This is a genomic window from Streptomyces sp. NPDC002888 (assembly GCF_042888465.1).
Taxonomy (GTDB): Bacteria; Actinomycetota; Actinomycetes; order Streptomycetales; family Streptomycetaceae; genus Streptomyces.
This window is the reverse complement of the sequence record NZ_JBIAPU010000004.1, coordinates 1-57,671: the sequence shown is the minus strand read 5'-3', so window position 1 is coordinate 57,671 and position 57,671 is coordinate 1. Positions and strand designations below refer to the sequence as shown.

General features: G+C 70.4%; 46 protein-coding genes, 1 tRNA gene and 2 pseudogenes (1 of these 49 running past the window's edge). 22 read left to right on the top strand and 27 right to left on the bottom strand.

The features are described 5' to 3' along the window. The 3 genes from ACFYWX_RS08015 to ACFYWX_RS08005 all read right to left on the bottom strand — a co-directional run. Positions 1-2,439: the beginning of an RHS repeat-associated core domain-containing protein gene (locus tag ACFYWX_RS08015; RefSeq protein ID WP_389423122.1), read on the bottom strand. The gene continues 4,596 nt to the left of window position 1, outside the view; only the first 2,439 of its 7,035 coding nucleotides appear in the window; the start codon lies at positions 2,437-2,439; its stop codon lies off the left edge, out of view. A gap of 146 nt (positions 2,440-2,585) precedes the next feature. Beyond that, positions 2,586-6,299, bottom strand: coding sequence for a LamG domain-containing protein (locus ACFYWX_RS08010; protein WP_389423121.1), 3,714 nt, complete (start codon positions 6,297-6,299; stop codon positions 2,586-2,588). Positions 6,300-6,331: 32 nt separating this feature from the next. Then, positions 6,332-7,876, bottom strand: a complete 1,545-nt coding sequence (locus tag ACFYWX_RS08005; protein WP_389423120.1) for a VCBS repeat-containing protein — start codon at positions 7,874-7,876, stop codon at positions 6,332-6,334. A gap of 505 nt (positions 7,877-8,381) precedes the next feature. Here ACFYWX_RS08005 and ACFYWX_RS08000 point away from each other — a divergent pair. The 14 genes from ACFYWX_RS08000 (at position 8,382) to ACFYWX_RS07935 (ending at position 27,725) form a co-directional block, all read left to right on the top strand. Then, positions 8,382-9,593, top strand: a complete 1,212-nt coding sequence (locus ACFYWX_RS08000) for an ROK family protein (RefSeq protein WP_389423119.1) — start codon at positions 8,382-8,384, stop codon at positions 9,591-9,593. Between the two features lie 80 nt (positions 9,594-9,673). Beyond that, positions 9,674-11,011: an ABC transporter substrate-binding protein gene (locus ACFYWX_RS07995; RefSeq protein ID WP_389423118.1), complete on the top strand. Its 1,338-nt coding sequence runs from the start codon at positions 9,674-9,676 to the stop codon at positions 11,009-11,011. Between the two features lie 2 nt (positions 11,012-11,013). Then, complete coding sequence (locus ACFYWX_RS07990; protein ID WP_389423117.1) at positions 11,014-11,955, top strand: carbohydrate ABC transporter permease; 942 nt, start codon at positions 11,014-11,016, stop codon at positions 11,953-11,955. Position 11,956: 1 nt separating this feature from the next. After that, positions 11,957-12,850: a carbohydrate ABC transporter permease gene (locus ACFYWX_RS07985; RefSeq protein ID WP_389423116.1), complete on the top strand. Its 894-nt coding sequence runs from the start codon at positions 11,957-11,959 to the stop codon at positions 12,848-12,850. A 5-nt stretch (positions 12,851-12,855) separates the two neighbouring features. Further along, entirely contained in the window at positions 12,856-14,121 is a 1,266-nt protein-coding gene (locus ACFYWX_RS07980) for a 6-phospho-beta-glucosidase (protein ID WP_389423115.1), read from the top strand. After that, on the top strand, positions 14,112-15,077 hold the full coding sequence (locus tag ACFYWX_RS07975; RefSeq protein ID WP_389423114.1) for an N-acetylglucosamine kinase: 966 nt from the start codon (positions 14,112-14,114) through the stop codon (positions 15,075-15,077). The genes ACFYWX_RS07980 and ACFYWX_RS07975 overlap by 10 nt, the downstream gene beginning before the upstream one ends. Positions 15,078-15,142: 65 nt before the next feature. Next, the gene (locus ACFYWX_RS07970) at positions 15,143-16,555 is read left to right on the top strand and encodes a hypothetical protein (RefSeq protein ID WP_389423113.1); all 1,413 of its coding nucleotides are present in this window, start codon (positions 15,143-15,145) and stop codon (positions 16,553-16,555) included. 242 nt (positions 16,556-16,797) lie between these two features. After that, positions 16,798-18,210 carry a hypothetical protein gene (locus ACFYWX_RS07965; protein ID WP_389423406.1) on the top strand — a complete coding sequence of 471 codons (1,413 nt, stop codon included), beginning with the start codon at positions 16,798-16,800 and terminating at the stop codon, positions 18,208-18,210. Between the two features lie 14 nt (positions 18,211-18,224). After that, positions 18,225-19,253: a glutamate ABC transporter substrate-binding protein gene (locus tag ACFYWX_RS07960; protein WP_389423112.1), complete on the top strand. Its 1,029-nt coding sequence runs from the start codon at positions 18,225-18,227 to the stop codon at positions 19,251-19,253. A 58-nt stretch (positions 19,254-19,311) separates the two neighbouring features. Beyond that, the gene (locus ACFYWX_RS07955; RefSeq protein ID WP_389423111.1) at positions 19,312-20,643 is read left to right on the top strand and encodes a hypothetical protein; all 1,332 of its coding nucleotides are present in this window, start codon (positions 19,312-19,314) and stop codon (positions 20,641-20,643) included. Then, positions 20,640-23,135 (top strand): tetratricopeptide repeat protein, encoded by a 2,496-nt coding sequence (locus ACFYWX_RS07950; RefSeq protein ID WP_389423110.1) that lies wholly within the window; start codon positions 20,640-20,642, stop codon positions 23,133-23,135. The genes ACFYWX_RS07955 and ACFYWX_RS07950 overlap by 4 nt, the downstream gene beginning before the upstream one ends. Further along, entirely contained in the window at positions 23,136-24,428 is a 1,293-nt protein-coding gene (locus ACFYWX_RS07945; RefSeq protein WP_389423109.1) for a PP2C family serine/threonine-protein phosphatase, read from the top strand. It abuts the gene before it with no gap. Between the two features lie 130 nt (positions 24,429-24,558). Continuing rightward, on the top strand, positions 24,559-25,905 hold the full coding sequence (locus ACFYWX_RS07940) for a VWA domain-containing protein (protein WP_389423108.1): 1,347 nt from the start codon (positions 24,559-24,561) through the stop codon (positions 25,903-25,905). 83 nt (positions 25,906-25,988) lie between these two features. Further along, complete coding sequence (locus ACFYWX_RS07935; protein ID WP_389423107.1) at positions 25,989-27,725, top strand: FHA domain-containing protein; 1,737 nt, start codon at positions 25,989-25,991, stop codon at positions 27,723-27,725. A gap of 45 nt (positions 27,726-27,770) precedes the next feature. On the opposite strand, the gene ACFYWX_RS07930 is transcribed toward ACFYWX_RS07935, so the two are convergent. After that, the gene (locus ACFYWX_RS07930; RefSeq protein ID WP_389423106.1) at positions 27,771-28,751 is read right to left on the bottom strand and encodes a methyltransferase domain-containing protein; all 981 of its coding nucleotides are present in this window, start codon (positions 28,749-28,751) and stop codon (positions 27,771-27,773) included. An 86-nt stretch (positions 28,752-28,837) separates the two neighbouring features. On the opposite strand from ACFYWX_RS07930, the gene ACFYWX_RS07925 reads away from it, so the two are divergent. Continuing rightward, a complete protein-coding gene (locus tag ACFYWX_RS07925; protein WP_389423105.1) occupies positions 28,838-29,251 on the top strand; it encodes a globin in 414 nt (137 codons plus the stop codon). A 30-nt stretch (positions 29,252-29,281) separates the two neighbouring features. On the opposite strand, the gene ACFYWX_RS07920 is transcribed toward ACFYWX_RS07925, so the two are convergent. From ACFYWX_RS07920 to ACFYWX_RS07905, 4 genes and pseudogenes are all read right to left on the bottom strand, one after another. Then, positions 29,282-29,971 (bottom strand): hypothetical protein, encoded by a 690-nt coding sequence (locus ACFYWX_RS07920; RefSeq protein WP_389423104.1) that lies wholly within the window; start codon positions 29,969-29,971, stop codon positions 29,282-29,284. After that, positions 29,968-30,390 (bottom strand): acyl-CoA thioesterase, encoded by a 423-nt coding sequence (locus ACFYWX_RS07915; protein ID WP_389423103.1) that lies wholly within the window; start codon positions 30,388-30,390, stop codon positions 29,968-29,970. Before ACFYWX_RS07915 ends, ACFYWX_RS07920 begins: the two co-directional genes overlap by 4 nt. 6 nt (positions 30,391-30,396) lie before the next feature. Further along, positions 30,397-32,061, bottom strand: a complete 1,665-nt coding sequence (ettA, locus tag ACFYWX_RS07910) for an energy-dependent translational throttle protein EttA (RefSeq protein ID WP_389423102.1) — start codon at positions 32,059-32,061, stop codon at positions 30,397-30,399. Positions 32,062-32,402: 341 nt separating this feature from the next. Further along, positions 32,403-33,088, bottom strand: a pseudogene (locus ACFYWX_RS07905) (GntR family transcriptional regulator). Positions 33,089-33,140: 52 nt separating this feature from the next. Here ACFYWX_RS07905 and ACFYWX_RS07900 point away from each other — a divergent pair. Beyond that, a complete protein-coding gene (locus ACFYWX_RS07900; protein ID WP_389423101.1) occupies positions 33,141-33,410 on the top strand; it encodes a hypothetical protein in 270 nt (89 codons plus the stop codon). Positions 33,411-33,629: 219 nt separating this feature from the next. Here ACFYWX_RS07900 and ACFYWX_RS07895 read toward each other — a convergent pair whose 3' ends face one another. The 3 genes from ACFYWX_RS07895 to ACFYWX_RS07885 form a co-directional block, all read right to left on the bottom strand. Continuing rightward, positions 33,630-33,923, bottom strand: a complete 294-nt coding sequence (locus ACFYWX_RS07895) for a CPCC family cysteine-rich protein (protein ID WP_389423100.1) — start codon at positions 33,921-33,923, stop codon at positions 33,630-33,632. A gap of 254 nt (positions 33,924-34,177) precedes the next feature. Continuing rightward, on the bottom strand, positions 34,178-34,408 hold the full coding sequence (locus ACFYWX_RS07890) for a hypothetical protein (RefSeq protein ID WP_389423099.1): 231 nt from the start codon (positions 34,406-34,408) through the stop codon (positions 34,178-34,180). 522 nt (positions 34,409-34,930) lie between these two features. Further along, positions 34,931-35,092: a hypothetical protein gene (locus tag ACFYWX_RS07885; RefSeq protein ID WP_389423098.1), complete on the bottom strand. Its 162-nt coding sequence runs from the start codon at positions 35,090-35,092 to the stop codon at positions 34,931-34,933. A gap of 81 nt (positions 35,093-35,173) precedes the next feature. Here ACFYWX_RS07885 and ACFYWX_RS07880 point away from each other — a divergent pair, with 81 nt between their 5' ends. Continuing rightward, positions 35,174-35,593, top strand: a complete 420-nt coding sequence (locus ACFYWX_RS07880; protein WP_389423097.1) for a hypothetical protein — start codon at positions 35,174-35,176, stop codon at positions 35,591-35,593. Between the two features lie 396 nt (positions 35,594-35,989). Here the strand turns inward: ACFYWX_RS07880 and ACFYWX_RS07875 are convergent, their stop codons facing one another. Further along, complete coding sequence (locus ACFYWX_RS07875) at positions 35,990-36,856, bottom strand: helix-turn-helix transcriptional regulator (RefSeq protein ID WP_389423096.1); 867 nt, start codon at positions 36,854-36,856, stop codon at positions 35,990-35,992. A gap of 114 nt (positions 36,857-36,970) precedes the next feature. Between ACFYWX_RS07875 and ACFYWX_RS07870 the strand changes: the two genes are divergently transcribed. Continuing rightward, positions 36,971-37,669 (top strand): SDR family NAD(P)-dependent oxidoreductase, encoded by a 699-nt coding sequence (locus tag ACFYWX_RS07870; RefSeq protein ID WP_389423095.1) that lies wholly within the window; start codon positions 36,971-36,973, stop codon positions 37,667-37,669. A gap of 262 nt (positions 37,670-37,931) precedes the next feature. Here ACFYWX_RS07870 and ACFYWX_RS07865 read toward each other — a convergent pair whose 3' ends face one another. From ACFYWX_RS07865 to ACFYWX_RS07835, 7 genes are all read right to left on the bottom strand, one after another. After that, the gene (locus tag ACFYWX_RS07865; RefSeq protein WP_389423094.1) at positions 37,932-38,681 is read right to left on the bottom strand and encodes a pectate lyase; all 750 of its coding nucleotides are present in this window, start codon (positions 38,679-38,681) and stop codon (positions 37,932-37,934) included. Positions 38,682-39,124: 443 nt separating this feature from the next. Continuing rightward, complete coding sequence (locus ACFYWX_RS07860) at positions 39,125-40,102, bottom strand: polysaccharide deacetylase family protein (protein WP_389423093.1); 978 nt, start codon at positions 40,100-40,102, stop codon at positions 39,125-39,127. Positions 40,103-40,136: 34 nt separating this feature from the next. Next, a complete protein-coding gene (locus ACFYWX_RS07855) occupies positions 40,137-41,117 on the bottom strand; it encodes a glycoside hydrolase family 11 protein (protein WP_389423092.1) in 981 nt (326 codons plus the stop codon). A 272-nt stretch (positions 41,118-41,389) separates the two neighbouring features. Further along, positions 41,390-42,811: a Cys-Gln thioester bond-forming surface protein gene (locus ACFYWX_RS07850; protein WP_389423091.1), complete on the bottom strand. Its 1,422-nt coding sequence runs from the start codon at positions 42,809-42,811 to the stop codon at positions 41,390-41,392. 270 nt (positions 42,812-43,081) lie between these two features. Next, on the bottom strand, positions 43,082-43,549 hold the full coding sequence (locus ACFYWX_RS07845) for a single-stranded DNA-binding protein (RefSeq protein ID WP_389423090.1): 468 nt from the start codon (positions 43,547-43,549) through the stop codon (positions 43,082-43,084). Positions 43,550-43,754: 205 nt separating this feature from the next. Beyond that, the gene (locus ACFYWX_RS07840) at positions 43,755-45,887 is read right to left on the bottom strand and encodes a GTPase (protein ID WP_389423089.1); all 2,133 of its coding nucleotides are present in this window, start codon (positions 45,885-45,887) and stop codon (positions 43,755-43,757) included. A gap of 3 nt (positions 45,888-45,890) precedes the next feature. After that, on the bottom strand, positions 45,891-47,498 hold the full coding sequence (locus tag ACFYWX_RS07835) for a dynamin family protein (protein ID WP_389423088.1): 1,608 nt from the start codon (positions 47,496-47,498) through the stop codon (positions 45,891-45,893). Positions 47,499-47,857: 359 nt separating this feature from the next. On the opposite strand from ACFYWX_RS07835, the gene ACFYWX_RS07830 reads away from it, so the two are divergent. Beyond that, positions 47,858-47,930: transfer RNA gene (locus tag ACFYWX_RS07830), tRNA-Arg, on the top strand. Between the two features lie 545 nt (positions 47,931-48,475). On the opposite strand, the gene ACFYWX_RS07825 is transcribed toward ACFYWX_RS07830, so the two are convergent. After that, positions 48,476-50,566: a hypothetical protein gene (locus ACFYWX_RS07825; RefSeq protein WP_389423087.1), complete on the bottom strand. Its 2,091-nt coding sequence runs from the start codon at positions 50,564-50,566 to the stop codon at positions 48,476-48,478. Positions 50,567-50,739: 173 nt separating this feature from the next. Here ACFYWX_RS07825 and ACFYWX_RS07820 point away from each other — a divergent pair. Together ACFYWX_RS07820 and ACFYWX_RS07815 are read left to right on the top strand one after the other, a co-directional pair. Beyond that, positions 50,740-51,158: pseudogene (locus ACFYWX_RS07820) on the top strand (hypothetical protein). A 796-nt stretch (positions 51,159-51,954) separates the two neighbouring features. Beyond that, positions 51,955-52,992 carry an alpha/beta fold hydrolase gene (locus tag ACFYWX_RS07815; protein WP_389423086.1) on the top strand — a complete coding sequence of 346 codons (1,038 nt, stop codon included), beginning with the start codon at positions 51,955-51,957 and terminating at the stop codon, positions 52,990-52,992. A gap of 157 nt (positions 52,993-53,149) precedes the next feature. Here ACFYWX_RS07815 and ACFYWX_RS07810 read toward each other — a convergent pair whose 3' ends face one another. The 4 genes from ACFYWX_RS07810 to ACFYWX_RS07795 all read right to left on the bottom strand — a co-directional run bounded on the left by ACFYWX_RS07810 (position 53,150) and on the right by ACFYWX_RS07795 (position 54,813). Further along, complete coding sequence (locus ACFYWX_RS07810; protein WP_389423085.1) at positions 53,150-53,434, bottom strand: hypothetical protein; 285 nt, start codon at positions 53,432-53,434, stop codon at positions 53,150-53,152. Positions 53,435-53,570: 136 nt separating this feature from the next. Continuing rightward, the gene (locus tag ACFYWX_RS07805; protein ID WP_389423084.1) at positions 53,571-53,837 is read right to left on the bottom strand and encodes a hypothetical protein; all 267 of its coding nucleotides are present in this window, start codon (positions 53,835-53,837) and stop codon (positions 53,571-53,573) included. Positions 53,838-53,993: 156 nt separating this feature from the next. Then, complete coding sequence (locus tag ACFYWX_RS07800; RefSeq protein ID WP_389423083.1) at positions 53,994-54,398, bottom strand: hypothetical protein; 405 nt, start codon at positions 54,396-54,398, stop codon at positions 53,994-53,996. A gap of 142 nt (positions 54,399-54,540) precedes the next feature. Next, the gene (locus ACFYWX_RS07795; RefSeq protein WP_389423082.1) at positions 54,541-54,813 is read right to left on the bottom strand and encodes a hypothetical protein; all 273 of its coding nucleotides are present in this window, start codon (positions 54,811-54,813) and stop codon (positions 54,541-54,543) included. 276 nt (positions 54,814-55,089) lie between these two features. Here ACFYWX_RS07795 and ACFYWX_RS07790 point away from each other — a divergent pair, with 276 nt between their 5' ends. After that, positions 55,090-55,386, top strand: a complete 297-nt coding sequence (locus ACFYWX_RS07790) for a chaplin (protein ID WP_389423081.1) — start codon at positions 55,090-55,092, stop codon at positions 55,384-55,386. 97 nt (positions 55,387-55,483) lie between these two features. Here ACFYWX_RS07790 and ACFYWX_RS07785 read toward each other — a convergent pair whose 3' ends face one another. The 3 genes from ACFYWX_RS07785 to ACFYWX_RS07775 form a co-directional block, all read right to left on the bottom strand. After that, positions 55,484-56,350, bottom strand: coding sequence for a tyrosinase family protein (locus ACFYWX_RS07785; RefSeq protein WP_389423080.1), 867 nt, complete (start codon positions 56,348-56,350; stop codon positions 55,484-55,486). After that, complete coding sequence (locus ACFYWX_RS07780) at positions 56,334-56,840, bottom strand: tyrosinase family oxidase copper chaperone (protein WP_389423079.1); 507 nt, start codon at positions 56,838-56,840, stop codon at positions 56,334-56,336. The genes ACFYWX_RS07785 and ACFYWX_RS07780 overlap by 17 nt, the downstream gene beginning before the upstream one ends. Positions 56,841-57,161: 321 nt before the next feature. Continuing rightward, entirely contained in the window at positions 57,162-57,431 is a 270-nt protein-coding gene (locus ACFYWX_RS07775; RefSeq protein WP_389423078.1) for a hypothetical protein, read from the bottom strand. Between the last annotated feature and the right edge of the window lie 240 nt (positions 57,432-57,671).

The following is a 57,671-nucleotide window of genomic DNA, read 5'->3' as shown; positions in this document are numbered from 1 at the left end:
GCCGGGCAGCTTGTCGCCGTTCATGCCCTGGAGGTAGGTGTGGTCGACGCGGGTGCTGTGCTCGCTGTCGCCGCTGGTGACGGAGACCTTGCCGTAGCCCTGCCACTGGCTCCAGGTCAGGAACTTCTCGTCGGTGATGCCGTCGGGCTCGGCGTGCCGCCAGGCCGCGTCGCCCTGGTAGTCGTAGCGGGTGACCATCACGTCGTTGACGTCGCCGCCGGTGCGGTCGCGCTGGGTCACGGTGTCGACGACGTACTTGTGGAACCAGTCGGTGATCGGCTCCAGCCAGCCCGGGGGCGCCCACTCCACCGGGTAGCAGCGCTTGACCGACTCACCCGGCTTGGGCAGCGCGTCGGCCGAGCAGTCGGGCGACTTGTAGGCGATGTCGAGCTGGGAGCCGCTCTCGCTGATGACAGTGGCGAGCCGGAATCGGTTCAGGGGCGCGATGTTGTCGCCGATCCTGTCGACGCGGTTCGCCAGCTTGGTGCCGATCAGCGTCACCGGCGGCAGCTTGATGTCCGTGCCGTCGCCGGCCTTGCCGGTGTGGACGATCTCCGACAGCCACAGGGTGTTGGAGTCGTCGCCGTTGTCGGTGAAGCGGTGGGTGAGGGACCAGGCGTCGACGTCGGCGTACGGGTTCGCGCTGTCGCCGGTGTAGGCCTGGGTGGTGATCGACTCGAGGCGCTTGCGGGTCCAGAACGACGGGGAGGACTGGACGGCCGAGCACTTGGTGTCGGCCTTGCAGTAGCGGTCGAAGGGGGTGTCCGGCCACTTGCCGGCGTTGGCCGAGGTCCACTTGTCCGCCGCGCAGTCGAACGTGTCGGTGGTCAGGCAGCGTTCGGCGGTGCCGAAGACCACGCGGGCCGGCGCGGGCTGCGTGTACAGCGTGGACTCGCGCTGGCCGTACTCGACGCGCTTGAGGTAGCCGCCGCGGACGTAGGAGGTGCCGTTGACGTCGGTCTTGCCGTTCAGGGCGTAGTGGTTGACCTCCTGCCCGTAGTAGTAGGACATGACGTTGCCCTGGGGGTCCTTGACGTGGTCGAGGTTCCAGCGCCACCCCTGCTTGCACCACGCGCTGGTGAACGTGGCGTTGTAGCAGGGCTCCTTGTCGTCGTCGCCGAAGACGGGCGTCGTCCAGGCGGAGTCCGTCTCGGCCTTGCCGTCGCTCCAGCCCGGGAGGCGGTTCAGGCCGAACCAGTACTCGGTGCCGTCGGCGGTGGTGACCTTCCAGTGCTCGCCGTCGTCGTCGCCGTTCTTCGCGCCGGTCAGCTGCTCGACCTTCGAGCCGTCCTCGCCGGAGACGTGCCACTTGCCGTCTTCGTCGCTCTTGACCAGCTGCGCGGCCGACCCGTTGAGCATGAGGGTCGCGTTGTCGAAGGCCCAGCACTGCTCACCCGACGAGGAGTGCCCGTCGTCGGCGCACGGCTTGTAGGAGCGCTCGACGTAGCCAGGCTCGAACGCGAAGCCCTCGCCCACCCAGGAGCCCTGGTTGTTGGTCGTCGTGGTCCGGCCGTCGGCCGTCTGCGAGGAGTACGACAGCCCCACGGAGGGGCTGAGCCCGCCCGGGGTCGGCACGACCGGGATCGGGTACGACCAGGAGAAGCCGCCCGAGGAGGGCGCCACGTTCCACTCGGCCGACGGGGAGAGCGGGGTCGCCTTGTAGTCGCCCTGGGCGGAGGCGTCGCCCGCGGCGAGGGCGACCACCGTGCCGGCGGAGGAGGCGGACAGCGGTGCGGAGACCGTCCGGGCCTTGGCGTCGTTGACGGACGCCAGCGGTTTCGGGCGGCCCGGGCACCCCTTGCCGCCGAGCTTCTGGTCCAGGGCGCAGGCGGGCACCTCGTACAGCGCGAGTCGGGAGCCGTGGCTGCCGCCGTACGCCTCCGCGAAGGCGCCGTAGTCCACGCTCAGCCGCACCTTCGCCCGGTCGGCACCGGGGTTGTTCACGCGCAGCAGGACATCGGCGCCGGCCGCGGTGGCCCGGGCGTGGGGGAGGACTTCCACGGCCAGGTCGTCGGGGGTCGTGGGGGTGGTCGTCCGGGCCGGCTTCGACGACTTGGCAGTCTTCGGCGACTTGGCCGTCTTCGGCTGCTCGATCGCCGACAGACCGACCGGCAGCCCGCCGATCTTCTGCGGTGTCGCGCGGGACTCCGACGCCGAGACCGGTACGGTGCGTCGGCCCGCGCTCGGCCAGGTCGCCTTGTCCAGGCCGCGGATCGCGGCCTTGCGGGTCGGGTCCGCGGGGATCTTCCGGGGGGCCGGGGCGTCCTTGCCCTCGACGGGGTCGCCGAGCTCCTGGACGGCTGGGCCGGGGGTGCCCTCACGGTCGGGGAAGGCCACGGCCTGGACCGTGCTCGCCGTGAGGGCGAGTGAGACGGCGGCGGCCACGACCGCGGCCCGGCCTCGCAGGCGGCGGGTGAGGAGGGATCTGGCAGCAGGCATGCAGGTACTCCGCGGGTTGAGGAGCGAAGGCGGGGGGTTGGAAGGGCCGCTGGGCGTCTCCGGCCGGAGGGTTCTCCCGGAGAGCGGGGCCACGAGGTCGGGGACGGGGTTCCGGCCGAGGCGCGCGCCCCGGCCGGAACCGTCCGTCACAGGGTCGGCTGGGCCAGCCGCTCGGCCATCCAGCCGACGGCGACCGCGTCGGCCGCTCCGGCGTAGACGCGAACGTCGTCCACCTCGCCGCCGAGGTAGTTGGCCCAGCCCGTGCCGGACTTGGCGCGGCCGACCTGCAGTCCGCCGGTCGCGGCCCAGTAGCCGATCCTGTGCTTGCCGGCGTTCTCGGCGTCGGCGAGCTGACCGTCGACGTAGAGGCGCAGCCGCTTGGTGAGCCCGTCGTAGACCACGGCGATGTGCTGTCCGCCGTCCAGGGTCGGGTCGCCGGCCTGGTCGTCGGGGATGGTCAGGGTCGCGGCGGCCGGATCGTCGCTGCCGGGGACCACCAACTCCCAATGGCCGTAGGGGTTTTCGTCGGTGTACTTGGTGTAGCGGACCAGGAAGCGGTTGGTCTTGCCGCCCGCCAGCGCGAACAGGGTCTGGTCGGTGGTGGCGGACTCGGCGGCCACCCGGACCCGGGCGGCCACGGTGAAGCTGCCGTCCGCGCCGACCGGTGCCGAGGAGGTGGCCGCGTAGCCGTTCCCGGCGAGCACCAGGTGGCCGCCCGGTACCGCGCCCTGCTCGCCCATGGACGTCACCAGCGGGTACGGCCCTTCGGCGACCTGCTCCGGCGTCTGCTGGAACAGGGTGGCGCCGCCGCCCAGCGTCAGGGCACGGCCGCCGACGGTGTCGGGGCTCGCCCCGGAGGTGACGGTGTCGAGCGGCCAGTAGCCCTTGCGGGACGGCTTGACGGTGAGCATCGACTTGACCTCGGCGGCCGGGGTGAGCCGGTCGAAGACGCGGACCTCGGCGATGTCCCCGGTGAAGTTGCGGGTGTATCCGGCCTTGGTGACCGCGCGGCCGATCTGCAGTGCGCCGCGCGCCGACCAGGTGGACTGCCGGGCGGTGGACTTCTTCAGCTCGCCGTTGACGTACAGCTGGAGTTGGCCGGCCGCCGGGTCGTAGGTGCCGGTCAGGTGGACCCACTCGTTCGGGCACACCGGTTTGGTGGTGCTGTCCTTGCAGGTGGCGGTGGAGGTGGCGGTGGCCCGCCACTCGCCGAGGGACTCGACGTCGTTGGCGGGGACGCCGAACGACCAGTTCTTGCCGACGGCGTCGTAGCCGAGGGTGAAGCCGGGTTCGCCGGTGCCGTCCTGGCTGACCACGACCCCGTCCTTGTCGAGGGCCGTGGGCCGCACCCAGGCGCTGACCGAGAAGCCCTTGGCGGTGTCGACCACGGGCGCGTCGGTGGTCAGGTAGGCGTCGGCCGTGCCGTCGAGGTGGGCCGCGCGGTCCGCCGTACCGCCCGGGCCGTCCTTCGTGGTGAAGGCGACGGCGGTGCCGACGCGCGCGGCGCGGCTGTTGTCGCTCTCGTCCTTGACGTGCCGGCCCTCCTCGGAGGCCAGCGGGTCGTCACCGAGGTTCCACTGCCCGGCGACGCTCTTGCCCTCCTTGACGACGAACGAGTACACCGCCGGGGCGCTGGGGTTGTTCGCCTTGTCGTACGACGTCACCTCCAGCACCACCGTGCCGATCTCGCCGGGTGTGTGCGGTACCGAGACGGGGGCCGTCGGGGACGAGGGCGAGATGTTCTTCGGTCCTGCGGTGTCCCTGGTGAAGTCGTAGGAGTAGCGGGTCACGTCGTTGTCGAACTTGTCGCCGAGGTTGGGCGAGAAGGTGAAGGTGCCCGTCTCGCCGACGCCGAGCTCACCGGACTTGTCCTCGGGGAAGTCCTTGGAGTCGACGTCCGGCTTGCCCGGCACGTTGCGGTCCAGGACGAACTCGCAGCGCACGGCGGAGTCGCCCTCGTAGCTCCACGGGCCCCAGGTGACCTTGTCGTGGACCGCGGCCGACCAGTAGACCTTGCCGTTCTCGGGGATCGCCGGCTTGCCCTTCGGCACCTTGATCTTGTGCTCGAACTTGGCGCCGGTCGGGGAGGAGTAGCCGGTGTCCTTCTCGTACTTCTGGGCGTTGCCGTTCTTGTCGGTCCACTCGACCCGGAAGCGCACCTTGACGGGTTCCGCCTCGTCCTTGGAGTGGTCGGGGTCGCGCGGGATGACCAGCAGCTTGGGCAGTTCGTCGACGTGCTGGCTGCGCACGGCGCCGGTGGAGGTGGCGCACACACCGCCGGGGCTGGTCCACATCTCCTTCATGGAGACCTTCGCGGGCGGCCGGTTGTAGGTGACCTCCAGGACGGCGTTGCCGCAGATCCGCTTCCACTCGTGCAGGTCGCCCTCGTCGGCGGCCCGCAGTCCGAACGTCATCTGCGTCCAGCCGCCGGTGGCCGCGGACTGCACCTCCTGGGTGAGCGCGCCGCTCCGACCGGACTCGAAGCGCAGGTTGGGGGCGCTGGAGCAGGACACGGGCGAGATCGCCTTGTCCACGGTCATGATGTGGCTGTCCCAGGCGGTGTCGGTGTTGCCCCAGTCCGTCGACGAGTTGATGCCGAAGTTCTTGCCGCCCACGCGGTACAGCCGTACGGGCTCGTCCTCCGGGGTCGCGCTGTAGATGTGCGCGACCCGCACGGCGAACGTGGCCTCCAGGATGTCCTTGCCCTTGTAGAAGGAGGTCGGCACCGTGTACATGAGCCTGCGCACGTCGACGCCGTTGCAGGCGATCGGGTTGTAGTCGATCGGGCACTTGCCCATGCCGGCCGAGCCGCTGAACTTCCAGTCCTGCTCGTTCGGCATGCCCTTCATCACCGAGGTCCAGGCCGTGCGGCTGGTGGTCTTCTCGATGGGGTCGATGACGACGGGGAAGCTGGTGTCGGGGTCGGTGAGCAGGTCCTGGGAGGGGATCAGCGTCAGCTTGTCCTGGCCGACCTCCAGGTCGACCGGGGCGGTGGCCGCGTCCTGCGGGGGCTCGAGGTCACTGGCTGCCGTGGCCGCGCCGGCGAGGGCGGCGGGGCGCACGGTCGTGGCCGGGGCGTCCTGCTGGTCGCCCGCGTCCCACATGACCGGTGAACCGGCTTCCAGGACCACGCCCTTGGAGTCGCTGTCCAGGGCGCGCAGCGCACCGGAGGAGGTCTCCTGCAAGGTCAACGACGTGGTGTCCACGCCCAGGTCGAGGCGGGCGAGGTCCGGGTTGCGGGCGGCCTCGGGGGTGTTGACCACGACGAGGTGGCCGAACCCGTCCGGCTCGGCCTGCACGACCAGGTCCACATCGGGCAGCACGTTCTCGTACGTCGCGGAGTCGCCGTTGACGACCGGCTTCGGGAGCTTGCCGCCCGGCCAGGACAGCGCGAGTTCGCGTCCGGCGACCCGGACCCGGGCGAAGGGCCCGTCGCCGCCGCCGGAGAAGGTGACGTCGGCCGTGGTCGCCTTCGGTGCCCAGCTGCCGTCGGCGCGCTGGACGAGGGACTCGTCGATGTCCGCCCACCGGCCACCGCGCAGGGTGCGTACCGGCTCGGCGAACTCCTTGGCGGTGAAGCTGCCGTCGCTGTTGGCCAGGACGGTACGGCGCTCCTCCCGCAGGCCGGTCACCTCGACGCTCTGGCCCGCCTCCTGCGCGGCCGTCTGCGCCTCGGCCTCGGTGGGCAGGCCGCTCGCGACCGCCTCCCGCAGTGCGGCCGGGGTGGCGGCCGCCGCCGCGGCCTGGGACCGTACGTCCACAGCGTCCGTGGAATCCGTGGGCAGCCCGGCCAGCGTGGTCGCCACGAGCCCGGCCGCGGCGAGCGCCACCGCCGCCGTCGTCGCGGTGCGGCGTCTCACTCTCTGCACCTTCACTTCGTTCTTTCCCCCGTTCACCGGATCACCGCTCCGAAGGACGTCACGCCGTCGGCCGGGATGCCGCCCTCGCCGGGTCGCCAGGCCTGCACGGTGCCCGCGGTGCCGCCGGGGGCGACATTGGCCCAGGGCAGCCCGTACACGGCACGGTCCGCGGCGGGCCCGTAGGGCACACCGAGGTACAGCGAGGCGGTCGTCGCGCCGAGGCCGGTACCGAAGTACTCCTGCGGCCCGACGTCACCGCCGATTCCGGCCTCGCCCTGCTCGATCCACACGTCGCCGTCTCCGGGCTCGCCGACCAGCGGGAACGTCTGCACCGCGCCGGCGTCGCGGTCGTCGCCGATGTCCTCGCCGGGGACACCGACCGCGAGGAGCACGGTGGACGCGGTGGCGGCCGTGTTGGGCGAGATGTTGACCGCGGCCAGGCGTTCCCCGAAGAGGTCGCCGGGTTCGGACGCGCCTTCGATGCCGGGGAGGTCCTGTTGCATGCCCGGGCGTTCCGAGACGGCTCCGGCGGCGGTCACCTTGAAGACCTGCACGATGCCGGCGTCGGCGTCCGCGGGGAGGTCCTCGCCGGGCACGCCGACGATCAGGAGCGACTCGGTGGGCGTACCGGTTCCGGAGGCCCGGAAGGGGACCATGGCGAGGGCCTTGCCGAAGCTGTCGCTGGGCTCGGCGCCGCCGGAGATCGCCGATCCGTCGGTAAGGGTGCCGTCCTGGTCGAGGCCGGCGAGCGCGGTCGGTTTGCCGTCGGTGAAGGTGTGGCCGAAGACGGCGACGCCGCCGGCGAAGGTGTCCGTGCCGATGGCCTCGCCCGGGGTGGAGACAGCGAAGTGGGTGGCGGTGGCGGCGATCTGGGCTCCGAAGCGGTCGTCCTTCTCGACGACGCCCGGGACGCCCGCCGTGTCCTGGCTGAAGTCGGTGAACTTGCCGTCCCTCAGGTAGACCGCCGAACCCGCGTCCACCAGGGAGGGCGTGCCGATGTCCTCGCCCGGCGAGCCGATGATCAGGAAGGGCTTGCCGCCGCTGGTGCCGGCGGCCACGGAGTACCCGAACCAGTCGCCCGCCTCCGCGGCCCCCGGGACGGAGTCCAGCCCCTGGTCGTAGCCCGCGGACGCGATGCCCTGGCCCAGGCCGTCGGGCGAGCCGTAGATCACGGCGGCGCCTCCGGCGTCGAGGGCGGTGCCGATCGCCTCGTGCGGGATGCCGACCGCCAGGTCGTCGCAGCCGTCCTCGTTGACGTCGAACGTGGCCATGCTGAAGCCGAACTGGTCACCCGCCTCCGCCGAGCCGGGCACCTCGGCGAGACTCTGGTCCAGCCGCTTGGTGCCCTTGCCGCCGCCGTAGACGACGTCGATGTGGCCGGCGCGGGCGCTGCCCGCCACCGTGGCCTCGGGGTCGGCGATCGCCACGTCGCGGATGCCGTCACCGTTGTAGTCCGGGTTCACGCCCCCGGTGCACGTCGCCGCGGCCAACGCCGGAGCCCCTGCCGGGCTTCCGGACAGCCCACCCGCCGTGAGCAGCAGCGCCGCCACACCCACGAGCGTCGCCCGCGCGGCCATGCGGTTCCCCCACCGCACCTTCACAGTCCCCACCCCGTCAAGTCACAGAGAGCACAAAAGTGGCCTGAGTTAACGGTGGGTGAAAACGAACGTCAAGAAAAATTAAAGATGCGGGGAACGGGAGTTGACCTGATCTCGCCCGCCCCTCCCGCCTCGGAACTTCACTACAGCAACCGCTTGCACGTCACTGTCACGACACATCAGGCATGTTCACATCAGAAGCCGCGTGCCAGCGCATTGCGGACCGGCACACACGAAGCCCCTCCCCGCCGGAACCCTTGCCATCACACAGAGTTGGCCGATTCCCGTCGCCGGGCCGGGCAAAGACTCGCCCTCCGCCTTGCCGATTCCTCTTGACGCCCCCTCCACGCCGGGCTTACCTTCCTCCCCACTGGATAGGAAACTTTCCTAACAATGATCCGGAGGGCCTCCTCGAAGCCACCGGATGGACTTCCCTTCCAGGTCACTGAGAAGCTGGGCAGTTGAAAGGCAGGTGTCGACCCCCATGGCAGGAACCGCCGGTACGCCGGGCACCCCGCGCGTCCTGCGCGCCATGAACGACCGTGCCGCGCTCGACCTGCTGCTGACCCACGGCCAGCTGTCCCGCACCCGGATCGGCAAGCTCACCGGCCTGTCCAAGCCGACCGCATCCCAGCTCCTGGCCCGCCTGGAGGCGGCGGGACTCGTCCTCGCCACGGGCACCAGCGAGGGCCGACCCGGCCCCAACGCCCAGCTCTACGAGGTGAATCCGGCCGCCGGATACGCCGCGGGCCTCGACGTCACCCCCGAACGCCTTTTCGCCGCCGTCGCCGACATCACCGGCCGCACGATCGGCGAGTACGAACTGCCCACCCCCGGCAGGCGGCCCGCGCAGTCCGTCGTCCAGCAGGTCACCGACGCCCTCGACGGCGCCGTGAAGGCGGCCGGCCTGGCCCGGGACGACATCCGCCGGCTCGTCATCGGCACGCCCGGCGCCTTCGACCCCAACACCGGTCGTCTGCGCTACGCCTCGCACCTTCCCGGCTGGCACTCCCCCGCGCTGCTCGACGACCTCGCCGCCGCGCTGCCGATGCCGGTCGAGTACGAGAACGACGTCAACCTCGTCGCCGTGGCCGAGCAGCGGCTCGGCGCGGCCCGGGGCCACGACGACTTCGTGCTGCTGTGGAACGAGGGGGGCCTCGGCGCCTCCCTCGTCCTCGGTGGCCGACTGCACCGCGGCTGGACCGGCGGCGCGGGAGAGGTGGGTTTCCTTCCGGTTCCGGGGGCACCCCTGGTCCGGCAGGTGACCAAGGCCAACAGTGGCGGATACCAGGAGCTGGCCGGCTCACAGGCCATCCCCCAGCTGGCCCGGGAGCTCGGCATCACCGGCATCCCGTCGGGGCCGTACGCCGAGGTGGCCGCCGCTCTCGTCGAGCGGGCCGCCACGCAGGACACGGTCCTGCACCGGCTGCTGCTGGAGACGTACGCCACCCGGCTCGCCACCGGTCTCGCCTCGCTCGTGTCCGTCCTCGACCCCGAACTCGTCGTCCTCAGCGGCGCCTCGCTGACGTCGGGCGGCGAGGTGCTGCGCGCCCTGGTCCAGGCCGAGCTGGAGGAGCTGGCGGCCTCCCGGCCCCGGCTCGTCGTCGGCGACGTGCACCAGCATCCGGTGCTGCGCGGCGCGCTGGAGAGCGCGCTGGCCGCCACCCGCGACGAGGTCTTCGACACCTCGCGCTGACCCCCGTACCCACCCCCCTCCCTCCTCACCTCCTCTCTTCCCAAACCACCCTGCCCTGCCCTGCCCTGGGAGACCCTGCCATGCCCGGAATGTCACGGAAGGCGGCCCTCGCGCTCGCCGCCACCGCCTCGCTGACCCTCCTCGCCACCGCCTGTACCGGCCAGTCCGAGTCGGCCGCGAGCGACGACGCCTCCAAGGAGACGACCCTCAACTTCTGGCACGCATGGAGCGCGCCCGGCGAGGTGAAGGCCGTCAAGGCGCTCGTCGCCGGCTTCGAGAAGGCGCACCCCAACATCCATGTCAACGTCGTCGGCAACATGACCGACGACAAGATCAACCAGGCACTGCGCACGGGCGGCGACAAGGCGCCCGACGTGATCTCGTCGTTCACCACCAGCAACGTGGGCAAGTTCTGCTCGTCGGGTGCGCTGGTCGACCTCAACCCGTACTTCAAGAAGGCCGGGATCGATCCGGCGACCACGTTCCCGAAGGCGATGAACGAGTACACCCAGTTCGACGGCGACCGCTGCGCGGTGCCGCTGCTGGGCGACGCGTACGGGCTCTACTACAACAAGACGGCGTTCGAGAAGGCGGGGATCGCGAGCCCGCCGAAAACGTGGTCGGAGTTCGCGGCCGACGCCAAGAAGCTGACGATCACCCAGGGCAACACGTACAAGCAGCTCGGCTTCATGCCGGACTACCACGGCTGGGAGACGACGACCGAGCACTACCTCGGGCAGTTCTCGCCCACCTACTTCGACTCCAGCGGCAAGTCGAACGTCGCGAAGGACCCCGCGTTCACGGCCGCGTTCACCGTCCAGAAGAAGCTCGTCGACGAACTCGGCGGCTACAAGAAGCTGGAGACCTACCGCGCCACGCTGGGCGACGAGTGGGGCCCCAAGCACCCCTTCCACACCGGTCAGGTCGCCATGCAGCTCGACGGCGAGTGGCGGCTGGGCATGGCCCTGGACACCAAGCCGAAGTTCGAGATCGGCGTCGCCCCGCTGCCCGTCCCCGACGACCAGGCCGACCAGTACGGCAAGGGCTACATCACCGGCACCATCGCCGGCATCGCCGCGACCAGCAAGAAGCAGAACGCGGCCTGGGAACTGGTGAAGTACATGACCACCGACACGGACGCGGTCGTCAACTTCTCCAACGGTATCCACAACGTGCCCTCCACGCTGGCGGCCCTGAAGTCCCCGAACCTGAAGTACGACCCGCGCTTCAAGACGTTCCTGGACATCGCCGCCAACCCGAACTCGACGACCGCTCCCGCCTCCATCAACGGCGGCGTGTACCTCACCACGATCCAGCAGCTCGGCTACGACTACGAGAGCGGCAAGCTCAAGGACCTGAAGGGCGGCCTGGCGAAGGCGGCGCAGCAGATCGACACGGACATCGCGCAGGCGAAGTAGCGATGAGCACCGTCACCCTGGCGTCGAAGCGCCGCCGAGCGGCACTGCGCACGACCGCCTTCCTGTCGCCCTGGCTGATCGGCTTCGCGGTCTTCTTCGCGTACCCGATGATCTCGACGGTCTACTTCTCGTTCATGCACTACGACGGCTTCAAGCCGCCGACGTGGACCGGGACGAAGAACTGGACGTACGTCTTCGAGCACTACCCCTTCTTCTGGCCCGCCCTGCGCAACACCCTCTGGCTGGTCGTGATCATGGTGAGCCTGCGGGTCCTCTTCGGACTCGGGATCGGCCTGCTCATCACGAAGATCAAGACGGCTACGGGCGTCTTCCGCACCCTCTTCTACCTGCCCTACCTGGCCCCGCCGGTGGCCGCGACGATGGCTTTCGCCTTCCTCCTCAACCCCGGTACGGGCCCGGTCAACTCGATGCTGGAGAAGATCGGCATCCCGGCGCCGGGCTGGTTCAACGACCCGTCCTGGTCCAAGCCGGCCCTGACCCTGATGTTCCTGTGGGGCGTGGGCGACCTGATGGTCATCTTCATGGCCGCGCTGCTCGACGTGCCCAAGGAGCAGTACGAGGCGGCGGAGCTGGACGGCGCGTCGGCCTGGCAGCGGTTCCGGTTCGTCACGCTGCCGAACATCGCGCCGATCATCATGTTCGCCGTCGTCACCGGTGTCATCCAGGCGATGCAGTGCTACACCCAGCCGCTGGTCGCCGGGAAGGTCGCCTCGGGCGTGATCCAGGGCGCGGGCACCATGTTCGAGCCCGGCTACCCGGACCACTCCACGCTCACCCTCCCCCAGCTCGTCTACAACCTCGGCTTCCAGCGCTTCGACTACGGCTCGGCGTGTGTCGTGGCCCTGGTCCTCTTCGCCCTGTCGATGGCGTTCACCGCACTGCTGATGCGGCGCCGGGGCGGTCTCATCCAGGCAGGTGACTGACATGACCCAAGTACTGGACCGGCCGGTGGAGTTGCAGGCACCGTCCTCACCCGCCGAGCGCACCGCCCGCCGCCGGGCGCTGCTGGAGTGGATCGCGGTCCACTCGCTCGGTGTCGCCGCCGCCCTCTTCTTCACCCTCCCCTTCGTGTTCGTCTTCCTGACCTCGCTGATGAGCGACTCGCAGTCGCTCAGCCGGGACCTGATCCCGCACACCTGGGAGTGGGGCAACTACAAGAGCGTGCTCGACACCCCCGGCTTCCTCACCTGGTGGAAGAACACCCTGATCTACGCCGGCCTGGGCACGGTCCTCAGCGTGGTCTCGTCCATCCCCGTGGCGTACGCGCTCGCCAAGTTCCGCTTCCGGGGCCGCAACCTGCTGCTCATGCTGGTGATCTCGATGATGATGCTGCCGCCGCAGGTGGTCGTCATCCCGATGTACCTCTTCTGGGCGAAGCAGCTGGACCTCTCGGGCACGCTGTGGCCGATGATCATCCCGATGGCGTTCGGTGACGCGTTCACCATCTTCCTGCTGCGCCAGTTCCTGACGACCATCCCCAACGAGTACGTGGACGCGGCGAAGGTGGACGGCTGCGGTGACCTGCGCACCCTGCTGAAGATCATCCTGCCGATGGCGAAGCCCGGCATCGCCGCGGTGGCCCTCTTCCAGTTCTTCTACGCCTGGAACGACTACTTCGGCCCGCAGATCTACGCCTCGGAGAACCCGGCCGCGTGGACCCTGAGTTACGGCCTGGAGTCCTTCAAGGGCGCGCACCACACCGACTGGAACCTCACCATGGCCGCGACCATCCTGGTCATGGCCCCCGTGATCCTCGTGTTCTTCTTCGCCCAGAAGGCGTTCGTCGAGGGCGTCACGCTCACCGGAGTAAAGGGTTGACCCGAATGAAACTCACCGTGGTCGGCGGAGGCTCGACCTACACCCCCGAACTCGTCGACGGGTTCGCGCGCCTGCGGGACACCCTGCCGGTCGAGGAACTGGTGCTCGTCGACCCGGCGGCGGACCGGCTGGAGCTGGTGGGCGGCCTGGCCCGGCGCATCTTCGCCAAGCAGGGACACCCGGGCAGGGTCGTGACGACCGGCGACCTGGACGCGGGCGTCGACGGCGCCGACGCGGTCCTGCTCCAGCTGCGCGTCGGCGGCCAGGCGGCCCGCGAACAGGACGAGACCTGGCCGCTGGAGTGCGGCTGCGTCGGCCAGGAGACGACCGGCGCGGGCGGCCTGGCCAAGGCGCTGCGGACGGTCCCGGTCGTCCTCGACATCGCCGAACGGGTCCGCCGCACCAACCCGGACGCCTGGATCATCGACTTCACCAACCCGGTCGGCATCGTCACGCGCGCCCTGCTCCAGGCCGGGCACCGGGCGGTCGGCCTGTGCAACGTGGCCATCGGCTTCCAGCGGAAGTTCGCCGGGCTGCTCGGCGTCACGCCCGCCGACGTCCACCTGGACCACGTGGGCCTCAACCACCTCACCTGGGAGACCGGCGTGCGCCTGGGCGGCCCCGAGGGCGAGGACGTGCTGCCCAAGCTGCTGGCCGGGCACGGCGACGCGATCGCCGCCGACCTGCGTCTGCCCCGCCCGCTGCTCGACCGGCTGGGCGTGGTCCCGTCGTACTACCTGCGCTACTTCTACGCGCACGACGAGGTCGTACGGGAGCTGCGCACGAAGCCGTCCCGGGCCGCGGAAGTGGCGGAGATGGAGCGGCAGTTGCTGGAGATGTACGGTGACCCGGCCCTCGACGAGAAGCCGGAGCTCCTCGCCAGGAGGGGCGGTGCCTACTACTCGGAGGCGGCGGTGGACCTGGCGGCGGCGCTGCTCGGCGGCGGGGGGAATCCGTACCAGGTGGTGAACACGTACAACAAGGGCACGCTGCCCTTCCTGCCGTCCGACGCGGTGATCGAGGTTCAGGCGGCGGTGGGCCCGTCCGGCACGACCCCGCTGCCGGTCGCGGCCGTGGACCCGCTCCAGGCGGGGCTCATGGCGAACGTGACCGCGTACGAGGAGCTCGCCCTCCAGGCTGCCCTGCACGGCGGCCGGGACCGGGTCTTCCGGGCCCTGCTCGCACACCCCCTCGTCGGACAGTACGAGTACGCCGACACCCTCACCGACCAGCTGATCGCACACAACCGGGAGCACCTCGCGTGGGCCTGACCGACGGCGTCCTCGCCATCGACGCCGGCAACAGCAAGACCGACGTCGCGGTCGTGGCGGCGGACGGAAACGTCCTCGCCATGGCCCGCGGCGGCGGCTTCAGGCCCCCCGCGGTGGGCGTGGAGGCGGCGGTCGACGCCCTCGCCGCGACCGTCGCGGAGGCGTACGACCGGGCCGGGGTCACCTCCGTCGCCCATGTCTCGGCCTGCCTGGCCAACGCCGACCTGCCCGTGGAGGAGGAACAGTTGGCGGCCGCGCTGCACGCGCGCGCGTGGGGCACGGCCGTCGAGGTCCGCAACGACACGTTCGCGATCCTGCGGGCGGGCGTGGCCGAACCCCGGGGCGTCGCCGTGGTCTGCGGCGCCGGCATCAACTGCGTCGGCATGCGCCCCGACGGGCGCACCGCCCGCTTCCCGGCGCTCGGCCGCCTCTCCGGGGACTGGGGCGGTGGCTGGGGCCTGGCCGAGGAGGCCGTGTGGCACGCGGCCCGCGCGGAGGACGGCCGCGGCGGCCCGACCGAGCTGACGCGCACCCTGCCGGCCCACTTCGGCCTGGACTCGGTGTACGCGCTCATCGAGGCGCTGCACCTGGAGCGCATCGCCCCGGCGCGGCGGCACGAGTTGACGCCCGTCCTGTTCACGACGGCGGCCGGGGGCGACCCGGTGGCCCGCGCAATCGTCGACCGCCTCGCCGACGAGGTCGTCACCATGGCGGTGGTCGCGCTGACCCGCCTGGACCTCCTCGCCGAGGAGACTCCGGTCCTGCTGGGCGGCGGCGTCCTCACCGCCCGCCACCCCCAACTGGACGACGCGGTGACCGACCTGCTGGCGTCCCGCGCACCGAAGGCGGTGGCCCGCGTGGTGGAGGCCCGCCCGGTCCTCGGGGCGGCGCTGCTGGGGCTGGACCGGGTGGGGGCGGGGGTGGAGGCGCAGGAGCGGGTGCGGGGGCACTTCTGAGGGGCGCACCATCACCCGAGGCGGTCGGCGGACGCACTGTCAGTGGCGGTTGCGATGATCGTTCCATGAGTGCATCGACCTCCGGGACCTCCGACTCCGTGACGTGGACCACCGACCTCGCCTCCGCCGTACGGCATGTGCGCACCCTGCACGAACTCGACTGGCAGTGGACCCGCACGCACGTGGAATCCCTCGTGGACGCCCATGCCGACTGGAAGATACGGCGCGAGTTCGCCGACCTGCTGGTCGTGGGCCTGGAGCCGAGCAGGGGCGTCGGTGGCTCGCTCGGACCCGAACTGCACCTGGACAAGCGGGAGCCGAAGGCGTCCGACTTCGTGCGGGCCAAGCTGCGGCTGCTCGAGTTCCGGCTGCCCACGCCCGCCGAGGAGCGCGAGCGGGCCCTCGGGGAGCTCTCGGCGGCACTGGCCGAGATCGGCTCCCCGACGCCCGTCCCGGCCGCCGCCGACGGCCACGGCCTGCGCTGGCAGTCGAAGGAGTGGACGATGCTCCTGCACAGCAACGACCGCTGGGCGTGGATCGCGCTCCAGCCGGTGCTCCAGCCGTCGCAGGCCCGCCACACGGGCCCCGAGACCGCCGAACTGATCACGGCATCCGTCCCGCCGCTGTACGACGCCCCGGCACCCGACGCGACGGACCACCTGCGCCTGTACGCCTTCGAGGAGGCCCCGTCCCTGGACCGCCGCCGGGACGTCTTCGGCGAGGTCTACTCCGCGGTGCGCGGCGTCATCGGCGAGCCGACGATCTACGGCGGCGGTCCCACCGGCCCCGACGTGCGCTGGCGCACGGCGGGCGAGGACGCCCGCCTGCTGCGGTTGCGCGCCGACAGGCGCTCGGTGTGGATCGAGACGAGTCCGGCGGCGGAGGTCGAGGACGAGGAGCTGGCGACCTTCGAACACGGCGGCCCGACCGGCGGCCCGGACGGCCCGAGCGACTTCCCCCTCCTCCCCTACAGCTGGCAACTCGTCCTGTACGGCCCCGGCGACACCGCCACCTACCTCCCCGGCGGCCGCCTCGCCCTGAACCTCCCCCACCTCAGGGAGGCCCTGGAGACCCTCCTGAGGGCGTGGATCGAACAGCTCCCCGTCCAACGCCCCGGCGAGAAGGTCACGTTCAGCATCGCCGGCACCCTCATCAGCGGCGGTCTGTCCTTCACGTACGACACCGTCAAGGGCGTCCTGCTGCGCATCGGCAGCCGCGCCGGCGACCCCGAGGAGGTGGCCGCGGCGATGACGGCGGCGGGCTGGCAGCCGGCGGGCCGCCGCTGGAAGGCGGAGTACAAGCAGCCGACGGAGGAGACGGCCTCGGAGGTGGCCACCCTGATCACCACCGAACTCGCCGCCCGAGCCGTCACGTCCCCCCACCACGGCACCACGGCCCGCCGCCCAGGCCTCGGCACCGGGTCGCACGGCCCCCACGGCTTCTTCAGAGCGACGGGTTTGGGCCTGGAGTCGTCGTAGGCGGCGGGCCCCTGACGAGGGAACCGAACAGATTCCCGCAGCGTGTTCCTGGGCAAGGGGTGGTACGGAACCGACCCTCGCGCCGCAAGCGCTCCACTGCGATCCGATCAAGATCCAGCCAAGGCCGGTGCGGATACCGGTCCCGCCAGCGATACTTGCGGCGACAGATGACCATGGGGGAGGTCAACGTGACACACCCGCCGAAGAGCAGCGCGGCGCCACCGGGAATCGGCGTGCCCGGGATGCCGGCCGTCCCGCCGCAACCGGGCCCGCCCCGCATCCCGGGCGCCCCGGGCACCCCCGGCTCGCCGACGGCCAACGGCACCCCGCCCGCACCACCCCGCCGTACCGCCTTCGCAGAGGGCGTCGACCAGCTCCGCACCGCCGCGACCACCGAACCGGGCCGACTGCGCATCATCGGCGCCCTGCTGGCTCTCCTCGTCGTCGCCTTCGGCTCCGTCACGGCCTGGCAGATGACGGACAGAACGGCGGCCGCGGACGACGTCCTGCACAAGAGCCAGCCGCTGAGCAGCGCCGCCGCCGACATCTACCGCTCGCTCGCCGACGCCAACACCGCCGCCTCCAGCGGCTTCCTCGCCGGCGGCCAGGAGACCCCCGCCTCGCGCAAGCGGTACGAGGAGGACATCGACAAGGCCGCCGCGAAGCTCGTCACGGCCGCCGGCAACTCGGACCCGGACTCCCCCTCCGCGGCCACCATCACCAAGCTCAACAAGCTGCTGCCGGAGTACAAGGGCCTGGTGGAGCGCGCCCGCACGTACAACCGGCAGGGCTTCCCGGTCGGCGGCGCCTACCTGCGGTACGCGAACGAGAAGATGCAGAAGGAGATGCTCCCGGCGGCGGAGGATCTCTACAAGAAGGAGAACCAGCGCCTCGAGGCCGACTACGCGGACGCCACGCCCTACCCGTGGCCGGCGATCGCCCTCGGCGTCCTCGCCCTCGCCGCGCTCGTCTGGGCCCAGCACCGCAACTACCGCCGCACCCACCGTGTCCTGAACCACGGCCTGGTCGCCGCCACCGCCGCCGCCACGGTGGTCCTGCTCTGGCTGGTCGTCGGCCACAGCGTCGCCCGCGCCGGTCTGAACGACTCCTACGACCACGGCGTGCGCTCCCTCAACGTCCTGCACGACGCCCGCATCGCCTCCCTCAGGGCCCGCGGCAACGAGAACCTCACGCTGGTCGCCCGCGGGGCCGAGACCGTCAAGGTCGGCGACACCACCGTCGACGCCTACGACCACGACTTCACCCAGAACATGGCGGTCCTCGGCAAGGGCCTGGCCCAAGCGGAGAAGCTCGCCGACGACCAGGCGGGCGAGAAGCCGGTGACGGCCGCCGTCGGCAACATGGCGGAGTGGAAGAAGCGCCACGCCACGGCCCGCGACGAGGACGAGAACGGCAACTACCAGCAGGCGCTCGCCAAGGTGATCGGCGCCAAGGGCGCGACCGGCGAGTGCTTCGACAGCGTCGACACCAACCTGGCGATCGCGCTGACCCACGAACAGACCGAGTTCAAGAAGGCGGCCGGTGACGGCCTGGACGCGATGGGCGGGCTGCCGCTGGGCGCCGCCGTCCTCGCCGTACTGGGCGCGGCGGGCGCCGTGCTCGGCATCGGCCGCAGGCTTTCGGAGTACCGGTGAGAGGGGGCGTGGCGATGCAGGTGCGACGGATGCGGGCCGGCCTGAAGGGCTGGGGCGGAGTGGGCGCGATGGCGGTCGTCTGCGCCCTCGCGATGGCCTTCGTCCTGCTGCTGCCGACAGCGCGGTCCTCCGGCGACGGCAGCACCGGCACCGGCGGCCCGGGCGCCGCCACCGGCACCCACGCGGCCGACACCACCTGCCAGGGACCCGAGAAGCAGACGCTGGCGCCCTCGGGCGCGGACGGGCCCACCATCACCGCCATCAAGGACCGCAGGGGCGAGAAGCGCAAGCTGATCGTCGGCGTCGACCAGAACAGCTACCGCTGGGGCTATCGCGACCCCAACAAGGCGGACGCCGAGCTGGAGGGCTTCGACATCGACCTGGTCCACCGGATCGCCCAGGAGATCCTCGGCGACCCGAAGGCGGTCCAGTTCAAGGCCATCCCCACCGACCAGCGCATCCCCGCGATCCAGGACGGCCGGGTCGACATGGTGGTCCGCACCATGACCATCACCTGCGAGCGCGCGGGCAAGGTCGCCTTCTCCGCTCCGTACTTCAAGACCGGCCAGACCGTCCTCGCCCCCAAGTCCTCGAAGATCACGGGCTACAACGACACGCTGGCCGACAAGAAGGTCTGCACGGCGGCCGGTTCGACCGCCTACCTGAAGCTGAAGAAGGACCGGGAGACGGGCGCGATCCCCTCCTCCGTCGACATCTCCACCACCGTCCCCAACCAGCTCGACTGCCTGGTCAGGCTCCAGCTCGGCGAGGCCGACGCGGTGGTCAACGACGGTGCGCTCGCCGCGAGTCAGGCCGCCCAGGACCCGACGGTCGCGCTGAAGAGCAAGGCCTTCACCACCGAGTACTACGGCGTGGCGATGAAGAAGGACGCCGACGATCTGGTACGCCGGGTCAATCAGATCCTGGTGGAGTACCGCACGAACGGCTGGCAGGCGTCGTACGACACATGGCTGTCGGCGACACTGGGCCAGGACGCGACGGCGTCGAAGCCGCCCGCACCGCAGTATCTGCGCACGAGCTGACGGAACGTCGATCAACAGCGGAGCCCCCAACAACCCACACAGCAGCGAGAGGTGATCGATGGGCGTCACGGACCCCGCCGGGCCGGTGATGGACCGGGACGAGGTGGACCGTGCGCTCGCGCGGCTCGGCGCGGAGCACGAGGCGATCGAGACCTCGCTGCTCGCTCTGCAGGACCACGCGGGCCGCAGACTTCTCGAGGGGGCCGAGCTCACGGGCGTCACCAGAGAGCGCTGGACGGCCGCGGAGGCGTCGATCACGCTGCTGTGGGCGTACTTCGACGCGTACACGGGCGCGTTGCGCCTGGCCCGTGACATCCGCGCGCGTCGCCGCTGGTCCAGCCGGGAGGATCTGGTGGAGCTGACGGAGCTGCTGCGCGGCGAGTCCGTGACGGTCGCGGACTCCGCGGCGGCCACGGCGAACGCCCCGACGCTGCACGGCACCGCCCGGCTCAGTCACACCTTCTCGCTCGTCACGCTGGTGGAGCGGATGAACGAGCTGTACGCGTCGTCGCTGGACATGGTGGTCGCCTCCGACGCGGTGTGGTCGGCGCTGCCCGCCCGGATCGATTTACTGGCCGCGGAGCTCCAGCGCACCCGCCGGCTCGCCCACTCCGTCGGCGTACGCCCCGGTGAGCACCCGGCGGGCGACGACCTGGAGCACATCACGCGAACCTTGACGAACCTGCGGGAGCAGGTGGTGTCCGACCCGCTCGCCTTCTGGGTGCCGGCGCAGGGCAGTTCGGCCCCGGGCGGCGGCCGGCCCGACACCACGGTGTACGACCGTGAGGCGCGCGCCCTGGAGGACGTACGCCGGGAGATCGACGCCGTACTGACGGTACGTCAGGACGCTGAGCAGCGGCTGGTGAAGCTGCGGGACGTGCTCTCCCGCGCGGACCGCACGCTCGCCGAGGCGCGCACCGCGCGCGGTGAGGTCCTCGCGAAGATCGCGGCGACTGAGGTGCCGGTGGTCAGCGGTCCGCCGACCGTGCTGCAGGAGCAGCTGGCGACGGCCGCCGAGTACCGCAGACACGCCCAGTGGCACCGTCTGTCCCCGCTCCTTGAGTCGCTGGAGCAGAAGGCGGAGGACGAACTGCTGCGCGCCCGCGAGTCGTTGACCGAGGTCACCGCGCCGCTCGCGGTCCGCGCCGAGCTGCGCGGCCGCCTCGACGCGTACAAGGCGAAGGTCGCCCGGCACGGGCTCGCCGAGGACCCGTTCCTGGTGGAGCGGTACGACGCGGCGCGCCGCATGCTGTGGAGCGCGCCCTGCGACCTGCGCGTCGCCGAACAGGCCGTGCTGCGCTACCAGCACGCGGCCGCCGAACTGCTCGGCGCCCCGCGTGTGCCGCAGCAGGGCGGTCCCGAGGACCGCAGGGGGGAGCAGGGGTCATGAGTCAGGCAGGGCAGACGTGCCAGCGGCCGGGCTGCGACGGGGCGTACGAGGACGTGGGCGGCGGCGAGCTGTACTGCGACACCTGCGGTCTGGCGCCGGTCGTCAGCTCGACGGGGATGGTCGGTTCGGCTCCGACCGGGATCACCGGCGGCGGCAAGGGCTCGACGGGCAGCAGCAGTTCCCGCTCCAGCGCCCGCAGTTCCCGTACGTCGTCGCAGTCGTCGAAGTCGCGCCGCTCGGTGTCGGGGCGCCTCTCGCGCTCCGCGTCGGGGCGCGCCACGGGCCGTTCGGTGTCGGTGCGCAGCTCCGGTTCGTCGGCGGGCTCCTCGGGGCGGGCGCGGCTGGGCGCCGGTCTGGTCACGGTCCCGCAGGTGCCGCGGCCCGACCCGCGCGCGATGGTCCTCGACAACCCAGAGGTGCCCGAGCGCAAGCGGTTCTGCTCGCGCTCCGACTGCGGTGCGCCGGTGGGCCGCGCGCGGGGGGAGCGGCCGGGGCGTACGGAGGGTTTCTGCACGAAGTGCGGTCACCCGTACTCGTTCGTCCCGAAGCTGAAGACCGGCGACGTGGTGCACGGCCAGTACGAGGTCGTGGGCTGTCTGGCGCACGGCGGCCTCGGCTGGGTCTACCTCGCCGTCGACCGGGCCGTCTCCGACCGCTGGGTGGTCCTCAAGGGCCTCCTCGACACCGGTGACCAGGACGCGATGGAGGCGGCGATCTCCGAGCGGCGCTTCCTCGCCGAGATCGAGCACGCCAACATCGTGCGGATCTACAACTTCGTGGAGCACCTCGACCAGCGGACGGGTTCGCTGGACGGGTACATCGTCATGGAGTACGTCGGCGGCAAGTCCCTGAAGGAGATCGCCAACGCCCGCCGCACCGCGGACGCCAAGCGTGACCCGCTGCCGGTGGAACAGGCGTGCGCGTACGGCATCGAGGCGCTCGAGGCCCTCGGCCACCTGCACAGCCGCAACCTGCTGTACTGCGACTTCAAGGTCGACAACGCGATCCAGACCGAGGACCAGCTCAAGCTGATCGACATGGGCGCGGTGCGCAGGATGGACGACGAGGAGTCGGCCATCTACGGCACGGTCGGCTACCAGGCGCCGGAGGTCGCGGAGGTCGGCCCGTCGGTGGCGAGCGACCTCTACACCGTCGGCCGCACGCTCGCGGTCCTCACCTTCGACTTCCAGGGCTACACGAACGTCTTCGTCGACTCCCTGCCCGACCCCGACAACATCGACGTCTTCCGCCGGTACGAGTCCTTCTACCGGCTGCTGGTGCGCGCCACCGATCCCGACCCGGTCCGCCGGTTCGCCTCCGCACAGGAGATGGCCGAGCAGCTGACGGGGGTGCTGCGCGAGGTGGTGTCGCTGCAGACGGGGCGGGCCCGGCCCGCGCTGTCGACGCTGTTCGGGCCCGAGACCAGGGTCACGGACGCGGAGCTGTTCCCGGTGCTGGACGGTGAGGTGTCGCGGCTGGGGGCGCGGGCGGTGCTCGCACGAAAGCAGCTCGCCGCGCCCGCGACCGTCGCGGCCGGTACGGCGAGCCTCGTCAAGTCCGTCGACTCCCCCGCCGCGTCCCTCGCGCTGCCCGTGCCCCTGGTGGACCCGACCGACCCCAACGCCGGTTTCCTGGCGGGCCTGATCGCCTCCGCGCCCGCCGAGCTGCTCGGTGCGCTCGCCGCGGCGCCGGCCGTGTCGATCGAGACCCGGCTGCGGCAGATCCGCGCCCTGCTGGAGAACGGCGACTTTGCGACCGGGCTGAACTCCCTGGCCGTGCTGGAGGAGGAGCGGCCCGACGACTGGCGGGTGGTCTGGTACCGGGGCGTGGCCGCGCTGGTCACCGGCGACCACGAGGGCTCCGCGCTCGCCTTCGACGCGATCTACGACGCGTTCCCGGGCGAGCCCGCGCCGAAGCTGGCCCTCGGCCTGTGCGCGGAGCTGCTCGGCCAACTGGACAACGCCGCCGAGTACTACCGCCTGGTGTGGTCGACCGACCCGAGCTATGTGAGCGCCGCGTTCGGCCTGGCCCGCGTCCAGCTCGCGGCCGGGGACCGCCCGGGCGCGGTACGGACGCTGGAGTCGGTTCCGGAGGCGTCCATCCACTACACGGCCGCCCGCGTGGCCGCGGTGCGCGCCCGGCTCCGGCAGCGCACGGTGCTCGCTTCCGACGTACCGTTCCTGGAGGACCTGACCGCCGCGGCGGCACAGGTGGAGGCGCTGGACGCGTACGGTCTCGACCCGAGACGACGTGAACAGCTGTCGACCGAAGTTCTCGGCTCCGCGCTGGACTGGATACTGTCCGGTAGCCAGGGTTCCGCCCCCACCGCCGCCGGGGGACGGACGCTGCTCGGCAGCGGCCTGGACGAGCGGGGCCTGCGGTTCGGCCTGGAGCGTTCGTACCGCACGCTGGCCCGGCTGGCGACCGGCGGCGAGGAGAGGATCGACCTGGTGGAACGTGCCAACCGTTACCGCCCCCGGACGTGGGTGTAGTTGATGTCCCAGATGCCCCAACAGGCCGCCCTGTCGAAGTGCCCGAGCTGCGAGGAGCCGCTCGAGTCGGGCGACCGTTTCTGCGGTGCGTGCGGATACGACCTGTCCGCCGTGCCGCCGCGCCCGGACGAGGTGCCGGCACCCACCGTGAACGGCTCGGTGCCACCGCCCGCTCCCCCCGCGGCCGTGCCCTGGCCGGCCGACGCCCCACCGGGCTCCGGGAGCCCGGACGCGAGCGGCCCGCCCCTGCCCGCGCAGGCGCCCGTACCGCCCCCGCCCACCGGTGTGCGGTTCGACCGGGCGCCGGAGCCCGAGGAGTATCCGTTGCAGGCGCCCGATCCACGGGTGGCCGCCGAGGTCGCGGTGCCCGCCGGGGAGGCCACGGTCTGTGTGGCGTGCCGGGCGGGCCGGGTGGACGGCGACGGCTACTGCGAGAACTGCGGACACGCCCAGCCACGTGAACGGGACCATATGGAGCAGGAGTTCGGCCCGGTGGCCGCCGTCAGCGACCGCGGCCTGCGCCACCACCGCAACGAGGACGCGTTCGCCCTCGGCAACGCCACCCTCCCCGACGGCTCACCCGCGGCCCTGGCGATCGTCTGCGACGGCGTGTCCTCGGCGACCCGCCCGGACGAGGCCTCGCTCGCGGCGTCGAGGGCGGCGAGCGAGTCGCTGCTGGCCGCCCTGCCGCTCGGCACGCATCCCCAGCAGGCCATGCACGACGCGATCGTCGCCGCCTCGCACGCGGTCAACGCGCTGGCCGACGAGCCCGAGACGGCCCGTGAGCACGCCCCGCACCAGAACGCCCCCGCCTGCACCCTCGTCGGCGCGATCGTCACCGCGGGACTGCTCGTCGTCGGCTGGGTCGGCGACAGCCGCGCCTACTGGGTCCCGCTCGACCGCACCGCGCCTCCCGCCCGGCTCACCGAGGACGACTCCTGGGCCGCGCAGATGGTCTCGGCGGGCCTGATGAGCGAGGCGGAGGCCTACGCCGACGAGCGCGCCCACGCGATCACCGGCTGGCTCGGCGCGGACGCGTACGAACTGGAGCCGCACACCGCGTCCTTCAAGCCCGACCGGCCCGGTGTGGTGATCGTGTGCACCGACGGCCTGTGGAACTACGCGGAGGCGGCCGAGGAGATGGCGGACGCCGTCCCCCTGGACGCCGCCGCGCACCCCCTGCACAGCGCCCGGGTCCTCGTCGGCCGCGCCCTGGACGGCGGGGGCCACGACAACGTAACAGTGGCCGTCCTGCCGTTCCCGCCCCCGCCGCAGGGGGCAGGATCCGCCTGAGCCCATAGAAACGGGGACAACTCGACGGATCGCAGACGGATCGGGATCTCGGACGGATCGGAGGGGACCGGTCCGTCCCCAGTCACCATCTCCACCCAACGTGGGGTTTCCGAGGGGGATTTGAGCAGGCATGGCCAATTTCTCGAAGTCGAACGTGCCGCAGTTCTCGGTGGACGTGTACCAGAACGAGTACCTCCCGGAGGGCGGCCGCGAGGTCAACGCGATCGTCACGGTGACCTCCACCGGCGGCGGCACCGTCGGCAGCGCGGTCGCGGCACCCCACCTGTACGCGCCCGGCCAGGGCCCGGACACGGCCGTGGCGATCATGGTCGACTGTTCTGGCTCGATGGACTACCCGCCGGTCAAGATGCGCAACGCCCGCGACGCGACCGCCGCCGCGATCGACACCCTGCGCGACGGCGTGCACTTCTCGGTGATCGGCGGCACCCATGTCGCCAAGGAGGTCTACCCGGGCGACGGCCGCCTCGCCGTCGCCGACGCCACCACCCGCGCGCAGGCCAAGGAGGCCCTGCGCAGGCTCAGCGCCGGCGGCGGTACGGCCATCGGCACCTGGCTGCGCCTCGCCGACCGGCTGCTGTCCTCCGCGGACGTCGCCATCCGCCACGGCATCCTGCTCACCGACGGCCGCAACGAGCACGAGTCGCCGCAGGACCTCAAGGCCGCCCTGGACGCGTGCGCCGGACGTTTCACCTGCGACGCCCGTGGCGTGGGCACCGACTGGGAAGTGAAAGAAGTCACAGCCATCGCCTCCTCGCTCCTCGGCACCGCCGACATCGTCGCCGACCCGGCCGGCCTCGCCGCCGACTTCACGGGGATGATGGAGACGGCGATGGGCAAGGAGGTCGCGGACGTCGCCCTGCGGCTGTGGACGCCGGTCGGCACGGCGATCAGGTTCGTCAAGCAGGTCGCCCCGACGGTCGCGGAACTGACCGACCGCCGCACCGAGGCGGGCCCCCGCGCCGGCGACTACCCCACCGGCTCCTGGGGCGATGAGTCCCGCGACTACCACGTCTGCGTGGAGGTACCGGCCGCGAACCTCGGCCAGGAGATGCTCGCCGCCCGTGTCTCGCTGGTCATTCCGCAGCCCGACGGGAGCGCACAGAACCTCGGCGCACAGGGTCTCGTACGGGCCGTGTGGACCGAGGACATGGTCGCCTCGACGTCGATCAACCCCCAGGTCGCCCACTACACCGGCCAGGCCGAACTGGCACAGGTCATCCAACAGGGTCTCGATCTGCGCAAAGCGGGAGAAGTCGAGGCAGCAACGGCGAAACTGGGCCGGGCCGTTCAGCTCGCCAGTGCCTCCGGGAACGCCGATACTGCGAAACTGCTTGCGAAGGTGGTGGACGTTGTCGACGCCGCGACAGGTACTGTGCGACTGAAGGCGAAGGTCGCGGAGGCCGACGAGATGACGCTCGAAACCCGGTCGACAAAGACTGTTCGTGTAAAGAAGTGACGTAAGCAGCTGCGAGCCCGCCCCCTCGGGGTGGGAAAAAATCCGGTCGAACCGGCCGGAAAAGGAGAGGGGGAAGCGCCGACATGCCGACCTGCCCGAACGGACACCAGTCGGGTTCCGACGACTGGTGCGAGGTCTGCGGTCACCGCATGGCCGGTGCCGTGCCCCCGCCGCCACCGCCGCCCGGCGGTGGCTACGGCTTCCCACCCCCCGGCCCCGGTGCGCCCGGCGGCCCGGCTCAGGGACGCCCGCATCCCGGCGGCTCCGACCACGAGCCGGAGCTCTGCCCGCAGTGCCGCACGCCCCGCGAGGGCGGCGCGCCGTTCTGCGAGGAGTGCCGGTGGAACTTCCTGACGAACACGGCGACGTCGTACACCCCTGCCGCTCCGCGGTCTCCGGCGCCTGGTCCGGGTGGCCCGGGTGGTTTTGGCGGACCTGGCGGACCTGGCGGGCCTGGTGGCCCCGGTGGTCCCGGTGGTCCGCGCTTCCCGCAGGGTCCCGGTCAGGGTCCCGGCCCGGCGGGGCCGTCGTACGGTGGCGGTGACTCGTTCGACTACCAGGGCTCGCGTCCGTCCCAGGTGAACCGGCCTGCCGAGCCGATCCCGCCGGGCCCGGCGTTCGGTGGCGATCCGTCCCGGCAGTCCGGCCCGCCCGGATACGGTGGCGGGCAGTCGGGGCCCGGGGGCGGTCCTGGCGGCCCCGGTGGTCCCGGCGGTCCTGGCGGCCCGAATCCGCCCGGTCCGCCCGGCTACGGTGGGGGCTTTGGTGGTCCCGGTGGTCCCGGTGGCCCTGGTGGCCCCAACCCTCCCGGCCCTCCCGGCCCCTCCGGCTACGGCGGCGGCCCGGCAGGTCCCGGTGGCGGCCCGGGTGGCCCGAACCAGCCCGGCCCGGGTGGCTACGGCGGCGGCCCGGCAGGTCCCGGCGGTGGTCCCGGCGGCCCGAACCAGCCCGGCCCGCCCGGCTACGGCGGCGGCCCGGCCGGCCCGGGTGGCCCCAACCCGCCCGGTCGTCCCAACCCGCCCGGTCGTCCCGGTCAGCCCGGCTACGGCGGTGGCCCCGGCGGCCCCTCCGGTCCTCCCGGCTTCGGTTCCGATCCCTCGCGTCCGGTTCCGCCTCCGCCCGGCCCCGGTGGCACGGCGGGCGGCCCTCCGCAGTCGTTCCAGCAGTCCGCGCCGCCCGCCCCGCCCGGGTTCCCGCAGGAGACCGGCCGGCCGCCGCAGGGTGGCCCGTCCTTCGGCGGTGACGACGACTGGGTGATCTCCCCGCCGTCCGGCGGCCCCGGCCAGGACGGGGGCTACGGCTACCCCCAGCCCGGCGCCACCTCCGGCGGTCCCGGCCAAGGCGGGGGCTACGGCTACCCGCAGCCCGGCGCCACCCCGGCCCCGCCCGGCCCCGGCTACCCCCAGCAGGGCGGCGGCACGTGGACGGCGACCATCGGCCCGGACCGCGCGTACTTCATGGCGATGATGCATCGGTCCGGCCCCGAGGCCACGGGCCTGAACCTGCCCGCGTACTCGCCGGAGCAGCAGCGCGCCCTCACCGGCAACCAGATCACCATCGGCCGCCGCCGCCACTCCACCGGCGAGACCCCCGACATCGACCTGTCGGTACCGCCGGAGGACCCGGGCGTCTCGCACCAGCACGCGGTGCTCGTGCAGCAGCCGGACGGCACCTGGGCCGTCGTCGACCAGAACTCGACGAACGGTACGACGGTCAACGGCGGGGAAGAACCGATCCAGCCGTTCGTCCCGGTCCCACTGCAGGACGGCGACCGGGTCCACGTGGGCGCCTGGACGACGATCACGATCCGCCGGGGCTAGTCCTCCGCACCGTCGCGGCACCAGCTCCGCACCGGCAGTGACCGGTCACCGGAGGGGCCACGCATAAGGCCCCTCCGGATCGTCCAGCCACGCCCACTCGCGGTCGCCGACGACCGTGATGCCGTACCGCTCGCGCTGGGGCAGGCCCTCGCGCTCCCACAGCGCGTACGCCTCCTGCGGATCGAGGCTGCCGCGGGTGAGCGCCAGCAGGAACCGGAACAGCTCGTGTTCCCTGGCCCGGCGCGGCACGCCGGCCAGCGGGGCCTGCTCCCGCTCGGGGCGGCCGTCGCCGCGCAGCGGTACGAAGTAGGCGGGCGTGTGCAGGAAGTGCCCCTCCGCGTGCCCGGCGTCCCGTACCGTCAGCGCGATCAGGCCGGTGGCCAGGGGGCTCAGGACCCGGGCGCCGGGACGGCACTGGGCGATCCAGGCGGGCGGGATCGACTGCAGGGTGCAGGTGGCGATGATCCGGTCGAAGGGGGCGTGTTCGGGGACTCCGCGGGCGCCGTCGCCGGTGACGACGGCGGGGTGGTACCCGGCGCCGGCGAGGTGCCGGCGCGCGGACTCGGTGATCTCCGGATCCAGGTCGACGGTGGTGACGTTGTCGTCGCCGAGGCGGTACGCCAGCAGCGCCGCGTTGTAGCCGGTACCGGCGCCGATCTCCAGGACCCGGTCGCCCTCCTCGACGCGCAGATCGGCCAGCATCATCGCCATCAGTGAGGGCTGGCTGCTGGAGGAGAGCAGCTCGCCGTCGCGCAGCCGCGTGGCCAGCGGGGCGTCGACGTACGCACCGCGCACCCAGCGCTCGCGCGCCCGTGGGTCGGGACTCTCGCCCCAGCGGCGTTCGTAGCCGCCGAGGATGCCGACGTAGTAGTACGGCACGAAGAGGTGACGCGGGACCGCGAGGAAGGCCGCCTTCCACACCGGGTCGGCGCGGAAGGCCCCGCTCATCTCGATCTCACGCACCAGGTCGGCACGGGCGGCGGCGGCGAGATCCTCGATCTCCTTGTCGAGAGCGTGCGTACCCATATGTCCACTGTCCTGCGTGACCCGGCCCGAGGCGAGTACCGGGGCCGGTCCTAAGCCTTGAGTCCTCGGTCGCCCGGTCTGAGACCATGGGGGACGTGAAAGAGATTCGGCGCGGCACGCTTCAGGAGCAGACCTTCTACGAGCAGGTCGGCGGGGAGGAGACCTTCCGTCGGCTCGTCCACCGTTTCTACGAGGGAGTCGCCGAGGATCCGATTCTGCGGCCCATGTATCCGGAGGAGGACCTGGGCCCGGCCGAGGAGCGTCTGGTGCTGTTCCTGATGCAGTACTGGGGCGGCCCCACGACGTACAGCGACAACCGCGGCCACCCCCGGCTGCGCATGCGCCACGCCCCGTTCACGGTCGACCAGGCCGCCCACGACGCCTGGCTGAAGCACATGCGCGACGCCGTGGACGAGCTGGGCCTCTCCGAGGAGCACGAGGAGACGCTGTGGAACTACCTGACGTACGCGGCGGCGTCGATGGTGAACGCGCCGGGCTGACCCGGGCCTCGGCACCGCCCGGCCGCCGCCTCAGCGCACGCTGAGGTCCAGCGCCCCGATCCCGGTCCGCCGTACCGCGACGGACCCGTACGGCGTCCGCAGCCTGAGCCAGGCCCCCGAGGTGAACAGCCCCACCTCGGCAGCGGCCTCGACCGATGCTCCGCCCGGCCGCAGGAAGCCCAGGGACTGGGCGGCGTGCACGGCCCGTACCGGCAGGTGGGTGTCCCCGACCGACCGGGACCAGATGTCCCGCCCGATCCGGTCGAGCTCGGCGCGCGTACGGCCGTCGGGCGCCAACTCCTGCGTACGGGAGCGGAATTCGGCGACGGCGGCGCCGACCATCGCACGCAGCGCGTCCGGCGCCGGCAGCCCCGGCGCGGGCCGCCAGCCACCGCGCGGCGGCAGTACACCGGCCCACGACGGCCCGGTCACCGCGCCCGGCACCGCGGCCGTGGCCGCCGTCTCGTCCACGGATTCCAGGAGCTCCCCGGCGGACACGGTCACGTCGAGTGTGACGTCGAGACCGTTCTCGTACGGCTTGGCGAGCCGGACCGCGCGGATGGCCAGCACCTCGAAGGAGGGTGGCCGTCCGAACACGGCGAGGGCGGTGCCGGCCGCCTGGAGCCGCACCGCCGCGCCGCGGTCGTAATGGAGCAGCCGGGAGAGGAAGGCCGCGAGGTCCGCCGCCTCCCCCTCGTCGGCGAGGTGGAGCACCGTCATGCCGCGACGGCCTCCCCTTCGTCCGCGTCGGCGTCGTCCGTGTACTCCTGGAGGAACTCCCGCTCCTCCGCGGTGATCCGACGCGGACGCTGCGTCTCGAAGTCGAACGGGACTATCACCGTCGAGGCGCGTACGTAGACCTGGTCACCGTCCTTCACCTCGTAGGTGATGGTGAAGGACGCCGCCCGGATCTGCGTGACCCACAGCTCGATGTCCACCGGTGAGTGCCGGTGGACGAGCTGCCGCTTGTAGTCGATCTCGTGGCGCGCCACCACGGACCCCTGCTTGAAGTCCTTCTCCGGGCGGAACAGGAAGTCGATACGGGCTTCCTCCAGGTAGCGGAGGAAGACCACGTTGTTGACGTGGCCGTACGCGTCCATGTCCGCCCAGCGCAGCGGGCAGCGGTAGATGTGCCGCAAGACCGATCAGCCCCGGGTCAGCTTCTTGTAGGTGGCACGGTGCGGGCGGGCGGCGTCCGGGCCGAGCCGCTCGATCTTGTTCTTCTCGTACGACTCGAAGTTGCCCTCGAACCAGAACCACCGCGACTCACCCTCGTAGGCGAGGATGTGCGTGGCGACGCGGTCGAGGAACCACCGGTCGTGGGAGACGACGACGGCGCAGCCGGGGAACTCGAGAAGAGCGTTCTCGAGGGAGGACAGCGTCTCCACGTCCAGGTCGTTGGTGGGCTCGTCGAGGAGCAGCAGGTTGCCGCCCTGCTTGAGGGTGAGCGCGAGGTTGAGCCGGTTGCGCTCACCGCCGGAGAGGACGCCGGCGGGCTTCTGCTGGTCCGGGCCCTTGAACCCGAAGGCGGAGACGTAGGCGCGCGAGGGCATCTCGACCTGACCGACGTTGATGTAGTCGAGCTCGTCGGAGACGACGGCCCACAGCGTCTTCTTCGGGTCGATGTTCTCGCGGCTCTGGTCGACGTACGAGATCTTGACGGTGTCGCCGACCTTGATGTCGCCGGAGTCGGGCGTCTCGAACCCCTGGATCATCTTGAACAGGGTGGTCTTGCCCGCACCGTTGGGGCCGATGACCCCGACGATCCCGTTACGAGGCAGCGTGAAGCTCAGATCGTCGATGAGCACCTTCTCGCCGAAGGCCTTGTTGAGGTCGCTGACCTCGACGACGACGCTGCCGAGCCGCGGGCCCGGCGGGATCTGGATCTCCTCGAAGTCCAGCTTCCGCATCTTCTCGGCCTCGGCGGCCATCTCCTCGTACCGGGCGAGACGCGCCTTGGACTTGGCCTGACGCCCCTTGGCGTTGGACCGCACCCACTCGAGCTCTTCCTTGAGCCGCTTCTGCCGCTTGGCGTCCTTCGCCCCCTCGACCTTGAGACGGGTCGCCTTGGTCTCCAGGTACTTGGAGTAGTTGCCCTCGTAGCCGTGCAGACGGCCGCGGTCGACCTCGCAGATCCACCCGGCGACGTTGTCCAGGAAGTACCGGTCGTGGGTGACCGCGACGACGGTGCCCTCGTACTTGGCGAGGTGCTGCTCCAGCCAGTTCACCGACTCGGCGTCGAGGTGGTTGGTGGGCTCGTCGAGCAGCAGCAGGTCCGGGGCCTCCAGGAGGAGCTTGCAGAGCGCCACGCGACGCTTCTCACCACCGGAGAGGTTGGCGACGGCCCAGTCGCCGGGCGGGCAGCCCAGGGCGTCCATGGCCTGCTCCAGCTGGGCGTCGAGGTCCCAGGCGTTGGCGTGGTCGAGCTGCTCCTGCAGCTTGCCCATCTCATCCAGCAGCGCGTCCGAGTAGTCGGTCGCCATCAGCTCGGCGATCTCGTTGAACCGGTCGAGCTTGCCCTTGACCTCGGCGACGCCCTCCTGGACGTTCTCGAGGACGGTCTTGTCCTCGGTCAGCGGGGGCTCCTGCAGCAGGATGCCCACCGTGTAACCGGGGGTGAGGAAGGCGTCACCGTTCGACGGCTGCTCCAGCCCCGCCATGATCTTCAGAACGGTCGACTTACCGGCACCGTTCGGACCGACGACGCCGATCTTGGCACCCGGAAGGAAGCTCAGGGTGACGTCGTCGAGGATCACCTTGTCGCCGTGCGCTTTGCGCGCCTTGCGCATGGTGTAAATGAACTCAGCCAAGAGAAACCGTCCGGCAGCTTGAAATCAGGCAGTGGGCAGATACACCCCATCTTGCCTGAACGCCACCCCCGGGTGGTAACCCAAATGGTCGGGGGGCTGTGAGCTGGGACTTCGTGATGGACGGCTGAGACTCGCCTGTCACTGCCGGTCGCCGTTGGTCGGCCTCGGGCGCCCTCGCACGGCCCAGGGACGGCCCAGGGGTGATCACTTGGCAGCCATGAGCCGGCAGCCCACATCGGGTTGAGCCGCCACTGTTACGGAACGGTAGGGCTGGTCGCCTCACCACTCGGCGCCGTCCACGGGCCAAAGGACTGACACGTCCGTCCTCGAAAGGCGTGCGCCTACAGGTTGATCGGGATCTCGTACACGATCTCGCAGTGAGCTGCGGGCACCACGATGTCCGCGGTCTCCACGGGTCGCCCCTGATCGCTGTAGTACGTCCGCCGGATGTGCGTGACGAGTGCCGCCTTCTGGATGCCCAGAAGAGAAGCGTCCTCGGTGGTCGCCTGGCGTGGCTCCGGCTGTTCCACGGCATGGGTGACGGTGACACCGATCGCGGCCATGCGGTTCACGGCTCCCGCTCCGGCATGCGGCCCTCCCTCGGGGAGGACGACAAGGGTGCCGGCAGTGAGGTCGTACGGCTCCCAGCTCGTCGACAGCTGCACCGGCCTGCCATCGACCTAGAACTCATACGACGTCCTGACGCACAGGTCGCCCTCGGAGATGCCCAGCCGGGCCGCGATGCCGGCCGGTGCAGGCACCTTGCGTCGGTCCTGCTCTCACAATCGCCCTGCTTGCCCATGGCCCTCATATCCGCGCGGAACGGCGACCCGTCGGGCTGCTCACGCGCCGACGACCGGACGACCCGCACCCGCCGCCGGGGCTCGGCGACGTAGGTACCCGATCCGGCACGCCCCTCCAGCACACCCTGGAAGATCAGCAACTCCTGCGCGCGGCGAACCACGTTCTCGCCGACGCCGCACTCCTGGCCGATCTGGGTGCGGGAGGGAAGCCGGTTCCCCGGCATCCAGCGGCACGCCAGCGCCCGATATCGAGGCCACCGAGGGGCGAGCGCAGGGATGACGACACGGGGCGAACTGAGACTTCTCCCTTGGACAGGGCCGGACGGCAAACCGTGCTACTTGAGCACCGATGACCAAGGCGGCTACGTGTCCCGCCTGGCAGACCACATCGAGGCGTTCCAACTCGGGATGGCGTCCCGACTGCTGGAGCATGCACGTCAGGCATTCGATGACAAGACCGAAGACCTGGAGGAGTTGCACCTTCTCACCGCCCAGTTGACCAGCGCATTGCGGGACGTGGTGCGTATCGCGACCAGCCGCGTGTAGTGCGGCAGGGAGCCTCGGAGACGGTCCGGGGCTCCCTGTTCTCGTTCGGCGTGCACTTGGCGAACCCACGGTGGGGCTGAGGTTGCTGACCACCGCTTTAGGAGTTCGATCGCGCATCCGTGCGGCCAGCTCCGGCTCGTGCTCGCTGGGCGGTCTGGAGCCCAGTCCAAGTCGCTGGGATCCGTCGCTGTCCGGCGACGTTGATGTCACCTGGTGATGTCAGACCGTGGGGTATTCGTTCGGCAGAGGAGCGCGTACGAACTTGGTGCGTCGCTCATCGCTCGCCCCCAGAGCACAGAAATTCCTTCGGGCTTCCGTGAGGCTGAGCCGGCCGTTGGGACCGCCTCGCACCCGGTCAGCATCGTCGTCGTCCTGGCCGTCGTCCTCCCAGAAGCACACGGGGCAGATCTCGAAGCAGCCGCGCTCATCGAGCGTCAGGAAGCCGCAGCAGGGACAGGGATACGGGCCGTCCTCGGCCTTCCCATGGATGTTGACGAAAGGAGTGACCACCATGGCATCCTGCCCTGCCGTGCCGCCAACCGCGAACGAGCACCTAGGCACTGCTCAGCCGGGCCACGAGCTTGGCAAGCCGCGACGATGGAGAAGCGGTTGCCGAGGCCCAGCACGTTCTGGCACGACCCCTTCGTCCCGAAGCAACTGGGTGGGGGCAGCGCCTTGGGGTGGTATGGCTCTCTTCTGCGCTGATGGTCCGCAGACGTCCGCGCTCGTTCGCCGGTGGTCGTCGGCGTTGTCACGCAGTTAGACACTCAGTGGGTTCGGCTCATCCTGCCTCGTATCTCCGAAGCGGACAGCAAGGCGTCCAATGCCGCTCGGGCCTCGGCAATTCGGTGGCGCCACTCTTCGCCTCGCAGGGCCGCAGTGTCCCACTCGACCACCGGTTCGGCGCCGGTCGTGCGGTAGCCGTAGACCTGGTGGGCCACCTGGTCGGTGAGGAGTTCGTCGTAGTGGAACGTCCCCTCGAAAGCTGCCCAGGCCACTGCCCGCGTGTCTGATCCCTGCCCTCGTGCACGAGGACGTATGTACGGGCCTTGCTGTAGCCGTACTTCGCCAGGAAGGTCTCGCGCCCCAACTCGTCGTACTCTGCGAGTGTGTTGAGTACGGACTGCCGTGTGATCGCTCCTCTGCGCATGACCGAAGAGTATGGCCGGGCACTGACAGAGGTGGATGTTCAGTCGATCACCTGAGGCTGAGAGGCGCAGGCGGCCACCTGGGGCGCGACGCGCTGGCTGCCCCGCCTCGTGCAGGCCTTCGACACACGGTGGCGGGAAGGCCGGCAGCGGGCTGCTCGTGTGATCTGGCACGGCTGCTGCTTTGTTCAGCCTGACTGGCCGGTCTACTGATCACCGGTCCCGCTGACCAGCGGGCCTGAAGAAGCCCACGGCTCTGACCAGCTCAGATGCCGTGGGCTTCTGTCGTCGTCGGTCGGCGTCGGCTGATCTCGGACAGCCCAGGGACGGCCCAGCGGCTACCACTAGACCACCCTGCCCTTGCCGAGCGAGTCACCCACAAATCTGAATACCCGGCTCAGCCGCTCCTCCGCCTCCGCCGGCGGTTCCGGGATGGGGGCCGCCAGCAGCGATGTGCTCACCCAACAGCCACAGCACCTCGTACAGGTCCTCGGCGCTGGCGCGGTCCACGCGCAGAACAATGTCATCGGTCATGGCGGCAAGCTACTGAAGCTGATCGGGCGATGTCGGGTGATTGCATGACAGGTGAGGGATGGGTCCGGTAGATGTGTGTGCGTGAATGACTCCACGCCCGAGGACGGCGAGCCCACCTCCTTCGCCGAGAAGACGAAGAACTGGTACGAGAGGCACAAGCCGAAGATCCGCATCGTCGGCGCCGTGACTCTGGCCGTGGGCTTGGCCGTGGTTGCCCATCTCGCCACGAGGCAGGCCGGCGAGAGGTACGACGCCGAGGACATCGGGGATTCCGAGCCGGTCTCCGGCCGTGAAGCCACGGACGAGCCTCGTCGGTCCTCCCTTGACCCTGACCGTGACCCCTTCCTGCGGAGGCTCCCCGCCGGTCAGCAGGCCAGCGAGGCGGCCAAGGCGAGGTACAAGGAACTGACGGGCAACGACCTCCCTCCCGGTTACACCTTGGTTCGCCGGTGGTTCTACCTGAGCCCGGACGACGAAGACCCCGGCGAAGCCGCAGCCTGAGCGTCTGTGGGAAGGGCACCGCGGCCTGTCGCTCAGCCGAACGCCCCGACATCACCCAATCAAGTTCAGTAGCCGACTAGCCACGGCCTGCGGCCAAGTGCTTAGAAGATGCGGGCAGGCCCTGGTGTGCCGACAGGACCGCCCTACACCGTCGCCGTATCGAGCCGCTGAGCGCTGCTGCCGTCTGCCGTCGTTGCCGTCAGCGCTGCCGTCGGCTACGACCTCGACCCTCACTTCGTACCGGGTCGGGGTGTCGTGTGCATCACCTCCCGGGCCACAGGGCCTGGCAGGTTTCGTCGACCACCGCCGCCCAGTGGTGGCCCTCGCCCAGAGGTCGGTAGCGTGATGCGGCGCTCGCCACGCACAGGCGGCCGGTCGATCGACACGTAGGTCGGATCAGTTGTGTGTGGTGGCCGGTGGGCCGGCGATGGCGGTGAGCCGAAGCTTGGTCTCGTCCTCACTGCCGGGCACAGTGGTCATGATGACGATCTTGAATTCGGAGTCGCCGTCGGTCAGGACGTCGCAGTCCACCTTGACCGGGCCGACCGACGGGTGGTCGATGGTCTTGTGGTCTTCGCGGTGCGCGGCCACCTCTCCGGTCGTCCATAGCTCGGCGAACCTCCTGTTGCCCGCGTTCAGATCGCAGATCAGTGCGGCCAAGCGGCTGTCCCGGGGGAAGCGTCCGGTGGCACGGCGCAGGTCGGAGACAACGGCGGCGTCGGTGGCGTCGGGGTCCGCCTCGGTCACTGGCCACAGCGCGACGTGGGCGGGGTCGGCGTCCACCGGGAACCTTTCGCGGGCGAAGTTGCGCAGCCACGGCGCCGAGGCGGAAGGATCGCCCAGCAGGCCGGCCCATCCGCGGTTCCACCACACCAGTTGCCAGTCCGCCGCGAACACGGCAACCGCCACGTCCCCGAGGCGGGCGAGCACCCGTTGCAGGCCGGGCGGGAGATGGTCAGAGATCGTGCCGTCCACCGGCGGTACGAGCTGGGCCAGCCGGTACAGGTGGTCCCGCTCCGCGGTGGACAGTTGCAGGGCACGTGCCAGGGACGCCACCACCGACGCTGAGGGGGTCGTGGCCCGCCCCTGCTCCAGGCGCACGATGTAGTCGACCGATACCCCGGCCAGGTCAGCCAGTTCCTCGCGGCGCAGCCCGACCGTCCGGCGCCCGCGGGCCACCGGCAGCCCGGCGGCCGACGGGGGCAGCCGGTCCCGCCACGTGCGGATCGTCACGCCCAGTCCGGTTCCGGATGCCGCCGACATGACCTCCATCCTGCTGCATCCCGGGGCGTGCATGTGGGCGCGAGGGTGGTACTGGTCTTCCTACCGTCGAGGCGTCCCTGGTCCGGCTCCCTCGTCTGGATCAGCATCGAGTGCATGACGATCACCTTCATCACCGGAGCCAACAAGGGTCTCGGCCGCGAGACCGCCCGCCGCCTGATCGAGTGCGGCCACACCGTGCTCGTCGGAGCGCGCAACCGCGAGCAGGGCGAGGAGGCCGCCGCCGCGCTCGGCGCACGCTACGTCCCCATCGACGTGACCGACGACGCGTCCGTGGCCGCCGCGGCCGCGAACGTCGCCGAACACGAGGGCAGGATCGATGTCCTGATCAACAACGCCGGTGTCCACGGCCCCGTCGGCGATCCCAGCAACCTCACCGCCGCCGAAGCCCTCGCCGTCCTCGACGTCAACGTCATCGGCGTCGTCCGCACCACCACCGCGTTCTTGCCGCTGCTGCGCCGCTCGGACGACCCTGTGATCGTCAACGTCAGCAGCGGTATGGGCTCCCTCGCCTTCACCCACGACCCCGGCCGGCCCGAGTCGCACGTCGTCGCGCCGCTGTACACCTCCTCGAAGGCGGCGCTGACGATGTTGACCACGCAGTACGCCAAGGGACTCAAGGGCATCCGGGTCAACGCCGCCGACCCGGGCTACACCGCGACCGACCTCAACGGTCACAGCGGCCCCCAAACCGTCACCGAGGGCACGGACGCGATCGTCGCCCTCGCCACCGAGAAGCCCGGTGCCGGCACCGGCCGCTTCGTCTCCCGCCATGGCGAGATCGCCTGGTCCTGACACCGGCTGTGCCGGACCAGCCATGTCGGGCGAAGATCGCCGCCTGGAAGGACGAGCAGTGGCCCGCCATAAAAGGACGGCGGCGGACCTGGGCGCCCTGGCTCTGCTTCGAAGACGAAGCCGGTCAGGGGCAGAGGCCGCCCAAGGGCCGGACCTGGGGCCGGCGAGGCCACACGCCCGTCGTGCGGGTCACCGCCGCAGGCACCAAACGCGTCTCGAGATCCTGTTCAAGGGACGCATCCTTGGGGGCGGCACTACGCGTTCACCGGTAGGTGATGCCCGAGGTGCTGTAGCGACAGTGCGTGCCGTCCGGGCCGTCGCCGAGTTCGGATGGTTCCGCGCCCGTGTCGTTGCCCTGGAACCGCTCGCACACGGTGATGTCGCCGCCTGTCAGCGTCACACCCGAAATCGTGGCGGTGTCCCCGTAGTTGGCGTTGACGCCGACGAGGACCTTGCCCGGGCTCGTCGCCCGTACGTTGCTGATCACGACGTGGCGCGTGTACTGGGTGTCGCAGTTGCCGCACGAGCGGTAGAGCTTGCCGAAGTCGGAGACCTGGAAGTTCCTGATGGTCAGCGTGCCGGCGCCGTTGTGCTGGAAGACCTTGTCGTCGGCCTTGCGCGCACCGCCGCCCTCGACCAGGTACGTGGCCGCGGCGGACGTGCCCTTGAAGGTGGCCGCGTCCTCGCCGACGTCCTCCCACCACACGTTCCGCAGCGTGCAACTGCCCAGACAGTGCACGCCGTCGGCGGCCGGCGCGCCGAGGACGACGTTCTCCAGCACGGCACCGTCGGCGAGTTCGAACAGGGGGCCCTGATCCTCGCCCTGGCCGTCGGTGCCCAGGCTGCCGGAACCGCGGAAGCGTTTGAGACCGCCGTCGTAGGTGCCGGAGACCTCGATGGTCGCGGTCACCGCCCGATCGGCGGTGGCGGTGGGCCAGGCCCCGAGCGTGGTGCGGTGGGAGGCCGGGGAGGAGCCGGCCGAGGCAGTGGCCGTCTTCCCGGGCGATTTCACTGTCGACGCGGAGGGCGAAGGAGAAGACGCGGAGACCGAGGGGGACGCCGACGGGGAAGTGGACGGGCGGCTGGTGGACGCCGGAGGCGAGACGTGCGGTCCGGAGGCAACGGAGATCGACGTCCCGGCGGTCCGACCGGACCCGCCGCCCCACACCAGGACAGCGGCGGCGATCACGCTTCCGGTCAACGCGGCGGCCAGTACGCCGATCAGGGCGGGGCTGCGGTGGTGGGCCCTTCTGTGGCGCGACCGGCGCGCTGCTGCTCTTCTGCTCACGTCACGGCTTTCGTGCGAGGGGCTGGGCGACTCTCAGTCGCCACCCGGCGCAAAAAGGTTGCCGCCATGGCCTGAAATGGGTGAGAGCAGATCGTGTGCGGGGTGGCGCGGCGAGCAAAGGCGCCGCGCCACAAGCGCAGTGGCTCCTTCGGACGATGTCGGAGGTCTCAGGTCGCGCTGCAGGAGACCGTGGGCCAGGTCCAGTTGCCGTTGTGCTGGAGTGTGACACCCCAGTTGTTGCCGCTGCCGTTGGGCTTCGCGGTCAGCACCTGAGCACTGGGATACGCGGCGCTGATGTTCCAGGTGGAGAGGACCTTCGCCGGCGACGGCACGTTCATCGTCACGGTCCAGTTGCTGGCACCGGAGACCGAGACGTTGAGGTTGTACCGGTCGCTCCACTGCTGCCCCGCGGACAGGGTCGCGGTGCAAGTGCTTCCGCCCCCGCCCCCGCTCCCGCCGTCGGGAGCGACGGCGCGGCCGGTCTGCGAAGAGATCATTCCGGCGCACAGGTTGCGGGCCGCCAGCCCCTGCGCGATGCGCGGTATCGCGGCGAGCGTGTTGGCGGACCAGTCGTGCATGAGGATGGTCTGGCCGTTGGTGAGCCGTGCGGCGGCCTGCACGATCGCGTCCGTGCTCGCGCCGTTCCAGTCCTGCGAGTCGACGTCCCAGATGATCTGGGTCAGGCCGTACTTGGCCGCGACCGACTTCACCGTCGCGTCGGTCTCGCCGTACGGCGGGCGGAACAGTTTCGGCGTACCGCCGCCCGCGCCCGCGATGGCCTGTTGGGTGCGGGAGATCTCCGAGTCGATCTGCGCCTGGCTCTGCTGGGTCAGGTGCGGGTGGGTGTAGCTGTGGTTGCCCACCCACATGCCGGCGGTGACCTGGGCCCGGACCTGGGACGGGTTGGCGGCGGCGTACTGGCCCTGGTTGAACATCGTGGCCCGCAGCCCGTTCTGCTTGAGCGCGTTGAGCAGGGCCGACGTGTTGCCCGACGGGCCGTCGTCGAAGGTGAGCCCGACGTAGCCGTTGCAGGTGGCGGCCCGCGCCGGGGCGGTGTGGACGGTGAGGGTACTCGCGGCGGCCATCGCGACGACGGCCAGTCCCGTGAGCAGCGAGCGTAACGTGAGGTGCGGTGCGGTTCGCATACGGAGTGGTCCTCCAGCCTCAGGGATACGGGGGTCAGCTCGCGCTGCAGGAGACCGTGGGCCAGGTCCAGTTGCCGTTGTGCTGGAGTGTGACACCCCAGTTGTTGCCGCTGCCGTTGGGCTTCGCGGTCAGCACCTGAGCACTGGGATACGCGGCGCTGATGTTCCAGGTGGAGAGGACCTTCGCCGGCGACGGCACGTTCATCGTCACGGTCCAGTTGCTGGCACCGGAGACCGAGACGTTGAGGTTGTACCGGTCGCTCCACTGCTGCCCCGCGGACAGGGTCGCGGTGCAGCCGCTGCTGCCGCCTCCGCCGGTGCCGCCGCCCGAACCGGTGCCGCCCACCGTGATGTTGGAGTTGCCGCTGCTCTGGTATCCCTCGGTCGCGAGGATCATGTAGTACTTGAAGCTGCCGAGGGTCATGCCGGCGCGGGCCCAGGCGTCGAAGTGGTTGCCGGTGGTGATGGTTCCCCCCGTCCTCTTCGACTGCCGCACGCTCCAGTACTGGTCGAAGGTGCGAGTGCCCTCGACGGAGGGGGCGTTGTACCGCGTCGTCTTGTAGATGTCGTACGTACCGCCGTCGCTGGTGACGGTGCCCTTGTACGTTCCCGTGGGCCGGTAGGTGCCCCAGTTGTCGACGATGTAGTACTCCACCAGCGGGTTCGACGTCCACCCGTAGAGAGCCAGGTAGGCGTTGCCGGACGGGTTGAAGGTGCCCGAGTAGGTCACACTCCTGCGTCCGCCGGTGCTCCAGCCCTTGCCGGCGACGAAGTTTCCGGTGTTGCGCCATGAGGTGCCGTAGGTGCCACCGGAGCCCAGGTTCATGGAGACCGTCCCGGCGCTGTCCGTCCAGAACGAGTAGTAGTAGCCGTTGTTGGTGCCGGTCTGGTTCGTGGTGATGACCGTGTCGGCGTGGGCGGTCCCGGGCAGGGTCATCGCGGCCACGGCGACCAGCACCATCGTGCAGGCACTGCTGATGAGCAGCCTGAAACGGTGTGCGGGTGCGTTGTTCATGTGCGTGCTTCCTCCTCGTCCTCGTGAGGTCGATGGGGGCCAGGCAGCTGAACGTGCGGATGACGCGACAGTGTTGGTCTGCCCCTGCCAAGTGTCAACAGTTTCGACATGGATGGCGAAACGTTCGTCTCCACGCTTCGCCTACTCCAAAGCGGTGTTCGCGCTGGTCGTCGGCTCTCTCTGCCTGGTCACGCCGAGATTCGCCACGAACTCCCCTCGGCGGCCGGATCAGGATCCCAGTTCGATCATTCGAATGTTTCGAAGCTTTTCCGTCAGCTCTGGGGCGAGTCCTGCCTGCGGCGCAGCAGCACCAGGGCCGCCCCGCCGATCACGACCAACGCGATGGCAGTGCCCGCGATCAGCGGCGTCGCGCTGGAGCCGCCCGTGGCGGCGAGGTTGGTATCGGGGGCGGTGCCGCCCACCGTGGCGGGGCTGGGTTCACTCAGGGTCTGTGTGGTGATGGCCGTTGTGGCGGTCTGGGTCTTGCAGTCGAGGACGCCGGCGAAGCGTTGGGGGAAGCCGGCGGGGCCGTTGATGGTGAAGTCGTAGGCCTGGTCTTCCTGAAGGGGGATCGTCACCGTGCGGGTCTCGCCCGCCGGGATGCTGTGCTCGGTTCCCATCAGGTCGAAGGTGAACGGCTCGTCGCCCTGGTTGGTCGCGGTGATGTCGACGGCGCCCTTGGCGCAGTTCTTCGCCGCGGAGAGGGCCGGGATGGCGCCCGTCGTCGCCCAGGTCGCGCCGGCCGTGGCCGAGACCGTGGACTCGCTGGAGCCGGCCAGGATCTGGGTCTGGCTGCGGCTGTCGGAGGTGAGGGCCCGGCCGACCGGGACCGTGGTCGAGGCCTGGACGGTCAGGTCGGACGAGCCGGCCGCCGCCGCTTCGGCGGGCACGTCGAAGAAGAGTTGGCTGCCGTTGGTCGCGGAGGTGAGGGGCTTGCCGTCCTTGCCGACGATCCGTACGCCGCTGATGGCAGCGTCCGCCGGGGGCGTGACGGTGACGCCTTCGGCGTTGGTGTGCACCGTCACCGGGCCCAGCAGTTCGCCGGGGCGGCCGGAGACCGCGGGCGGGTCGAGGGTGAGTGAGGGCTTGGGTTCCGGCATGGCGCGGGCGCTCTTGAAGAGGTGGTCGGCCAGCTTCTCGGCCTCCGGGTCGGCCGCGTCCACGTCCGCGCCGTCCGAGTAGCGCCAGATGGCCACCTGGGTGCCGGCCGCCGCGTCCTGTTCGCTGAGGCCGCCGCTGATGCCCGCCTCTTCGGCGAGTGAGGCGAGGTCGTTCACCTGGGGGTAGGAGTGCTGAAGGATCCAACTGACCCTGCCGGCGTCCTTGTTGGTGCCCAGGGAGGTGCCGCTCCACGGTGTCTCGTGGTACTTGGCGTCCCGCTGCGTGGGGGTGTGGAGGTCGGCGCAGTACGTCTGGAGGGTGCCGCCGCCCTCGACGGACATCTCGAACAGCCCCGCCGAGACCTCCTGGTCCCCGCTGTCGCCGTGGATCACGGCGGTGCCGTACGTCTTCAGGCCGCCTATGGTGGCGGTCGCCCCGCCCTGGGTCTGCGCCGTCTCGTCAGCGGCGGCCGGGCCCGCGCCGGCCAGCACGCCGGCGGCGACGAGCCCGGACGCGAGCGTCACGGCGGCGAGGCGAGCCGCCCCTCGCCCGTGTACGGACAGCGCGGACAGCGCAGAGAACGAAGCAAACAACAGAATTCCCTTTCGCGCAGGACGCGTTGGCTTGGGCGTGGGGTCCCACCAGCAGAATCAGGAGCCTCAGGAGCCTCAAGTGCCCTGTCGGGCATCCTAGGGACGCGGCACTCCGTGACCTCCCGATGATCTCGTCCGATAACCGATCCGACTCGGAATCGTTATCCCCAAGATCGCCCGCGAGCAGGGCTTATCGACAAATCAACCGCCTTGTGACGTGCGCATTCATCGATAAGCCGCAGTTCGGTCAGCTCCGGGCAGTTTCTGACATCACGTCACTGCTGCGGCTTCTGGGGCTGGTTGGGCCGAGGCCTCGGAACCGCCGGGCGGGACTTCCCAGTTGGGCTCAGACTGTGCCGGCGTGGTCGTCGGCGTCTCCGGCCTGTTCACTCGTCGGAAGGCCGACGTGCCCCGGGTGAGGTCGTGGCCGATGGCCACCGCCTCGATGTCGGCCGAGGTCCAGTTCTGCCCCTCACGCACTTCCGTGCGCACCTTCAGCCTGCCCTGCACGATGACGGGATGGCCCACGTCCAGCGACGCCATCGCGTGCGTGGCGAGCTGCCGATTGGCCCACACCGTGAAGAAGTTGGTGTGCCCGTCGGTCCAGGTGTTCTTCTCCCGGTCCCAGTAGCGCGAGGTCACCGCCAGCCGGAACCTCGTCGACGGCCCCGCCGCCAGCTCCCGGTACACCGGTCGCGTCGCCACGTTGCCCACCGCGCAGACCATCGTCTCGTTCATCGCGAACCCTCCCCTGCCCGGACACTCGCAGGACCGGGCGGAAACGCGTACGGGCCCGTCCCGTACGGCTGCAGCCAGACTGCCTCCGCCGGGACGAGCCCGCTGAGCGCTGTGGACCACCGGCCGCCTGTGGACAACTCCACCACCCGAACGAGGGAGCCCCTCTCAACCTCCTTGTGGATCACCCACCCCCAGAGCCTCCGACTCACCTCCCCCCAGCCCGCGCCTCCACCCCCGTGACTTTCGCGTACTGCTCCCGCACCTCCCGGTACCGCAGCAGCTCCGCGGCCACCGGATCCAGTACCCGGGCCCTGCCGCAGCCTGCCGCCGCCTCCCTCAGGCGCCGCTCCGCATCCTGGCCGTAACGCCGTGCCGGGCCGCGGGCGGCCATCCGGCAGCTCCACTCGACGAGCGGTCCGCCGACGATGCCGGACACCATCAGCAGCACCGGCACGCCCAGGTTCGACGACATGACCCCGACGATCTGCCCGAGGAGCCACAGCCCGCCGACCACCTGGAGCAGCGTCATGGACGCCTGGGCCAGGACGGCCACCGGCCACCACCCGGGCCGCGGTGGACGCCCCGGCGGCAGTCCGGCCCGCGCCGACAGCTCGTCCAGCGCCTCGGACAGCCCCTGGGAGCCGCGTACGGCCGCCTCGCGCACCGCCTGGGCCCACGGCACCGGCAGCCCCACCGAGGCCCGGTCGGCCACCGTCCGTACCGCCTGCTCGACGCGCTGCCGCGCGGTCGCCTCCTCGTCGGTCCGGCCCCGCAGCGACAGCCGGCCCGTGGCGGGTTCGCGCAGGTCGGTGTACCAGCGCCACAGCCGCAGCCACGGCGTCCCGCACGCGCGGTTGGCGTTGCGCAGCCACGCCCGCTCGGCCGCCTCGCCCGCCGCGGTGGCGCCGACCGCGTCCGCGAGCCGCGCGGCGAACTCGTCCCGCGCCTCCTCGCTGAGCCCCGTACGCCGTCCGGTGACGTAGACGGGCCGCAGCCGCCACGCCGCGGCGTCCACGTCGGCCGAGAGCCGACGGACCGGAGCGCCTCGCTCCGTGACGAACTGGCCCAGTGCCTCACGGAGTTCGCCCAGGCCCTCCCCGGTGAGCGCGGAGAGCGCGAGCACGGTCGCGCCGGGTTCGCCGTACTCCCCGAGGGGGATCCCGTCCTCGTCGAGCAGCCGCCGCAGATCGTCGAGGACCAGGTCCGTGGCCTCCCCGGGCAGCCGGTCGGTCTGATTGAGGACGACGAACATGACCTCGGCGTGACCCGCCATGGGCCGCAGATAGCGTTCGTGGAGGATGGCGTCGGCGTACTTCTCCGGGTCGACCACCCAGATGACCGCGTCGACCAGCGCCAGGATGCGGTCCACCTGCTCGCGGTGCTGTACGGCCGCCGAGTCGTGGTCGGGCAGGTCGATCAGCACGAGCCCGCGCAGCTGCGCCTCCGCCTCGGGGCTCTGCACCGGGCGGCGGCGCAGGCGGCCCGGGATGCCGAGCCGGTCGATGAGGCTGGCCGCGCCGTCGCTCCAGCTGCACACGATGGGCGCCGCGGTCGTCGGCCGCCGTACGCCCGTCTCCGAGATCGTCACCCCGGCGAGCGCGTTGAAGAGCTGCGACTTGCCGCTGCCGGTCGCTCCCGCGATGGCGACCACGGTGTGCTGCCCGGAGAGCCTGCGCCGCGCGGCCGCCTCGTCCAGGACGCGGCCCGCCTCCGCGAGCGTCCTGCTGTCCAGGCGGGTCCGCGACAGGCCCACCAGCTCGCGCAGCGCGTCCAGCCGCGTCCGCAGGTATCCGTCGTACACGAGCGCCGCCGTCTCCTGCCGTCCGGCCACCCGTGGCTCCACGGCAGCCACCGCGGCCTGCTCCGCTCCGGCACCCTCGGTGACCCGCCGCGCGATCAGCCCGTCGTCCCAGGCGCCGGTGGAGTCCGTACGACCGACAGCGCCCTCGGGCCTGTCGGCGCCGTCGGCGTCCGCACGCTTCGCGGAACCGGCGGCCTCCGTGCGCTTCGTGGAACCCGTACGCCCCCAGAGCCTCTTCCGACGGGCACCGTCGCCGTCGCCCTTCACGCGCGCGTGGTCGCCCCTCTCGCGCTTCTGATTCGAATCGCCGCCCGAGGGCTCCCCGTCGGAGACGTCACGTTCTTCGGCCCGGCGGCTGTCATCGGCGGAATCCGTGGGATCAGCGGAATCCGTGGGATCAGCGGGATCAGCGGGATCAGTGGTGCTGATGGGGTCATCAGGTGTGCTGATGGGGTCAGTGTGTTCCGCGTTTTCCCCGTGATCGGTGTGGCCCGTGTGGTCCTGGTCGGCGTGGTCCTGGTCAGCGACGGCGGTCACCGGTCACCTCTCCTTCTGCAGTACGGACAGCGCGGCGATGAGTTCGGCCTGGGGCTCCGCGTGGACGTCGAGTCCGTCGAGCGGGGCAAGGCGGCGTTCGCGTTCGGCGTGGATCACCCGGTCCAGGTGCTCGCCGAGCAGCCGGCCGCCCCGGTCCCGCAGGCGCAGCGCGCCGTGCGCGCCGATCCGCTCGGCGAGCCCCTCGCCGGTGGACCGGGCCCGGCGGCCGCCCAGCAGCGCGGTGGCGACGAGCGCGGCGACCACCTCGGGGTCCGGCGCGACGCCGCGTTCGAGGTGGCGCACCTCGTCCTCGGCGTACTCCTCGAGCTCCCGCCGCCACCGTCGTACGGCCATCCCGATGCGGTGTTCGGCGCTCTCCTGCGACGGCCCGCGGTCCACCAGTCCCGGGGCGGTCGCCGCCGGTTCGCGGCGCCAGGCGTCGTCGACGCGCTCGTCGGCGGCGGTGACGGCGCACAGCAGGAGGGTGGCCAGGCTCTCCACGAGCGCGTCGAGGAGTTCGCCGGCGGTGCAGTCGAGGGGGAAGGCGCGCCAGCGCTTGAGGGCGTCACCGGCGAGCACGGCCCCGTTCTGCAACCGTGTCCTCACGCGCGCGTACTCGCCGTCGTACGCCGCGTCGACGGCGGCGGTGAGCCGAAGCGCGGCCGCGTACTGGGCGGCGGCGGCGCTGGCCAGCTCGGGCATGCGGGACCTGAGCGAGTTGAGGACGCCGTGGGCGGTACGGGCCATGGCGTGGTGGCGGGCCGTGGGGTCCTGGGCGTGGTGGACGAGCCAGCTGCGCAGGGACGCCACGGCGGTGGCCGGAAGCATCCCCGCGCCCCAGGCGGACTCGGGCAGCTCGGGCACGGTGAACCGCGGTACGTCGCCGAGTCCGGCCTTGGTGAGCAGGGCTCCGTACTGCCGGGAGACCTCGGAGACGACTTGGTGGGGCACCCGGTCGAGGACGGTCACGAGCGTGACGTCGTACTCCTTGGCGGTGCGCAGCAGATGCCAGGGCACGGCGTCGGCGTAGCGGGCGGCCGTGGTGACCATGATCCAGATGTCGGCGGCGCAGAGCAGTTCGGCGGCGAGGACGCGGTTGTCGGCGACGAGGGAGTCGACGTCGGGCGCGTCGAGGAGGACCAGGCCAGGAGGCAGGGTGTCGACGGTCTCGATCCGCATCACGCGCGTGGGGTCCTCCCCCGGGAGCAGCAGATCGTCCCTGGCATCCTGCTGGGGCACCCACACACGCGTGAGGTCGGGCAGGACGCGCATGCCGCTGAACCAGTGCTGGTCCTCCGGGTGGCAGACCAGTACCGGGGTCCGTGTCGTGGGCCGCAACACGCCCGCCTCGCTGACGCGTCGCCCGACGAGTGAGTTGACGAGCGTCGACTTGCCGGCGCCGGTGGATCCGCCCACCACGGCCAGCAATGGCGCTTCGGGTTCCTTCAACCGGGGCACCAGGTAGTCGTCGAGCTGGGCGAGGAGTTCGTCGCGGTTGGCACGCGCGCGTGGGGCACCCGCCAAGGGCAGCGGGAAGCGTGCGGCGGCGACTCGGTCGCGCAGGGCGAAGAGTGCGTCGAGCAGCTGGGGCCGTACGTCCAAGGTCACCACATGCGAAGAATGCCCAATTTTAGGGGAATTCTGAAGCATATAGGCATGTCAGCGCGCCGACAGGAATTATGGGACAGGCCGGGGCACGGACCAGGAGGCGGATCAGGGGACAGAAGGGACGACTGGGGCAAGGGCACAGCGCAGGCATAACGAGTGCACAACACCCGAGGCGCGAGACCCCAAAAGCGATGCGCGATTCGTACCTGCCTGCGATTATCAGGACCGCTTCACCGAACCTCCACATCGAGCCACGGAGGGGAAGCAACAGGGACACGGATCCAAGAGCCCTATCCTTGTCCCCGGCAACGTCACGGATCGGCCCCCACACCCGGCCACCGTCGACGAGGCCACCACACCCGGCCCCCGTAGCTCAGTGGATAGAGCAGGCGCCTTCTAAGCGCTTGGCCGCAGGTTCGAGTCCTGCCGGGGGCGCAAGTCTCCGCCCTCCCCTTGGGGAGGGCTTTTTGCTGGTCAGAGCGGGTGACAGTGGGCACAGCTCAGCCCCGGACGCCCTCTTGATGATCAAGGGCAGGCTCCGGGGCTGTCCGGCTGTCACCGGGTTTGCACGGGTGGCCGTGTCGAATACGTGTCGAAGTTCTGGGCTGAGGGATCAACCGACGGACGGCCGCTCGGGAAGATCCGGCAGCTTCAAGCCGCCTCTTCAGGTCGGGCAACTGGCCCTCGACGCATCGAGCGTAAGTCGCCAGGAGCACGGCAACGCTGTTTCCGGCCCACTCGGCCACTTGGGCGGGCGGGATGCCGTCGTTGAGCCACTTCGTCAGTCTCGCGCTCCGCACGGCCTTTCAGGTACGGCTTCCAGGATTCAGCAACCGCTCCAGCTCATCACCGTCACCGGACGGCGCCGTCCCCGCCCGGCCGGCCCGGGACCCTCAACTGGCCGGCATGGTCTCGTTGATGCCCAAATCCTGAACTTCCCTCTGCCTACCGCCCACTGGAGTGGACGCGACCCTCAACAATCACTTGCGGATCTTTCCGCTACGGGTGGCACTTGGTGCTACCGCGACGTTTTCAATCGATGTGAAAGTACCTTGCATCGCGTTGTCGAAGTCTGCCGTCAGGGCAGGCACTGACAGTACGTTCCGCGAGAAGAGCGGTGCGTAAGCGGCCTGGAGAAACCTCAACCACGCATCTCTGCTCGCTTCGATCGCTTGTCTGGTGGGGAGGTACGCGATGTTCTTAGTGGTGGTGGAGGTAAGGACGTCCGCGAACGATACCTTGCCATTTGTGTCGAACAGGTGCTTGAGGATCTTGGTCCTCAAGGCTGCCACGTCGAGCAGCCCCAACACCTGCCTGCGGGCGTTCTCCTGTGCAGCGCTGTTTGGAGCCACCGCCCCGCTTGCGTAGGTGCTCACCAATGCGTCCAGCTTCCTGAAGCGGCCGGCTTCACCGCTGCCATTGGCCCGGTCCTGACCGGCGGGGGCGGCTCCGGTGGCCACTGAGCTCGCGTTGTAGAGCATGACGTACCCCTGAAGCAGTGCGCTCACCAGTTCCGACCATTCGTGGGCCCGCAGATTCAGGCCTGCCTGTGCGGCGTGTACACCCAGGCTGCTGACCTGGGTGTACAGCGTTTGCCAGTCCCGGACGAATTGAGATGTGGGATCCCTGAGGGGAAGGCGGTTCTGTATCGCGGGGAGGCCCGACTGCGCCCAGGTCACAGCGGCGTCGACTTGCTGTCCGGCCTGTGCTTCTGTCGCCCTCTTGACCAGCTCCCAGGATGCGAAGTGCGACTGCTGTGGATCCCATTGAGCTTGGGGCCGTTGCTCGGAGCTCATCAGGACGCGACCGACCATGAAATCGTGCGCCGGTCCCGCGGTGACAGCAGCCGCATCCGTCATGTTTCGGGGGCTGACGAAGGCATCCACCCCGAACCCCGCGTCAAGCTTGCCGGGCGCGAGTTTGTAGGAGACTGTGCCGCCGAGGACGGTGGCTTGGCTGGGGTGTACGACAGTGCCCCCAAGATTCGGTACCTGGAATGAGCCGGCCGGATGGGCATGGAATTCGTATTGCTTTTCTTCGCTGGTGATGGTTACGCCGTGCTCTGCTCTCAGGCGAGCGGCTGTCTGGGGGAAGGCGGTGTGCAGGGTCACCCAGAAATGGTGATTGGCGGCAGTGAGGTTGGCCGCACTCAGGCTGGGCCTCAGTTGGTAGTCCTGCAGCTTTGCCACGGCCAGCCTTGCGGCGGCTCGGTCGAACGTTCCTGCCCCGGCGCTCTCCTGGGCCCGGAGCGTCATCATGGCCCACGGCTCACCGCGCGTCACCGCTTTCCCAGCCGCGTACGTGGTCATCGGGCTCAGCCCATACGCCATCACGTAAGCGCTGAGCAGCCCTGAGAGCGCGGGCTGCCACAAGTGCAGCGGCCGGGCGTTCAGCGTGACGTCGGCGATGCGATTTTGGGCGTCGGTCAGCGCATGCGCGTACGCCAACTCGGCGCCGCCAAGTGCAGCGAGCTCCGTGAGGCGATTCTGGATATACGTCACGACATCGCGAGCTTCCCGCCCTTCGAAACGGGCGAGCGCTTCCCGAGTGAGGGTCCACGCCGTGGTGTGCGACTTCTGACCGTCCGCCCCGTACCGGGTGGGCCCGCGTACCTCGCTGACCTGCACGCTGCGTATGGCCACCTGGTCGTGGCGGTAGTGACGATTTCCCGTCGTGGGGGCGGTGCCCCTCGGCGCGATAGCGACATAGCCAAGGAACGGGGTGGTCGGGGGTGGATGGTTCGTCCATGTCTCGTCCGTGCGGGTCGGGTCGGGGTCAAGTCCCTGCGCACCTCGGTAGCGCTGCACAGAGGGGTGAGCAGACGCCACCTGCCGCTCGGGGGAGAGCCCCTCATGGCCGCAGGTCGCGCCGCACGGATGACCCTGCCGGCCGAGGAGTTGAACTGCCGCCTGGTTGCCGGTGCTGCGCTGCAGAGCCAGCACCATCCGCGTCATCCGCAGGGTTTCCATGCCGGTGGTTCGGGTCGCCTCACCCTGGGGCGCCTGCCGGCCACCGGGGAACTGCAGCCCCGCCGCAGGCCTCTTCTGTGGCTCTCGGATGTGGTCGCGCACTCAGCCTCTTCCCAGCCACACAAGCCTGTTCGCATGTTTGACGATGGATACATGTACCTCGCCGGTGACGGAACGGCTGATGATCACACGGGCACGACCGAGGGCAGACTCGTCGACCCAGGAGGTGACTCCAGGGGCAAGCCGCCACGACACCGCTCTGGTGGAGATCACGGATCTGCCAGGAGTACGGGGTGGGCGAGAACGTGGCCCGCCGGGCTCAGGAGCTGCTGATTTTCCCAGGGCGTGCTGGAGGGCCGGGCCGGTTCGGGCACGTACGTCGCCGAGCCCCGGCAGCGAGTGCGGGTGGTCCGGTCGTCCGCGCGCGAGCACCCGACGGGTCGCCGTTCCGAGCGGACATGAAGGCCGTGGGCAGGAGCGGGAATTGGGAGACTTCGCCGGCGCCGGCACCTTGGCGTCGGTCCAGGCGACCGCCGAGGAGGCGTCGCTTCTCGGCATCCAGAAGGCCGCGCTCGTCAGGCACATCCGGCGGACGTACTACTGCGACCAGGGACGGCCCGTGGAGACCGCCGACATCGTGGTGCCCGCCGCTCACTGCGAGATCGTTTACGAGATCCCGATCAACCGTCAGTAGCGGCCCGTCTGCGCCGCCTGGCCCAACGACGGCAGGACACCAGAACGGCACCCGGCCCAACTGCGTTGGCATTCGGGTGGATTCCGTCAACGGTTGTCGAGTCGTCCAGGGACGGCAGGACCCGCCCGCACTGCCTGTCGAATCCGTGCCGAAGGCAGGTCGACGAGACGCCGAACGGGAGAAGAGATGCAGGCCGGCAGGGGTGTGCCACTCGACACGCAAGGCGGCCTTCTAAGCACTTGGCCGCAGGTTCGAGTCCTGCCGGGGGCGCCCACATTCCGCTCTCCCTCCTGGGAGGGCGTATTCACCGGTGGACGCTACAGCGCGTCGGCCGTCGGCCCAGTCCGTCGCAAAGAGCCGGGTCCGGGATCTTGGCTGCGGGTGCTCGGGCGAGCAGGCGGCGTCCGGAGCGGGCCAGGGCGTGACGTCCGGCACGTATCGGCAACCGGCCGCCCGAACGGTGCGCCGCGGCCAAGAGCAACTCCGGCAGCGGGGCCACGGGAGCGGTGTGTCGTTCGCCAACGGCGCGAAGAACGGCAAGAATCCGGCCCCAGCGCCGGAAGTCCCCGCACAGCGAAGGCTCCTCGTCGAGCACCTCGGACCCTCGCGCCACGAACAAACTCAACCGGCCCACAGTCTTTGCCCATTGCTCTGGCCGACTTCGAGCACAGCGAGGCGCTCTTCGGCCCGACCATCGGTAAAGAAACCGGCCGGCGGCTGCGTGCCGTCACGGCGACACATTTCAACCATGAAGCGATTTCATCAGAATCGCCCATAAATCAGTGGTTACATCCGAATGGTTAGGTTTCTGGTAACTGTGGAACGGTTCGACGTAGTTCCATCTGCCCCGGAGCCGTTCATGCGCACTGCCGTCGCCATCGCCCAGGACTCACCCAACGCGGGTTGCTGCGAGCCTGTTCCTCCAGCATCGGAGCAGGTGGAGGAGCGGAGCCTCGCTCTCGAGGGCTTCTCGTACGACTGCCGCATCGTCCATCAAAGCGCCCCGCAGACAGCCCCGTTGCTGCTGCTCGGAGGATCGTCCCAAGACAGATACTCATGGCAGCGACACGAGAAGTGGCTGGCACCATTGTGCACGTTGATCACCGTGGATCTTCCCGGTTACGGCACCTCGGACTTCCTGCCTGCCCGATACGGCATCGACTTCCTTGCCACCGCGGTCAAGCACATGCTGGTGGAGGCCGAAATCCCGCAAGTGAACCTCTTCGGCGGCTGCTTCGGCGAAGTCGTCGGCCTCCGCTTCGCGCAGCTCTGTCCCGAGTTCGTCAGTCGCGTCGTCTTCTGCGGCGCGGCGAAGCGTCTACCCGAGAGCTACGTCGACGCCGTACCGCGTCTGTCGCGCACGCTCGAGCGTGGCGAGATCGCGGAGGCCGCGACCGGACTCGTACAGTTGTTCATGTCGAACCCGGATGCCGGGCGGGTCCGCAAGCACGCGGCCGTGGCACGCCTCCTGCACCGGCAGTTCGTGAACCAGACGCCGGAAGAGATCAAGAAGGCGGTCGAGCACAACACGAGGCTGGTGACGCACGGCTGCTACCAGCCCCTGCCCCTCCCCGATGTGCCGTCCCTGGTGTTCACGGGAGAGTACGACACCTTGTGCACCCCCCAGATGGGCCGCGAGGTCGCCGCGACGATGCCCGGTGCCCGCTTCACGACCATCAAGGAGGCCGACCACCTGGTCACCGTGGAACGCATGCAGGAGGCCTCGGACCTGATCGGCCGGTTCTGCACCGACCGCCCCATCGACGACCTGCCGTACTGCAACCCCGTGGAGTCGCCGTTTTCCGACCCCGCGTATGCGACGGCGAGTCGATGAGAATCTGCCTCATCGGCTGAATCGGCCCCGGCTCGGGGCCGGGAGACATACGGAATGGCCGGGACCCGGTACCGGGTCCCGGCCATCCTCTCTGCGCAAGTGGACCTACGCGCGGGTGCCGATGCGAACAAGGCCCCTCGACTGCCTGGATGAGACGTCAGGAGTTCTTGGCGGGGACGGCGACACTGCTGACGCAGGTCGCCTGGCCGCGCGAGCTCGTGCAGTCCTGCGTCGAGTTGTTGAGGATGTGGACGGTTCCGTCCGTGTCGGTGGTGACCTTGTACTCAGTCTGCTGCACGCAGCGCACGCGCCCCTCGCCGTCCTCGACGCACTTGCCGGCGCCGTCAGCGGCAAAGCCCTGACCGGCTCCACCACCGATCAGAGCAAGGCTCCCCAGGACTCCAGCTGCCGCTGCCACTGCGATCTTCTTCGAGTTGAGCATCTACCTATTCCTTTACGGTCGACTCCCGTGACTGGCCGGCGGAGTCGCTCCGAAACGCTTGGACAGTCAGCCGACGGGCCTCGGGGCTCGGACACCTGGCGAGCCCCGAGGCCCGCCTAGATCACCTGATCCGTGGTCACTTACCGAGGGCGAAGTTCTGGGTGCAGTTCACAGAGTTGCGCTCGTCGACCGGCTGGTTGGACAGGCCGAGGATGGCGAGGCTGAGGTTGACGTCATCGATGTTGATGAGTCCCTGGTGAACCTCGCTCTGCTCACACGCCTGGTTCTGCTTGTTGTCGAGGTCGAGCTTCGGGTTCCCGTCCGCGTGGCCGACGCCGGCACCCAGGAAGCTGACGCTGCCGAGCATCGCCGCGACGACCGCGGCCTTCTGGTACTTGCGCATTACCTCTCCGATTCTTCATGGACACAATCCGTGATGGATTGGTCACTGACAGTCGCCAACTGTAGGTGGCGTTCAAGGTCGTTGTCGCCGCGAAACGCCCCAATAGCGTTGGTTTCTCGAAAAGGCGGTTTGCGGCCCCGCCGGACAGCCGTCCCGCTACGAGGAGAACGGGCTGCGCGGGCTCTCAGCGGTCGGCGCAGACGTCCGAGGCTCGCCGCCGACGAGGAAGCCGGCGATGCATGCGACCAACCTCTGTGAATCGGCACAGGCCTGCACCGATTCGTTGATGCCGTGGCTGTTTTCACCCTTGTCGGTGGCGGACTCGCCGGTGGCGGGCTTGTCGGTGGCGGACTCGCCGGTGGCGGGCTTGTCGGTGGCGGGCTTGCCGGAGGTGGACTCACTGTCGGTCACCTGCACGCAGCGCACATGGCCGCTGCCGTCACGGACGCACCCACCAGGATCGTCATCCCCGAAGGCCTGGACGGTGCCGACACCGGTCAGAGCAAAGCCTCCCAGGACTCCAGCCGCCACTGCCGCCACGATCTTCTTCGAACCGAGCATCTACCTTTTCCTTTGAGTCGGCCCCCCCGTGACTGGACGACGGAGTCGCCCCGAAACGCCTGGATCGGCAAACATGCCGAGACGACAGGCCCCGGGACTCGGATTCGAGTCCCGGGGCCTGTCGGAATCACTTACTCAGTGATCACTTGCCCAGCGCGAAGGCCTGGGAGCAGGCCACCGAGTTGACCTCGTTCACGGGCTGGTTCGACAGGCCGAGGATGGCACCCACGCTGGCGTTGACGTCGTCGACGTTGACGAGGCCCTGGTGCTCGAACGTCTGCGAGCACGCCTGGTTCTGCTCGTTGTCGAGGTCGAACTTGCCGCCCCCGTCCCCGGCGTGACCGACGCCGGCACCCAGGAAGCTGACGCTGCCGAGCATGGCCGCGACGACTGCGGCCTTCTGGTACTTGCGCATTACCTCTCCGTTTCTCAAGTTGACACAGCCCGTGACGGGCTGATCACTGGCAGTCACAACATATGTGACACCTTCGGCTTTCGCGAGGCGAAACGCCCGGGTATGTGACGCTTCCTGCAAACGTGACGCCTGTCGCTCTGCGCAGCTCGTCGCCGGGCCCGTTCAAAAGGGTGATCCGGGGTTGATCGTCGTGACCAGTCCGGGGCCGTCGCGTTGAACGGGCAGTGCGGTTGCGCATTCTGCTGCCGCACCTACCGAGTCAATAAGGAGAACGTGATGTCTCGCATCGCGAAGGTTGGCGCAGTCGCTCTCGGCACGGGCGCCGTGGTGCTCAGCGGGGCCGGTCTCGCCACGGCGGACGCCGGCGCCGAGGCTGCGGCGATCGGCTCGCCCGGCGTGCTGTCCGGCAACGTGGTCCAGGTTCCGATCCACGCGCCGATCAACGTGTGCGGAAACACCGTCACCGTGATCGGCGCCCTCAACCCGGCCGTCGGCAACGTCTGCAAGAACGGCGACGAGAAGAAGGACGACAAGAAGGACGACAAGAAGGCCATGCACCGTCACGGCCACTGACGTCCGTCGTTTTCACCCGAGAGCCCCGGCACCCTCGAGCGCCGGGGCTCTCCCCGTGAATCCGAGCGCCGGGCTCTCCCTGTGAATCGGCGTCACCTCAGGCGTACCGGTAGATCCGGCCGACGTCCTCCAGCTCGTCCGGCGCCTCGTCCCACGGCGGCAGCTTCTGGTGTCGTGCCACGATCCGGTCGTGCTGCTCATCCCCGGGGCCCGGCGGCGTCGCGGGGAGGTAGCGGGCCCCGTGATGCCGGTGCTGCCAGCGGTACCACTGCAGATCGATGAAGGCGTGGTGCAGCCAGAAGACGGGGTCGTTGACGGAGGCGCCGCTGAGCATGGCCCCGCCGACCCAGCGGTGCACCCGGTTGTGGTTGCGCCAGGATGTGCTGCCCCCGCCGGCGCCCCAGCCCTCCAGCTTGTTGCGGAAACCTCGCGTGACCGTCGAGTCCCAGGGCGCCACATCGTAGGTGGGGTCCTTCAGCGCCTGCTCCAGCTCGTCCTTCGTGGGCAGGTCGATCGGGTGACGGGGGTGGCCGAGGTCCCGGGTGAGGAACGCCTCGTCGGTCACGCCCACGTTGATGGTCCAGTTGCCCTCCCGATGGGCGAACGGACCGGTCATCACCTGGCGGTCGGATCGGCGCCCGTTGCCGCCGAGGAGATCCGCCGTCCAGGGGACGGAGGTGGTCGTGCGATCGCGTGTCCAGTCCCAGTACGGCAGGGTCACCGCCGAGTCCACCCGGCGTAGCGCACGCTCCAGATCGAGCAGGAACCGGCGGTGCCAGGGCAGGAAGGAGGGCGCCATGTGCGCGACGCGCAGCCCGCGCTCGCCGTCGGGGGAGAAGTACTCGAGGTGCGTCCGCACGAACGCGTCGTACTCGCCCCGCCGTTTGACCTCCAACAGCGCTTTGACGAACCGGCGTCTCTCGACCCGGGTGAGCGTGCCGGCGTCCTTACGCACGTACGCCATGCCGGTCCCCCCTGTGCAGGTGTCCCGTGCCCACCTGTTCCGGGGCCGGCTCGCGCAGCCGCCGGTCGGGGCCGAGTTCGTCGACGGCGGCGCGGGCGGCCTCGAGCGGTGTCCGGTACGAGCAGTAGTGGTCGACCATGCTCAGCCAGGTGCCGTCGGCACGGCGCATCAGATGCAGAGGGCGGCCGTCCACAGTGACGTGCCACCGGCCGTCCTCGGCTGCGTCACGCGCCGGGTCCCACACACCGCGGATGCGGTGGCCGCGGTAGGTCTCGTCGAAGACGGTGTCGCCCTGGGCCCTGCCTGGTCCGGCTGATCCGGGGCGCCACGGCCGAAAGGCGGCGACCACCGGGGCCAGGGCGGCGGTGAGCATCCAGCCGCGCAGACCGCGCGCCACATCCCGCCGTGTTCTGCCCACCGGTCGGGGCCGCGCCGGGCCCTGCGCTCCGTCCTCGGCACCCACCGGTACTCCCCCGATGCCAACAACCATGGTTCACCCCTCGTCCGGTTCGGTTGTCGGAGCCTTAACCGCCGAACGTCCCGCACGGTCACCGCCGAACATCCCGCACGGTCACCGCCGCGCGGCCAGGACGGTGATCCCCGGTGGGCCGTCCCGGTGACCAACAAGCGTGCGTTGGCCGGTCACAGACCGGGAGGCACGCTCAGGTCGGCCCTGGGCACGACGAACGCGCGGCCGCGGACCTGTCCATCAGCCGCGTGGGGAGCGGGCCCGCGTCACTGGCCGTGCATACGGAAAGTCGGCCCTCGAACTCCATTGAGGGCCGACTCCGTACGGCGCGTGACCTCAGTCCTACAGGTACAGATTGCCGTGCACCGGCTTGGCGTCGTTCACCACGGTCGCGGCCTCCTTCGCCGCGCGGACCAACGACTCCTTGTTCCCGAGCATGGCCGACTGGCTGAGCGGGAGCCTGGTGTTCACGGCGCCACTGAGGTCGGTGGCCGCCACGTCGGGGACGCTCTGGCCGGTGGGCGCCACGTCGGGGGCGGCGAACGCAGGCGTGGCGACACTGGCAGCGATCAGGGACCCGGCAAGGACGGCGGCAGCCTTCAGGGACTTCATCGTGTTCCTTTCTTCGACGACGCGGGTCGCCGGAGGGGGAGTCTGTCGCCGTGCCTAACGAGCTGTGGCCTGGGCGGAAACCGGAGGCACCGAAGATTGCGAGTCCTCATATGAGATCCCTGAAGGGATGGACGGGCACAACGAAAGTCGGGGGGGGGGGGGGGGGGGGGGGGGGGGGGGGCCGGCGGCGGGGGGGGGGGGGGGGGGGGGGGGGGGGGGGGGGGGGGGGGGGGGGGGGGG

Coding starts and splice junctions, on each gene's coding strand:
- ACFYWX_RS07920 (WP_389423104.1), bottom strand. CDS start 29,971: ATGACGGTGCTCCACCTCGCCGACGAGGGGGAGGCGGCGGACCTCGCG.
- ACFYWX_RS07805 (WP_389423084.1), bottom strand. CDS start 53,837: ATGCGCAAGTACCAGAAGGCCGCGGTCGTCGCGGCGATGCTCGGCAGC.
- ACFYWX_RS07895 (WP_389423100.1), bottom strand. CDS start 33,923: ATGGTGGTCACTCCTTTCGTCAACATCCATGGGAAGGCCGAGGACGGC.
- ACFYWX_RS07855 (WP_389423092.1), bottom strand. CDS start 41,117: ATGAACAACGCACCCGCACACCGTTTCAGGCTGCTCATCAGCAGTGCC.
- ACFYWX_RS08005 (WP_389423120.1), bottom strand. CDS start 7,876: ATGGCCGCGCGGGCGACGCTCGTGGGTGTGGCGGCGCTGCTGCTCACG.
- ACFYWX_RS07790 (WP_389423081.1), top strand. CDS start 55,090: ATGTCTCGCATCGCGAAGGTTGGCGCAGTCGCTCTCGGCACGGGCGCC.
- ACFYWX_RS07935 (WP_389423107.1), top strand. CDS start 25,989: ATGCCGACCTGCCCGAACGGACACCAGTCGGGTTCCGACGACTGGTGC.
- ACFYWX_RS07810 (WP_389423085.1), bottom strand. CDS start 53,434: ATGCTCAACTCGAAGAAGATCGCAGTGGCAGCGGCAGCTGGAGTCCTG.
- ACFYWX_RS07950 (WP_389423110.1), top strand. CDS start 20,640: ATGAGTCAGGCAGGGCAGACGTGCCAGCGGCCGGGCTGCGACGGGGCG.
- ACFYWX_RS07795 (WP_389423082.1), bottom strand. CDS start 54,813: ATGCGCAAGTACCAGAAGGCCGCAGTCGTCGCGGCCATGCTCGGCAGC.
- ACFYWX_RS07870 (WP_389423095.1), top strand. CDS start 36,971: ATGACGATCACCTTCATCACCGGAGCCAACAAGGGTCTCGGCCGCGAG.
- ACFYWX_RS07990 (WP_389423117.1), top strand. CDS start 11,014: ATGAGCACCGTCACCCTGGCGTCGAAGCGCCGCCGAGCGGCACTGCGC.
- ACFYWX_RS07860 (WP_389423093.1), bottom strand. CDS start 40,102: ATGCGAACCGCACCGCACCTCACGTTACGCTCGCTGCTCACGGGACTG.
- ACFYWX_RS07930 (WP_389423106.1), bottom strand. CDS start 28,751: ATGGGTACGCACGCTCTCGACAAGGAGATCGAGGATCTCGCCGCCGCC.
- ACFYWX_RS07875 (WP_389423096.1), bottom strand. CDS start 36,856: ATGTCGGCGGCATCCGGAACCGGACTGGGCGTGACGATCCGCACGTGG.
- ACFYWX_RS07980 (WP_389423115.1), top strand. CDS start 12,856: ATGAAACTCACCGTGGTCGGCGGAGGCTCGACCTACACCCCCGAACTC.
- ACFYWX_RS07775 (WP_389423078.1), bottom strand. CDS start 57,431: ATGAAGTCCCTGAAGGCTGCCGCCGTCCTTGCCGGGTCCCTGATCGCT.
- ACFYWX_RS07970 (WP_389423113.1), top strand. CDS start 15,143: ATGAGTGCATCGACCTCCGGGACCTCCGACTCCGTGACGTGGACCACC.
- ACFYWX_RS07815 (WP_389423086.1), top strand. CDS start 51,955: ATGGTTAGGTTTCTGGTAACTGTGGAACGGTTCGACGTAGTTCCATCT.
- ACFYWX_RS07785 (WP_389423080.1), bottom strand. CDS start 56,350: ATGGCGTACGTGCGTAAGGACGCCGGCACGCTCACCCGGGTCGAGAGA.
- ACFYWX_RS07885 (WP_389423098.1), bottom strand. CDS start 35,092: ATGACCGATGACATTGTTCTGCGCGTGGACCGCGCCAGCGCCGAGGAC.
- ACFYWX_RS07940 (WP_389423108.1), top strand. CDS start 24,559: ATGGCCAATTTCTCGAAGTCGAACGTGCCGCAGTTCTCGGTGGACGTG.
- ACFYWX_RS07960 (WP_389423112.1), top strand. CDS start 18,225: ATGCAGGTGCGACGGATGCGGGCCGGCCTGAAGGGCTGGGGCGGAGTG.
- ACFYWX_RS07955 (WP_389423111.1), top strand. CDS start 19,312: ATGGGCGTCACGGACCCCGCCGGGCCGGTGATGGACCGGGACGAGGTG.
- ACFYWX_RS07800 (WP_389423083.1), bottom strand. CDS start 54,398: ATGCTCGGTTCGAAGAAGATCGTGGCGGCAGTGGCGGCTGGAGTCCTG.
- ACFYWX_RS07985 (WP_389423116.1), top strand. CDS start 11,957: ATGACCCAAGTACTGGACCGGCCGGTGGAGTTGCAGGCACCGTCCTCA.
- ACFYWX_RS07900 (WP_389423101.1), top strand. CDS start 33,141: ATGACGACACGGGGCGAACTGAGACTTCTCCCTTGGACAGGGCCGGAC.
- ACFYWX_RS08000 (WP_389423119.1), top strand. CDS start 8,382: ATGGCAGGAACCGCCGGTACGCCGGGCACCCCGCGCGTCCTGCGCGCC.
- ACFYWX_RS07780 (WP_389423079.1), bottom strand. CDS start 56,840: ATGGTTGTTGGCATCGGGGGAGTACCGGTGGGTGCCGAGGACGGAGCG.
- ACFYWX_RS07845 (WP_389423090.1), bottom strand. CDS start 43,549: ATGAACGAGACGATGGTCTGCGCGGTGGGCAACGTGGCGACGCGACCG.
- ACFYWX_RS07965 (WP_389423406.1), top strand. CDS start 16,798: ATGCCGGCCGTCCCGCCGCAACCGGGCCCGCCCCGCATCCCGGGCGCC.
- ACFYWX_RS07925 (WP_389423105.1), top strand. CDS start 28,838: ATGGGGGACGTGAAAGAGATTCGGCGCGGCACGCTTCAGGAGCAGACC.
- ACFYWX_RS07995 (WP_389423118.1), top strand. CDS start 9,674: ATGCCCGGAATGTCACGGAAGGCGGCCCTCGCGCTCGCCGCCACCGCC.